We start from the raw sequence: 57,020 nt of genomic DNA, 5'->3' as shown, positions 1-57,020 counted from the left end.
TCGACGCTCTTGCGCAGCAGCCGCCCGTTGTTCTTCGCGGGGACCTCGTACGTCGTCTGCGCGACGTAGCGGCCCAGCACCGCGCGGAACCCGGTCTCCTCGGCGATCTCGCGCACCGCGGTGGCCGCGATCGTCTCGCCGGGGTCGACCTTTCCCTTCGGCAGCGACCAATCGTCATAGCGGGGCCGGTGCACGAGGGCGACCTCGAACCCGTCCCCGGCACGGCGCCAGAGCACCGCGCCGGCGGCCCGGACGTCCACGCTCATCCGACCGCCCCGTGCAGCTTCGCGAGTTCGAGCTGGTGGTCGCGCACCTGAGAACCGGCGGCCGGGAACGGCTGCCATTCGCCCGAGGAACTGAGTACCCAGCAGCGCGTGTGCGGGTCGAGCGCCGAATCGAATACCTCGTCCAGCTGCCGCGTCAGCTTCGGGTCTTTGACCCGCACCAGCGCCTCGATCCGGCGGTCGAGGTTGCGGTGCATCATGTCCGCGCTGCCGATCCAGTGCGTGCCGCCCGCGCGGAAGTGGAACACCCGCGAATGCTCGAGGAACCGGCCGAGGATCGAGCGGACCCGGATGTTCTCGCTCAATCCCTCGACGCCCGGCTTCAGCGAGCAGATCCCGCGCACCACGACGTCGACCGGAACGCCGGCCTGCGAAGCGTGGTACAGCGCGTCGATCACCTGCTCGTCGACGAGCGAGTTGCACTTGATCCTGATGCCCGCTTCGAGCCCGGCGCGCGCGAGCTCGATCTCCTCGCCGATCGCGCGCACGATGCCGCGGCGGATGCCGTGCGGCGACGTGAGGATCGTGCGGTAGGTGTCCTGGCGCGAATAGCCGGTGAGGACGTTGAACAGGTCGGTGATGTCCGCGCCGATGCTCGGGTCCGCGGTCAGCAGGCCGAGGTCTTCGTACAGCCGCGCGGTCTTCGGGTTGTAGTTGCCGGTGCCGATGTGGCAGTAGCGGCGGATGGTCGAACCCTCCTGGCGCACCACCATCGACACCTTGCAGTGCGTTTTGAGGCCCACCAAGCCGTACACGACGTGCACGCCCGCGCGTTCCAGCGTGCGCGCCCAGGTGATGTTGGCCTGCTCGTCGAACCGCGCCTTGATCTCCACCAGCGCCACGACCTGCTTGCCCGCTTCGGCGGCGTCGATCAGCGCGTCCACGATCGGCGAATCGCCGGACGTCCGGTACAGCGTCTGCTTGATCGCCAGCACCTTCGAATCGGCCGCGGCCTGTTCGATGAACCGCTGCACGCTCGTGGAGAACGAGTCGTACGGGTGGTGCACCAGGACATCGCCCTCGCGCAGCGTCGCGAACACGCTCTTGGGCGTCTCGCGTTCGCCGAACGCCGGATGCGTCGCGGGCACGAACGGCCGGTCCTTCAATTCCTTGCGGTCGACGCCGGACAGCTGGAACAGGCAGGTGAGGTCGAGCAGCCCGGGCACCTCGACGACGTCCTCGGGATCGACTTCCAGCTCGCGCAGCAGCAGTTCGAGCATGTGCTCGCTCATGTCCTGGGCGACCTCGAGCCGTACCGGCGGGCCGAACCGGCGCTGCGCCAGCTCGCGTTCCAGTGCCTGCAACAGGTCCTCGTCGCGGTCTTCCTCGACCTCGAAATCGGCGTTGCGGGTGACGCGGAAGACGTGGTGCTCGGTCACCTCCATGCCGGTGAACAGATCGCTCAGGTGCGCGGAGATCAGTTCCTCGAGCGGCAGGAAGGTGGCGGACCGGTTGCCGCGTTCGGTTTCCACGCGCATCAGCCGGGGCACGTTGCTCGGCACCTTCACGCGCGCGAACCGTTCGAGCCCGCCCTGCGGGTCCCGCACCGTCACCGCGAGGTTGAGCGAGAGCCCCGAGATGTACGGGAACGGGTGCGCCGGGTCGACCGCGAGCGGCGTGAGCACCGGGAAGATCTGCTCGGAGAAGTAGCTCGACAGCCGGAGCTGGTCGGCTCCGGACAGATCGGCCCAGCCGACGATCCGGATGTCCTGCTCGGCCAGCTGCGGGCGCAGGTGCTCCTTGAACGCGGCGGTGTGCCGCTCGACCAGGTCCTGGTTGCGCTTGGCGATGTAGTCCAGCTGTTCGCGCGGCGTGAGCCCGTCCGCGCTGCGCACCGACAGGCCGGTGCCGTCGCGCCGTTTCAGCCCGGCGACCCGGACCATGTAGAACTCGTCCAAATTGGACGCGAAAATGGCGAGGAACTTGGCCCGTTCGAGCAGCGGCTGCGATTCGTCCTCGGCCAGCGCGAGCACGCGGGCGTTGAAGTCGAGCCAGGACAGCTCGCGGTTGAAATAACGGTCGTCGGGAAGCGTCTCGACGGCGGTGGGCGCGGAGGTGACGGCGGGCGGGGCCGACGGAACGGAGCGGAATTCCTCGCCGCTCTCGGTCGTGGTCCGGCGCGATCGCGCGGCGGCGGGCGGGGCGGAGGGTTTCTTCGCCGTGGTGCGCAGCGCGCTCGAGGCGGTTTTGCGCTTGGCCGGTTTGGCGGTGTCGTCCGCCGCAACCGCCTTGGATTTCGCCCGACGGGACGCGGCGGTGTCGGCGGTCCCGCGCGAGGTCGCCTTGCCGCCCGCGGTGCGCGGAGCCGGGGACGAGGGGGAAGCGCTGCTGCCGCTCTTGACGCGCCGCCGGGCCGGAGTGCTGCCGTCTTCTGTGCTCACGCTGCCCATTGTTCACTACGAAGCTGTGGTTTGCGCAGGCCGCGATGAAGGTCGAGTGAACACGTCGGCGCGATTTTGCCCGTCAGGCCGGGAGCAATGCGGCGGTTCGCTTCCCCAGACCGAGTTTCGCGGCGTGTCGGAGATCATCTTCGGTGTCGACGTCGCTGCGCAGCGAGGGCAGCGCTTGGGTGAGCGGAATCGCACCGGACGCCCGATGCAGTTCCGCGGATCCGGCGCCGAAGTGCGGGTCGAGCGGTTTTCCCGGCGCGGACAGCAACAGCGTGGTCCCGGTGCCCTGCCGGTCGAACACCACCGCCCGGCGGCCCGCGGCCTCGGTCAGCGCGTGTTCCAGATCCACCGCGCGCAACGCGGGAAGATCCGCTTGGAGCGCGCCGACTACTCCGTCCGGCGCGTCCGCGCGCAGCAGCTCCGCGCCGTGCCGCAGCGCTTCGTTGAGCCCGCCGCCCGCCGGTTCGGCGACCAGTTCGACGCCGAGACCGGCCAATTCGGACAGCGCGGCCGGATCGGAGGTGACGACGAGCACGCGCCGGACCCGGGCGACCGACGTGACCGCGGCCAGCGTGTCGCAGGCCAGCGCCAGCACGAGCTCGGCGTGCCGGTGCGCGGCGACCGCCCCGCGCAGCCGGGACTTGCCCGCGCCCGGCGGTTTCAGCGGCATGACCAGGTCTGCGTCCACCTGTCCATCTTTACCCGAAACCCGTCGCGCGCGTGCGTGAGCGCACCCTCCCTGGACTGCGCGAACCGGCGCGCGGCAGGATCACCCGGAGCAGAGGCGACCCGAGGAGGAGAACTGTGGCACGGCGTGAGAAGGGCGGATTCTGGGTGGGGCTGGCCGCCGCCGCGTTCTATCCGCTGACCGCGATCGGCAAGCGGGTGTACCTCGGCGCGGAGAAAATCCCCCGGCAAGGGCCCGCGGTGCTGGTGATGAACCACATTTCGCACCTGGACCCGGCGGTCGACGCGGTGTTCGTGCACCGGCAGAAGCGGGTGCCGCGGTTCTTCCTCAAGGCGAGCCTGAAGGACGTGCCGATCTTCGGCCGGATCGTGACCGGGTCCGGCCAGATCCCGGTGGCGCGCGGCTCGAGCGCGGCCGGCGACAGCCTCAAGGCCGCGCACCAGGCGCTGCAAGAGGGCAAGGTCATCGTGATCTACCCCGAGGGCACCATCACGAAGGACCCGCTGGGCTGGCCGAAGGAGGCCTACAGCGGTGCGGCGCGGCTGGCGCTGCAGAACGACGTGCCGGTGATCCCGATCGCGCGCTGGGGCACGAACCAGATTTTCAACGGCTACACCAAGAAGTTCACGCCGTTCCCGCGCAAGACGGTGACGCACCTGGTCGGCGATCCGATCGACCTGTCGGCGTACCGGGGCGGGAACCCGCGCAGCGCCTCGACCCTGCGCGAGGTCACCGCGGTGCTGATGGACGAGGTGACCCGTCTGCTGGCGGAGATCCGGCACGAGGAACCGCCCGCGAAGAAGCCGGAAACGGCGGCGGAGACGAAGAAAGCGGACAGCAGCGTGGCGGACGTGGTGAAGGATCCGGCAACGGCCTTGGACGAGGCCGCCGCCGCGGAGAAGCCGGAGGACGGTGCCTGATGGCGGGTTTCGCCGCCGACGTGCAGCGGGTCACCGTGCTCGGCGCGGGTTCGTGGGGCACGGCGTTCGCGAAGGTGCTCGGGGACGCGGGCCGGGACGTGACGATGTGGGCGCGCCGGGAAAGCGTCGCCGAGGAGATCCGGGAGCGGCACACCAACGAGTCGTATCTGCCGGGAACGTCGTTGCCGGAACGGATCACCGCGACGGCTGACGCGGCCGAGGCGCTGGACGGAGCGCAGGCGGTCGTGCTCGGGGTGCCGAGCCAGAGCTTGCGCGCGAACCTCACCGGCTGGCAGCCGCTGCTGCCGCGGGACGCGATCCTGGTCAGCCTGGCCAAGGGCGTGGAACTGGGCACGCTCAAGCGGATGAGCGAGGTGATCGCCGAACTCGCCGAGGTCGATCCGGGCGAGATCGTGGTGGTGTCCGGGCCGAACCTGGCCCGCGAGATCGCCGACGGGCAGCCCGCCGCCGCGGTGCTCGCCTGCGCCGACCACGAGCGGGCGAAAGCGGTCCAGCAGGCGACGTCGAACCAGTATTTCCGGCCCTACACCAACACCGACGTGGTCGGCTGCGAGCTGGGCGGCGCGTGCAAGAACGTGATCGCGCTCAGCTGCGGGATGGCCGCCGGGATGGGCTTGGGCGCGAACACGATGGCGACGCTCATCACGCGCGGTCTCGCCGAAATGGCGCGGCTCGGCGCGAAACTCGGCGCGGACCCGCTGACCTTCGCCGGGCTCGCCGGGCTCGGCGACCTGGTCGCGACGTGCTCGTCGCCGTTGTCGCGCAACCGCACCTTCGGAGAACGGCTCGGCCGCGGCGAAACGCTGGCCGAGGCGCAGGCGGCGACCGGCGGCCAGGTCGCCGAGGGGGTCGCGTCGTGCTCGTCGATCCGCGAGCTGGCGCAGCGGCACGGGGCCGACATGCCGATCACGGACGCGATGTACCGGGTGTGCCACGAGGGCGTCGACCCGCGGCAGGCGGGCGCGGAGCTGCTCGGACGGTCGCGGAAGCCGGAGTGGCGCTGAGCGGTCCCCGGGTGTGAACCTGCCCTCACCGAGGGCGGTCCAGGGGGTGGGACGGGTTGACCGGGCGCTCCGGGGCTGGTTCGCTGTGCGGCATGCTGACGTGCGAGATGACGATGCGGCCGGGGTCTTCCGACCTCCGCCCCGTCATGGGCATGTCGTGTCGCTGTTGTCGGTGAACCTAGCCCCGGCCAGTTCGACACCCATCTTCTTCCCGTAAGGACTTCTTTTCATGTTCGCCGTTCCGGACAACACCCTGCTGCGTCCCGAGAACCCCGCCCTGCGCCACCCGGTCCGCGTCGCCGTCGACGTGGCCGCCGACCGGGAACGCTGGGGCAGCCTGCTGCGCTACCACCCCGACGAGCGGTTCTCCGCCCTCGTCGAACGCACCGAGGACCAGGAGGTCTGGCTGCTCAGCTGGCTTCCCGGCCAGCACACCGACCTGCACGACCACGCGTTCTCGACCGGTGCGTTCACCGTCGTGTCCGGGCGGCTGACCGAAACCGTCGCGCGGCGTGCCCCGGGCGGGCGCGCGGTGACCGAGGTGCACGGCCTGTCCGCGGGGCAGTCGCGGGTGTTCGGCCCGGGCTACGTGCACGAGGTGCGCAACGACGGCCCGGACCCGGCCATCAGCGTGCACGTCTACCGCCAGGGCGGCCGGCAGATGCGGTCGTACCAGGCGAATCCGGTGGACGGGCCGTTCCGCGCGTGATCAGCGGTCGAGGTCGCCGCGCAGCCTGAACTGCCGCTCGATCTCCTCCCGGCCGACCCTCGCCGCCAGCAGAACCTGCAACAGGATCCGCGATTTCCGCGGGCACAGCCATCCGGCCATCGTCGCGCCCATCCGGATCAGGCTCGATTCGGAGCCGTGAAATCCGTAGGTGCTGCGGAAAGTCGGCCCGGCACCGGTCCGGGAAGCGACGACGACCGGTACTTCCGCCGCCGCGAGCACGTCTGCCGTCGCGGCCGACACGTGTCCGACGCCGTTGGCGGCCACCACCACGCCGCGCGCTCCGCCCTGGAGAACCAGCGACAGCAATTCGCCCGAATCTTCGAGCCCCGATTCCAGCAGCGGCACGAAATCGACGGCTTCGGCTCCCGGCAGCACCGGCGGACGCGGCGGTGACGGGTGGAAGTAATGCACCGCTCCCTCGGCGACCATGCCGAGCGGACCCGCCGGCCGCGACGAAAACGTTTCGACGTGGCTGGAATGCGTCTTCCGCACCCACCGCGCCGCGTGCACGTCGTCGTTGAACGCCACCAGCGCGCCCCGGCCGCGGCTGCGCGGATCGGCGGCGACGGTGAGCGCGGCGAGGATGTTCGCCTGCCCGTCCGGGCTGGGCAGGCTCGGGTTCCGCATCGCGCCGGTGATCACCACCGGCGCGTCGGACGGCCACGTGAGGTCGAACAGGTACGCCGTTTCCTCCAGCGTGTCCGTGCCCTGCACCACCACGAGACCGTCCGCGCCCGCCTCGATCTGCTCGATGCCCCACTGCCGGGTCCGCGCGAGCGTCGCGTAGTCCATCGACGAACTCGACAGCCCGGCCAGCGTCGCCGCGGTGACCTCCATCGGCAGCCGGGAACCCAGTTCTCCCAGCAGATCCTCGGCGCTCAGCCGCGGCACGACGCCGTCTTCGCTCGAACGTCCGGGAGCCATCGAGATGGTGCCGCCCAGTGCGGCGACGGCGATGCGTGTCATGTCCCGCACTCTATGCGGGGCGCCGCGCCTGCAGGGTGTAGCTCGCGGCGATCCGGCGCGGGTTGTCGCGCAGCCGCCATTCGCCGCCCCCGGCCTCTTCCATCTCGTGCGGCAAGGCGTTCCACGCCGCGGTGTCGTGCTCGGTCAGCCCGGTCAGGATCAGGCCCTGGTCGAGCAGCGCGGTGACGATCTCGCCGAGCGAATGGTTCCAGCTGTGCGTGATCGTCGTGCGCACCGGCTCGTCCGTGTCGACGTACGTGGTGTCGTCGCTGAACACGAGCGGCTCGTCGTGCTCGAAGTAGTCGTATTTCGGCCACGCGCGTTCGGATTCGTCGTCCAGCGTCCACAGCATCGGATGGCCCTCGCGCATGAACAGCCGTCCGCCCGGCCGCAGCAGCCGCGCGACCACTTCCGCCCACGGCACGATCTTCGGCAGCCAGCAGAGCGCACCGATTCCGGTGTACACCAGGTCGAACGCGTTCTCTCCGAAGACTTCCACCGCGTCGTAGACGTTCGCCTCGTGGTAGTCGATGTCCGCGCCGGTGGCGTCCGCGAGCTTGCGCGCCTCGGCGAGCGACGCCGGGGAGAGGTCCAGACCAGAGATCCGGGCCCCGAGCCGGTGCAGCGACAGCGTGTCCGTGCCGATGTGGCACTGCAGATGCACGGTGCGCAGCCCGGAAACGTCGCCGAGCCGCGGCTGGTCGAACCGCACGATCTGGCTCAGGTGCGCGGGATCGGCCTTGAACTTGTCGAACTCGTAGTACGCCGAGCGCGCGTGGATCGGGGCGCGGTCGTCCCAGTTGGCGCGATTGACCTCGAACGAATCCGTCATGCCTTCTCCGCCGCGCTGCGCAGGACGCAGAATTCGTTGCCTTCCGGGTCCTGGAGGACCGCCCAGCCGCTGCCGTCCTCGCGGCGGTGATCGGAATGCAGGGTCGCGCCCAGCTTGAGCAACCGGTCCACTTCTTCGTCGCGGGGCACGTCCGGCCGCAGGCAGAGGTGCAGCCGGTTTTTGCCCGCCTTGGGTTCCGGGACGGCGATGAACAGCAGCGTGACGCCGGAGTCGAGCGTGATGCCGATTTCCGGGTCGCCCTGGTGGTCGTCCTCGCCGACCGGGCGGCCGGTCACCTCGGTCCAGAACTTGGCCAGTTCCCACGGGTCCGCGCAGTCGACGGTGATGTTGTGCACGACGGAGGTCATGGCCCGGAGTCTGCCCGGAATGCCCGAAGCGCGCGACGGATTTCCGGCTCCGCCGCGGCGGCGAACCTGTCGAGTAGCTGTCAGCTGGGGGTTCGGTTCGCGCGCCCGCGCGAACGTCGCGGAGGATGGCGGGGTGGAGAACCCGAATCCGGTGCGGCTGCTGGTCGTGGACGACGAGCCGCACATCGCCGACCTGGTCGCGACCGTCGCCCGTTACGAGGGCTGGCAGGCCGTGACGGCCGGATGCGGTGCCGACGCTCTCGCGCGCGCCGCGGAGTTCGCTCCCGACATCGTCGTGCTCGACCTCATGCTGCCCGATTTCGACGGTTTCACCGTGCTCGACAAACTGCGCGAGAAACACGACGCGGTCCCGGTGGTTTTCCTGACCGCGAAGGACGCGACCGCCGACCGCATCGCCGGCCTCACCCGCGGGGGTGACGATTACCTCGTCAAGCCGTTCTCCGTCGAGGAGTTGATGGCGCGGCTGCGCGCGGTGCTGCGGAGGACGTCCGAGAAACCGGACACCCGCACGGTGGTGCTGGAGGTCGGCGATCTCACCCTGGACGAGGAGACGCACGAAGTCCGGCGCGGCGGTCAGCTCGCCGAACTGACGCCGACCGAGTACGAGCTGCTGCGTTACCTGATGCGGCGTTCGCCGGCCGTGCTCACCAAGGCACAGATTCTCGACCACGTGTGGGAGTACGACTTCGGCGGACGGTCCAATGTGGTCGAACTCGCGATCTCCCGGTTGCGGCGCAAGCTCGACACCGAGGCCGAACCGCTGATCCACACCGTGCGCGGCGTCGGGTACTCGGTGCGACAGGCGGGCAAGTGAACCGGATCGGGCGCTCGGCCCGCCGGTGGTACCGGGCTTGGCGCGCATCGAGGCTGGGCACGCGGCTGGCGTTCGGGCTGGGCGCGCTGTCGCTGGTGGTGTTCGCGATCGTCGGCGCGCTGACCGTCGAGCTGATGCACGACTACCTCAACCGGCGGCTCGACGAGCAGCTCAAGACCAGCCAGGTCGCGCAGGTGCCGCATCTGCGCGAGTCGAAGGACAATCCGGAAGTCGTCTACTCCTGGTACTCCGCGGTTTTCGACGTGCGGGAGGGGCACGCCGTCCCGCAGCCGGGCAGCACATTGCCGAACGACGTGCGGCCGCTGGCGCAGGTCGCCGAAGAAGCGACGAGCGGCGACCTTTTCCGCACCATCGCCTTGCCGGGTCAGGGTTCTTACCGCGTGCGGGCGTGTCCGGTGGAGACTTCGCAGAACGGGACCGGCACGGTGTTGTTGAGCGCCGCGCCGCAGGCGGATCTCGACAACACGGTGCAGCAGCTGATGTTGATCGAAGTGATCGCGTTCCTGATCGCGTTGGCGATACTCGTGGTCGCTGGCCGAGTGGTGCTGCGGCGCGGGTTGCGGCCGTTGTCGGACATGGCCGGCACCGCGCACGACATCGCTTCGCACGACCTCACCGCCACCGCGGATTTGCCGGTGCGCGCGTCCGGTACTGGTGGCGGCGCGGAGGTTGAGGAACTGCGGACGGCGTTCAACTTGATGTTGAGCCACATCGAGTCTTCGCTGGCCGCGCGCACCGAGGCGAACGATCGGCTGCGCCGGTTCGTCGCTGATGCTTCGCATGAGCTGCGGACGCCGTTGACGTCGATTCGCGGCTATGCCGATCTTTTCCGTTACGCCGCCGCGAACGAGCCGGAGGAACGCGAGGCGCACCTGGAGAAAATCCGGGCCGAGACCGCGCGGATGAGCGTGCTGGTCGACGATTTGCTGCTGCTCGCCCGCCTCGACGCGCGTGACGTCGAACCGCCGGTGCGGCCGCAGAGGATGGACCTCACCGAGATCGCCGCCGCTGCCGCGGACGCCTTTCGGGCCGGTCGTCCGGGACATCCGCTGACGGTGTCGATTCCGGAGGAACCGGTGCTGCTGCATGCGGATCCGGCCCGGCTGCGACAAGTCCTGGACAACCTGCTGGCGAACGCGGCCGTGCACACCGCCGAGGGAACTCCGGTGGAGCTGGCGGTGACGGCGACCGACGGAATGGCCGTCGCCACCGTCACCGATGCCGGGCCGGGAATTTCCGCGGAAGACCAGCAGCGGATTTTCGACCGGTTCTATCGCGTCGACAACTCCCGCACCCGGGCCGCGGGCGGCACCGGGCTGGGGTTGTCGGTGGTGCATTCACTGGTGGTGGAGCACGGCGGGACGGTTTCGCTGGAGAGCCGCCCCGGGCGGACGGTGTTTACCGTGCGGCTGCCGCTGTCCTCGTGACCCGCGCCGCGACGTGCTCGGGCACGGTCCAGCCTGGCGGCAGGTCGGCGGACGGTTCCGGTTCGCCGAATACCGTGCGCACCGGCAGCACTCCGGCCCAGGCGGCGTTCGCGGCGACGTCCTCGGGTTCGTCGTCCGGCCCCTCGGCGCGGAGCTTCACGGACGCCTCGGTCAGATCGAGCGCGATCACCGAAACCGCGGCGAATTCCTTCTTGTTCACCGCACGGGCGTGCTCCCACGAACCAGGGGAGAGGTGGTCGGTGAGCACGTGCAGGCCGTGCATCTTCTCGTCCGGGTCGGTCACCAGCCGGGCCTGGCCGAGGATGACCGCGCTGCGGTAGTTGACCGAGTGGTTGTTCACTGAGCGGCAGTAGACGATCCCGTCGAGCAGCGTGACCGTCACGCAGACGTCGGTTCCCCTGGTGGCGGCTCGCAGACTGGCCGCGCCCGTGGAACCATGCAGGTACAGGATGTCGCCGTCGCGGCCGTATCCGGTGGGCAGCACCAGCGGGACGCCGTCGCGGACCACGCCGAGGTGGCAGATCAGCGCCTCGTCGAGCACGGCGTGCAGCGCCGCGCGCTCGCTGGCGGCGCGGTGGCGTTTGCGGCCGAGCGTGGTGCGTTCGGTGGGCGAAAGGCTGCTCATGCGTTCAGTGTGGGCCGGGCAAGTGGCTACGTTGAATGTCCACTTCTTCTACACTTGAGAAGTCCACTTCGCTGTAACGGAGGTTCGCCGTGTCCTACGCCGACACCGCCCTGCCGGTCAGTCTCGACCGCGACGCGGCCACCCCGCTGGCCGTGCAGCTGGCCGACGCGCTGCGCGAAGCGGCGGCAGGCGGACATCTCCGCGGCGGCGACCGGCTGCCGTCCACGCGCGCGCTGGCTGAACGGCTCGGCGTCTCGCGGACGGTCACTTCCGCTGCGTACGAGCAACTTCACGCGGAGGGCTGGATCGCCGGACGGCACGGTTCCGGCACCTACGTGACGACCCCGCCGACCCGCGCCGCCGCGTCCGTCACGGTGCCCGGTTCGCTGCTCGCCGAAGCGGAACCGGCCCCGTTGCTCGACCTCGCACCGGGTACGCCGTGGGCTGGCGGCCTCGACCGAGCTGCGTGGCGGCGGGCGTGGCGAGCGGCCGCCGATCCCGAACCGCTCACGCGTGCGCACCGCGCCGGGTTGCCGGAATACCGCGCGACGGTCTCGGAACACTTGCTGCGCCACCGTGGTTTAGCCGCGGGCTCGGTGCTCGCGACCGGCGGTACCACCGCGGCTGTCGTGGAACTCGCCGCTGCCGTGCTGCGCCGAGGTGCGGTCGTTGCCTTCGAAGAACCGGGTTATCAGCGTGCGGTGCAAGCGTTCCGGCAGGCCGGGCTCACCGTCGTGGGCGTGCCGGTGGACGAGGAAGGGCTGCGCCCGGACGCGATTCCCGCTGCGGCGCGCGCGGTTTACTGCTCGCCCGCGCACCAGTACCCGATGGGCAGCCGGATGAGCGCGGCCCGGCGAGTGCAGCTCGTGGAACGCGCCCGTGCGGAAGGCATGCTGGTCATCGAAGACGACTACGACGGCGAGCTGCGCTTCGACGTCGCGCCGCTGCCGATGCTGGCCGCGCTCGCCCCGGACGTCGTCGTGCACCTCGGGACCACCAGCAAAATCCTCACCCCGACGCTCGGCGCGGGCTGGCTCGTCGCCCCCGCCTCAGTGGTCGATTCCATTCTGGCGTACCGGGATCTCACCGGGACCCGCCCGTCGCCGGCGGGGCAGCGGGTGCTGGTCGAACTGGCCCGGACCGGCGATCTGGGGCGGCACCTGCGGAAGCTGCGCCGCGAAATGGCCGAACGCCGGACGGTGCTGGTGGCCGCGCTGTCGAACGCCGGAATCCCGTTCGTCGGCGACGACGCCGGCGCGCACCTGGTGGTGCCGACGGAAAGCGCGGAAGCGGAGGCGGAGCTGATCGCCGCGGCGGAACGGCATTCCATCCGCCTCGACGGGCTGGCCCGGCATTTCGCCGGAACGCCGACGACGCACGGCATCGCGCTGGGGTACGCGGGCTGTTCGCGGGAAGCGCTGATGGCCGCGGTGCCGACGCTGGTCGATCTCCTCCGCTGACTGTCCGCGTGTCTTCGGTGCTCTCGGGAATGCGGTTGTGCGGCGGGTTCGCTGCCGCGATGCCTCGCCGGGGACGGGGTGGACCATCGGCTGAGCGGAGGCGGGCTGCCTGGCTGCGGACCTCAGCAGCGCGCATCGGGCCCACCGGCAGCGGCGAGAACTCCCGCACCGCGCGCGTGCCCGGCCGACGCGTGCGGCGCGCATCGGCCGGAAGCCTGGTCACCTGCGAAGACACCCCCGGCGCGCGCTCGGGGCGGTGCTCACCCGGTACGGTGACCGGCTATGAGTGCTGAAAAGATCCGGGTCGCGGTCGTGTTCGGCGGGCGCAGCAGCGAGCACACCATCTCGTGCCTGTCGGCGGGCAGTGTGATCTCGAACCTGGATCCGGATCGCTTCGAGGTGCTCCCGGTCGGCATCACGCCGAGCGGCGGCTGGGTGCTCGGCACCGGCGACCCGAAGCAGCTCAGCATCCAGGGCCGCGAGCTGCCGTCGGTCGAATCCGGCCGCGCGCTCGTGCTCGCCGGCGATCCGACCAGCCGCGAACTGCGCACGGTCGACCCCGGCCAGGCCACCGAGGTGCTCGGCACCGTCGACGTCGTCTTCCCGGTGCTGCACGGTGCCTTCGGCGAGGACGGCACCATCCAGGGCCTGCTCGAACTCGCCGACCTCCCGTACGTCGGCCCCGGCGTGTTCGCCAGCGCGGCGGCGATGGACAAGGAATACGCGAAGAAGCTGCTCGCCGCCGAGGGGCTGCCGGTCGGCACCTACGCCGCGCTGCGCCGGGGACAGTCCACTTTGGCCGAACAGGACCGCGAACGCCTTGGCCTGCCGGTGTTCGTGAAGCCCTCGCGCGCCGGTTCGTCGGTCGGGATCTCCCGGGTCGCCGACTGGGCCGGACTGGACGCGGCGATCGAGCTGGCCCGGCGCACCGACCCGAAGGTGCTCGTCGAGGCCGCGGTGCGCGGGCGCGAGGTCGAATGCGGCGTGCTGGAATTCCCGGACGGCCGCGTCGAGGCGTCGCTCCCGGCGGAGATCCGGGTGCTCGCCGAGGGCGAGGACGCCTGGTACGACTTCGAAACCAAGTATCTCGGCGAGGACGCCGAGCTGGACATCCCGGCCAAACTGGACGACGCGCTCACCGACCGGCTGCGCGCGATGGCCGTCGAGGCGTTCCGCGCGCTCGACTGCCAGGGCCTCGCCCGCGTCGACTTCTTCGTGACCGAGGGCGGCGACCTGGTGATCAACGAGGTCAACACGATGCCCGGGTTCACCACGAAGTCCGCCTACCCGAAGATGTGGGAGGTGACCGGGGTGGACTACCCGACGCTGCTGTCGACCTTGATCGACACCGCGCTCGCCCGGGGCACCGGCCTGCGCTGAGAGCGACCGGAGGGAACACCGCGCGTGCAGATCGCATCCCGTCTCGACCGGCTCCCGGTCACCCGGCGGCACCGGTACTTCGTGGCAGTGGTCGGCATCGCCACGTTCTTCGACCTCTACGACCTGTTCCTCGCCGCGACCATCAGCACCGTCCTCAGCAAGGAGTTCGGCGTCACCCCGACGACGCTGAAGTACGTCCTGGCGTCGGCGTTCGTCGGCGCGTTCGTGGGCGCGGTGTTCCTCGGCAGGCTCGCCGACCGGCTCGGACGGCGGCGCGCTTTCCTGCTCACGCTGGGCTTGTACTCGGTGTTCACGCTGCTCGGCGCGTTCAGCACCGACGTGTGGATGCTGGTGATCTGCCGCTTCATCGCCGGGATCGGCATCGGCGCGGAACTGCCGGTCGCCGACGCCTACCTCGCCGACCTGCTGCCCGCCCGCGCCCGCGGTCGCGCGACAGCCTGGGCTTACACGATCGGCTTCTGCGGTGTCCCCGCCGCCGGCTTCCTCGCCCGCGCGCTCGCCGGGCACGCGCCGCTCGGCGTCGAAGGCTGGCGCTGGCTGTTCGTGATCGGCGCGCTGGGCGCGGCGGTCGTCTGGGCGCTGCGGTTCACCCTGCCGGAATCACCCCGTTGGCTTGCCGCACAAGGACGAATCGGCGAAGCGGACGAGGTCGTGCGCAAGCTCGAAGCGAGCGCGCCGCAGCCGTTGCCCGAACCGGAGCCGGAACCGCCCGCGCCCGAACCGGTGCGCGCGTCGGCATTGCTGCGTCCGCCGTGGTTCCGGCGCACCGCGATGCTGTACGTCTTCCAGCTGCTGCAGTCGTTCGGCTACTACGGCTTCGGCTCGCTGGTGCCGATTGTGCTGGCGGCCAAGGGTTTCGGCCTCGTCACCTCGCTGACGTTCAGCGCGCTCACCTTCCTCGGCTACCCGATCGGTTCGGCGCTGTCCATCCCGATCATCGAACGGCTGGAACGCAAGTGGCTGATCGTCGCGAGCGCGGCGGCGATGGCGGTGTTCGGGCTGGCCTTCGGCTACGCCACGTCCGGCGTGCTGATCGCGGTGTTCGGCTTCTGCTACACCGCTGTCAGCAACGTCTTCTCCAACGCGTTCCACACCTACCAGGGCGAGCTGTTCCCGACGTCGCTGCGCGGCACCGCGGCCGGTTCGGCCTACGCGCTGTCCCGGCTGGCGACGGCCGCGATGCCGTTCGTGCTGCTGCCGGTCCTGCACTCGGCGGGCGCGACGACGATGTTCGCCGTGGTGGCGGGCGCGATGGTGCTGCTGATGATCGACGTGGCCGTGCTCGGTCCGCGCACCACCGGCGAATCGCTGGAGACGATCGCGGCTAAAACTTCAGCGGGGTGACCGGAAGCTTCGCGGAGATGGCGTCCGAAATGGTCTGCAGCGGACCCGTTCCCGCGCTCACCGGGACGGTCAGCGCCACATAGACCGGACGGTCGACGGCGTACCACGTGGCCGAATCGCCCTGCTCGACCTGCAGCCACTGCACCTTGTTGACCATGCGCAGCGGCGAGGTCGGGGTGAGCTCCGGCGGGCGTTCGAGGCCGCAGCGCAGTACGACCGGATCCGGGCCGCCCCACGCGACGGTGGCCTTCGGCGCGGGCTCGGCGAGCGTGCGCGGCGACAGTTCCTTGCCATTCGAGGTGAGCGTGGCCGGGATCCCGGCGAGCAGCTTCGCGCAGTCCGCCGACCCGGCCTGCGGCGCGGGAACGGACACGAGCGCGAGCGGCTGGTTCTGCTCGGACTGTCCGGAGGACCTTTGCGTCAGCGCGACGACCGCGACCGCGACCGCCAGCGCGGCCACGAGCAACGACGCGGTGACGAGGACGACCTTCGGAGGAGCCCCGGTGTCGGTGTCTGCCACCGCCTCAGTGGACCACGGCTCAGAGGTGGACGACCGGGCAGGTCAGCGTGCGCGTGATCCCTTCCACGTTCTGCACGCGGGCGACGACGAGCTGGCCGAGCTGGTCCACCGTGTCCGCGGCGGCGCGCACGATCACGTCGTACGGGCCGGTGACGTCCTCGGAGCTGGTCACGCCCGGGACCCCGGCGATCTCCGCAGCCACCGCGGCCGCCTTGCCGACCTCGGTCTGGATGAGGATGTATGCGTGGACCACGGCGTGCCCTTTCGTCGGTGGCGATCGAGTCGAGGTAGGAACGGTGTAGGCAACGTAGCGCCAGCCCTGGGAAAAACCTAGGGGATCCGATTGTCGGTGGCCGATCCGACACAGGCGAGGGAAACAGGAGGTGACCGGTGTCACCGGACGAGCACTCGGTGGCCGCGACAGGCGAGTTCGGCCTGATCCGGCGGGTCACCGAAGGACGCGGGCAGCCCCCGTCGACACTGCTGGGCCCGGGCGACGACGCGGCGGTCCTCGCCGCGCCGGACGGCCGCGTGGTCGTGACCACCGACGTGCTGGTCCACGGCGTCCACTTCCGGCTCGACTGGTCGAGCCCGGAGCAGGTGGGGCGCAAGGCGGTCGCGGTGAATCTGTCCGACGTCGCGGCGATGGGAGCGAAACCGACGTCGGTGGTCGTCGGGCTCGCGTGCCCGGCGGACACTCCGGCGCAGGTCGTGACGGAGATCATGGACGGCATGTGGGCCGAGGCGGGCGCGGTCGGCATCGGGGTGTCCGGCGGCGATCTCGTGAGCGCGGACCAGCTCGTGATCAGCGTCACCGCATTGGGCGATCTCGAAGACCGCGAACCGGTGACCCGGTCCGGCGCGCGCCCCGGCGACGTGCTCGCGGTGTGCGGACGGCTCGGCTGGGCCGCGGCCGGGCTCGCGGTGCTGCGCCGCGGTTTCCGGTCGCCGGTCGGCGTGGTGAACGCGCAGCGCTGCCCGGAACCGCCGTACCAGGCCGGTCCGCAGGCCGCGCTGGCCGGTGCGACGGCGATGATGGACGTGTCCGACGGCCTGCTCGCCGATCTCGCGCATCTGGCCGCCGCGTCCGAAGTCGGGCTCGACGTGCAGACCGCGTTGCTCGAGGTGTCGACGCGGCTGAAGGAGGTCGGCAGCGCGCTGGGCGCGGACCCACTGCAGTGGGTGCTGACCGGCGGCGAGGACCACGCGCTGGTCGCGACGTTCCCGCCGTTCGACGACCTGCCTGAGGGCTGGCGCAAGATCGGCGTGGTCACCATGCCCGGCTCCGGGGTCACTGTGGACGGACGGGAGTTCGACCAGCAAGGCGGCTGGGAGCACTGGCAGCAATGATCCTTCATTAGGCTGGCGGCGTGGACATCCGTGTCGTCGCCTTCGACCATCCCGACGCCGCCAAGCTGATGGCCGAAGTACAGCTGGAGTACGTGCGCCGCTACGGCTCCGAGGACGAAACCCCGATGGACCCCGCGGAGTTCGCGCCGCCGCGGGGTCTGTTTCTGGTCGGGTACCTCGACAACGTGCCGGTGGCGTCCGGTGCGTGGCGCGCGCACGACGGTCCCGCGCCGACGTTCTGGCCCGGCGACGTCGAGGTGAAACGGATGTACGTGGTCGAATCCGCGCGGGGCCGCGGTTTCGCCCGCGCGATGCTCGCCGAACTGGAACGCACCGCGGTCGCCGCCGGACGGCGCCGGGTCGTGCTGGAGACGGGCACCGAACAGCCGGAGGCGATCGCCCTCTACCGTTCGTCGGGGTACGGCGAGATCCCGGCTTTCGGCTACTACGGCGACCTGCCGGAAAGCCGGTACTACGGCAAGGACCTCGTCCGCGACTGACACCTGACCCGGAGGCGGCATTGGCCATCTACGCGCTCGGCGACCTGGTCCCGACGATCCACCCGGACGCCTACGTCCATCCCGACGCCACCGTGATCGGCGACGTCCGGATCGGAGCGCGCGCCTCGGTCTGGCCGCAGACGGTGCTGCGCGGCGACCACGGGTACATCGAGATCGGCGAACGCTCGAACGTGCAGGACGGTTGCGTCGTCCACTGCACCGCGCGGCATCCGACGATCCTCGGCCCGTCCTCGGCGGTCGGGCACGCGGTGCACATCGAGGGCGCGACGATCGGCACCGGCTGCCTGATCGCGTCGGGTTCGGTGGTGCTGAACGGAAGCGTGATCGAGGACGGCGGCATGGTCGGCGCGGGCGCGGTGCTGTCGTACGACTCGACGGTCGGCACCGGCGAGATCGCACTCGGGGTTCCGGCGAAAACGCGGCCGAACAAGTCGTTTTCGCCCGACCAGATCGCCTCGGTGGTGGATTCCTACGTGCGGCGCGGGGCCCGGTTCCGCGCCGAGTTGCGCAGGCTGGACTAAGTCCGTGAAGGACTCCTTGAGGGAATCTGATTCCCTCAAGGAGTCCTTCACGGACATCTCGCCGGAGCCTGGACCCGCCACGGTGACGCCGGGCACGTGGCGCTAGGCTCGCGGGCCGTGACTGGACGACCGCTGGACGAAATCGTCGAGGCCGGCTGGGCGAAGGCCCTTGAACCAGTGGCCCCGCAGGTAGCCGCGATGGGGGAGTTCCTCCGCGCCGAGATCGCCGCGGGCCGCACCTATCTTCCCGCGGGCGAGCACGTGCTGCGCGCGTTCAAGCAGCCGTTCGACGACGTCCGCGTGCTGATCGTCGGCCAGGACCCGTACCCGACCCCGGGACACGCGGTCGGCCTGAGTTTCTCGGTGGCCCCGGACGTGCGGCCGATCCCGAAGAGCCTGATCAACATCTACCAGGAGTACTGCGACGACCTGGGCCATCCGACGCCGTCCAACGGCGACCTGACCCCGTGGGCGGAGCGGGGCGTGCTGCTGCTGAACCGGTCGCTCACCGTGCAGCCGTACAAGTCCAACTCGCACCAGGGCAAGGGCTGGGAGCAGGTCACCGAGCAGGCGATCAAGGCGCTCGCCGCGCGCGGCGGACCGCTGGTGGCGATCCTGTGGGGCCGCAACGCGCGGAACCTGCGGCCGATGCTGGGCGACGTGCCGTGCATCGAGTCGGCGCACCCGAGCCCGCTGTCGGCGCGCAACGGCTTCTTCGGGTCGCGTCCGTTCAGCCGGGCGAACCAGCTGCTGGTCCAGCAGGGCGCGGAACCGCTCGACTGGAAACTTCCCTGACGCGGCGTGTCCAGTTCCGGCGGCTGGTTCCGACCACGAGGGTAAGCACCGACTGAACTCCTGGAGGAACGCCATGACCGCCACCGTCACGTCCGCCGACGGCACCCCCATCGCCTTCGACACCTACGGCTCGGGTACGCCGGTGCTGCTGGTCGGCGGCGCGGTGAACGACCGGACGACCGTCGCCGGACTCGCCGCGGTGCTGGCCGACGCCGGCTTCGCCGCGATCGCTTACGACCGGCGGGGCCGCGGCGACAGCGGCGACGCGCCGGTCTACGCGGTCGAGCGCGAGATCGACGACCTCGAGGTGCTGATCGAGGCCGTCGGCGGCTCGGCCGCGGTGTTCGGCCACTCGTCCGGCGCGATCCTGTCCCTGGAAGCGGCGGCGCGCGGTCTGCCGATCACGAAGGTGGCCGTGTACGAACCGCCGTACATCGGCGACGACCGCCCGCGTCCGGCCGAAGACCTGGTCGACCGGGTCAGCGCCCGTCTCGCCGACGGCGACCGGGACGGCGCGGTGGAGCTGTTCCTGGTCGAGGGCACCGGGACCCCGGCGGAGATCGTGGAGTCGATGAAGGCCGCGCCGGTGTGGGGCTGGTTCGTCGGACTGGCGCACACGCTGCCGTACGACCTGACCGTCTGCGGCCGCGGCAACCGTCTGCCGGCGGACCGGCTGGCGGCGATCACCGTCCCGGTGCTGTCCCTCTCCGGCGGTGCGGGGGAGGCGTGGATGACGTCCTCCTCGAAGGCAGTCGCCGCCGCCGTCGCACACGGCCGCTACGAAGAGATCCCCGGCCAGGACCACGGAGTGCTGAACGCGCCGGAGTCCCTGCGAGACGTCCTGACCAACTTCCTGAGGTGACGAAAAAGGGGCGAGTGCAACGCACTCGCCCCTTCACCCCTGCCTTAAACCCAAGGTGACCCCACGCGGGGGTCCAGGGGGCTCGCCCCCTGGCGGGGTCTTCCGGGGGTTCGACCCCCGGAAGACACCTGAGCGCAGAAAAATGGCGAGTGCTCTCCACGAGCACTCGCCACCCTCAAATCTGCGCTCAGCCGCGGACGACCTTGCCAGCCTTGATGCACGAGGTGCAGGCGTTCAGGCGCTTGCGCTGGGACACGCCGACCTTCGCGTGCACAACCTGGATGTTCGGGTTCCACCGGCGGTTGGTACGCCGGTGGGAGTGCGAGACCGACTTGCCGAAGCCGGGTCCCTTGCCACAGACGTCGCACACGGCAGCCACGTCGAACTCCTCTGGATATGGGACAAAGAATGCGCGCCCGAACGTGCCGGGCAACTCGACCATAGTAACGAGTGGTTCCGGAGGGCTTGCCTCGGGGTCGTTACCCTCGCGGTGACCGGCTAGGAGGTTACGGGGTGCGGGTGCTGGACGCGGCGGCGGTGTCGGGCTGGGCGGCGGCTTCTGTGCGCAGCTTGGACAGGCTGCGCTCGGCTATCGACGGCATCAACGTCTACCCGGTCGCGGACTCCGACACCGGCTCCAACCTGCTGTACACGATGACCGGCGCGCACGAGGCGCTCGCCGAGGCGGAACCGGCTGACGCGGCCGAGGCGCTCGCGGTCCTGGCGCGCGGGGCGGTGGCGCACGCGCGGGGCAACTCGGGTGTGATCCTTTCCCAGGTCGTGCGGGGGATGGCCGATTGGGCGGCGACCGGCGGAGACCTGGACGGCGCTGGTCTCGCCGCCGCGCTCGGGCACGCCGACCAGGCCGCCACAGGCGCGGTCAGCAGGCCGGTCGCGGGGACGATGCTGACCGTCCTGCACGCCGTGGCCGCTGCCGTGCGCGGGGCGACGCGGACGTTGGCTGAGGTCGCGCGCGAGGTCGTCACCGTGGCCGCGGCGGCTCTGGAGGAGACGCCCAAGCAGCTGCCCGCGCTGGCCAAGGCCGGGGTCGTCGACGCCGGGGGCCGCGGCCTGGTCGCGGTGCTCGACGCGCTCGCCAGCGTGATCACCGGCGAAACCGAAGACCCCGGGCACGACCTGAAGGCGGTCGCTTCGCTGCCGGAGCAGGCGCCGTACGCGTGGGAGGTCATGTACTTGCTGGACGAGGTCGACGAGGCCCGGCTGCCGGCGTTGCGGAAGGAGCTGAGCGGGTTCGGCGACAGCGTGACCGTGGCCGGAGATGGTTCGGGCAGTCACGCGGTCCACGTCCATTGCGCGGACATCGGCGCGGCCATCGAAGCGGGGCTGCAGCTGGGCAGGCCGCGGCGGATCCGGGTCGAACCGCTGATCACGCCGACGCCGATCGAACCGGGCGGCGGGATCGACCGGTCCGTGGTCGCGGTGGTGCGCGGCGGCGGGCTCGCCGAGCTGCTGCGGGCCGAGGGCGTCGCGGTGCTGGCGGTGCCGGACGGCGAGCTTCCCAGCGTCGAGGACATGATCGGCTTGTTCAACGAGGCGGCCGGACAGCACCTGAGCGTGCTGCCGGGCGGCCCGGACCTGACCGCGGCCGCCGACGCCGCCGCCGGGCATCCGATGGCGGGCGACCGCGACGTCGTGGTGATCCCGTGCGCGTCGCCGGTGCAGGTGCTGGCCGCGCTCGCGGTGCACGACGGCGGCCGCCGGGTCAACGACGACGTCGTCGCGATGGCCGAGGCGGCGGCCGCGACCAGGCGTGGCGAGCTGCGGATCGCCCGCGAGGAGTCGCTAACCTGGGTGGGCCGGGCCCAGTCCGGCGACGTGATCGGTCTGGTCGACGACGAAGTGGTGCTGATCGAACCCGCCCCGGCGTCGGCGACGAATCTCGTCGCGGCCGCGGTCAGCGTGCTGAACCGGATGCTGGCGCTCGGCGGCGAGCTGGTCACCGTCCTGAGCGGGGCGGACGCTCCGCCGAGCGTGGCCGCCGAACTCGCCGAACAACTGCGGCTGGAGCACCCCGAGGTGGAGTTGACGAGTTACGCCGGCGGGCAAAGCGACGCTGTGCTGCTGATGGGGGTCGAATAATCATGGCCGGTCTTCGCGACAAGCTCCCGCTGCTGCTGGGCGCGAAAACGGCGAAGGCGCTTTCGACCGCGCTCGACATCGAGACGGTTTCCGATCTGCTGCGCCACTATCCGCGCCGCTACGCCGAACGCGGCGAGCTCACCGACATCGCCGGGCTGGAGCTGGGCGAGCACGCGACTGTGCTGGCGCGGATCGAGAAGATCAGCAAGCGCCGGATGAAATCGCGCAACGGCACCATCCTCGACATGGTGATCACCGACGGCAAGCGACGGCTCGCGTGCGCGTTCTTCAACCAGGCGTGGCGCGAGAAGGAGCTGGTCCCCGGCAAGACCGGGCTGTTCGCGGGCAAGGTCACCGCGTTCCGGGACACGCTGCAGCTGGCCAACCCGGAGTACGAACTGCTCGACGCCGAACGCGAGGCCGAGGCGGTCGACAATTTCCTCGCCGAGATCATCCCGGTTTACCCGGCGGCGCAAGGCATGCCGACCTGGTCGATCGCCAAATGCGTGCGGCAGGTGCTGGACGTGCTGGAGGTCGGCGAGGACCCGATGCCCGAGGAACTGCGCAAGCGGCACGGCCTGCCCGGCCTCGAACGCGCGTTGCGTGGCATCCACCGCCCGGAGGACTGGGCGCATCTGGAGACGTCCCGGCACCGGCTCAAATGGGACGAAGCGATGGCCGTGCAGCTGATTTTCGCGCAGCGACGGCATTCCGCGGTGTCGCGTCCGGCGAAGGCGAGCCCGCACGTCGACGGCGGCCTGCTCGACGCGTTCGACAAGCGGCTGCCGTTCGACCTCACCGCGGGCCAGCGCGCGATCGGCGACGAGATCGCGGCCGACTTGTCGACCGAGCATCCGATGAACCGGCTGCTGCAGGGCGAGGTCGGGTCCGGCAAGACGGTGGTCGCGCTGCGGGCGATGCTGCAGATCGTCGATTCCGGACGGCAGGCGGCGATGCTGGCGCCCACCGAGGTCCTGGCCGCGCAGCACGCGCGCTCGCTGCGCGAAATGCTCGGCGACCTCGGGATGGCGGGCGAGCTGGGCGCGGCCGAGAATTCCACCCGGATCACGCTGCTCACCGGGTCGATGGGCGCGAAGGAACGCAAGAAAGCGTTGCTGGAGACGGCGAGCGGCGAGGCGGGCATCGTCGTCGGCACGCACGCGCTGATCCAGGACACCGTGCAGTTCGCCGATCTCGGGCTCGTGGTGGTGGACGAACAGCACCGGTTCGGCGTGGAGCAACGGGATGCGTTGCGTTCGCGCGGGGCCGATTCGACGAGTCCGCACGTTCTGGTCATGACGGCGACGCCGATCCCGCGCACGGTCGCCATGACGGTCTACGGCGACCTGGAAATCTCGGCGCTGCGCGAAATGCCGGTCGGCCGCTCGCCGATCAAGACGACGGTCGTGCCGGTCGCGGAAAAGCCGGCGTGGTTCGACCGGGTGTGGCAGCGGGTCCGCGAGGAAGTCGGCAAGGGACACCAGGCGTACGTCGTGTGCCCGCGGATCGGCGACGAACCGCCGTCGGACAAGAGCGACAAACGGCCGCCGCTCGCGGTGCTGGACGTCGCGCCGGATCTCGCCAACGGCGCGTTGAAGGGCTTGAAGATCGCCGCGCTGCACGGCCGGATGCCGACCGACGAGAAGGACGCCGTCATGCAGGCGTTCGGCGCGGGGAAGGTCGAGGTGCTGGTCGCGACGACCGTGGTCGAGGTCGGCGTGAACGTCCCCAACGCGACGGCGATGGTCATCCTCGACGCCGACCGCTTCGGCGTGAGCCAGCTCCACCAGCTGCGCGGCCGCGTCGGACGGGGGAGCGTGCCCGGATTGTGCTTGCTGGTCACGGAAACTTTGGACGGCACTTCGACGCGCGAACGGCTCGCCGCGGTCGAGTCCACAACGGACGGTTTCGAGCTGTCCCGGCTGGACCTGGAACTGCGCCGGGAAGGCGACATCCTGGGCGCGGCTCAGTCGGGCAAGCGGTCCGGGCTGAAGCTGCTGTCGCTGCTGCGCGACGAGGACCTGATCACCGAGGCGCGGGCGCAGGCCCAGGAGATCGTGACGGCCGATCCGGACCTCGCCTCGCTGCCGGGCCTGGCGCAGATGGTGGCGGACGTGGTCGACCTGGAGCGGGCGGAGTACCTGGAGAAAAGCTGACGCGCGGTCGCACGGGCATGACGGACTGACCCACCAGTCCGACGAAGCTATCGGCACGCCGGAGGACCAGCCGCCGGGACGAGGCGGTGATGCCTGAACTCCCGGGTGCCCTTGCCCGAACGCACTCTCCGGCCGCTTTCGGTGCCTTTGCCCGGCTCCGTGCCCCTGACTGTCCTTTGTGGTCACTTCGGCTAAACCGCATGCGGGCGCGTGGGCTTCTGTGCTGGACTGCTCACAGCCGATCGTCGCCGAGCCGCCGGAGGAATGGTGCCCGACCTCGTGATCCGCCCCGCGACGCCGGAAGACGCGGCGGGCATCGCAGCCGTCCACGTCGGTTCCTGGCAAGCGGCCTACGCGGGTTTGCTGCCGGACGAGTTCCTGTCCCGGCTGTCGATCGCGACGCGGGAACAGTTCTGGGCCTCGAACCTGGCCGACCCTTCCCGGCCGCACACCGTCCTGGCGGCAAGTGCGGACGGAGGAATCACCGGCTTCGCAGTCTTCGGCCCCAGCCGAGACGACGACGCCACCCCGAGTACGGGCGAACTGTCGTCGATCTACCTCCTGCCCTCGGAGTGGGGCCGGGGGATGGGCCGAGCGCTGCACGAGGAGTGCGTGCGTGGCCTGTCAGCCCAGTACGAAGCGGCGACGCTGTGGGTGCTGTCGACGAACACGAGAGCCCGGAAGTTCTACGAACGGGCCGGGTGGGTCACGGACGGGAAGACCAAGGTAGAGACGATCTCCGACGGAGCGGTGACCTTGGAGGAGGTCCGGTACCGGTTGCCGCTGGAGGGCTAGGCCAGTTCGCCTGTCGCCCTTTAGCGGCGATTGCCAGGTCAGCCCCGCGAATTGGTCCTGGTCGCCGTTGGGCGGCGACTTCTGGGTCTGCCCGTCCCCGCACGCACGACCTCGTCGCCATGTGGCAGCGGTCTGTCGGGAAGGGGTGCTGGACAGCCTGCGCGGCCCGTCGCTCCTGTCGCTGCTGAATGGAGGCTGTCTGTTCAGCCTATTCAGCAAGCGTGCCTCGTGAGTCGCCGTTGCGCGGCGGATGCCAAGCCGCCCGACTTGCCAAACGGCGTCATCTGTCGCCGTCTCGCGGCGAAACCTAGCCGGTCCCTCGGTCTGGCTCGCTTGTCTTTCGCCGTTGCGCGGCGGACGCCGAGCCGCCCGACTTACCGAACGGCGTCTTCCGTCGCCGTCTCGCGGCCAAACCTAGCCGGTTCTCGGTCCGGCCCGTTCGTCTTTTGCAGTTGCACGGCGGATGCCGGGCCATCCGGCTTGCCGAACGGCGTCTTCCGTCGCCGTCTCTCGGCGGAACCTAGCCGGTCCTCGGGCTGGCCCGCTCGTCTTTCGCTGTTGCGCGGCGAATGCCGGGCCGCCCTGCTTGCCAAGCCGTGTCATCTGTCGCCGTCTCGTGGCGGAACCTAGCCACCCTGCTTACCAAGCCGCGTCTTCCGTCGCCGTCTCTCGGCGAAACTTAGCCGGTTCTCTGTCCGGTCCGCTCTTTCGCCGTTTCGCGGCAATCGCCGAGTCGACCCGCCAGCCGTCTCGCCTCCATCCGTCGCCGTTTTCCGGCAACAACCCCTAGCCCGGGGACTCAACTCCCGTCCCCACTCCTTGGCAATCGCCTGCGCAAAACCCCCGCCCGTGCCGCCGCGCCACCAGCCTCCGCCGCGACATCGGCCGTCTCCTCCGACACCGGTTCCCGCGACACGAACAACCGGTAGAACACCGGCCCGCACACCGTCCGCGTCACCTCGTCTGGATCGGTGTCGGCCGGGACTTCTCCGCGCGCGACCGCCCGCTCCACGATCACCGCAGCCCGGGCATGCCGGTCCTGATAGAACTCCCGCAACGCCTCGGCCGCCCGTTCTGAGTGGAATCCCGCCAGCACCGCGGCGGTCGGAAGCTCGCGTTGCCCCGGAGTGGTCAGCGCGTGCACCACCTCCAACGCCATTTGCCGCAAATCGGCGACAAGCGAGCCGGTGTCCGCCGGGCTCCACGGTTCGTCGGTGCCGAACCTCAACGCGGCCGCGATCAGCCCCTCGCGGGATTCCCATCGCCGGTAAACCGTCGTCTTGTGCACGCCCGACCGTTCGGCGACGGCCTCGACCGTCAGGTCGATGAACCCGACCTCCGCCAGCAGGTCGAGCGTCGCCCGCAAAACGGCGACGCGCGTGCGTTCCGTGCGCCCGCCCGGCCGGCTCGTCCCTGGTAACTCAGTTGCCAATCACTACTCCTGTTGCGTTAGTGTCCTCAGTATGGCACCGCTGACCACCCGCTCGCCGCTGGACGGCGACGTCGCTGCGATCGCCAGTCTGATCGGCGACGCACGCATCGTCGCGATCGGCGAGAACAACCATCACGTCCGCGAGTTCGGCGAACTCCGCGCCCGGTTGCTCCGCAGGCTCGTCGAGGACCACGGGTTCACGGTGCTCGGTTTCGAATCGGGCTTCGCCGAGGGCGACCTTGTGCAGCAGTGGCTGAGCGGTGGTCCGGGCACTGTCACCGAGATTGCGCGAGAAGGATTCACCTTTTCCCTTGGTGAGTCAGTCGAGGTGCACGAAATGTTGACGTGGATGCGCAGCCACGGCGGCGTCCGCTTCGCCGGCCTCGACCTGCCCAGCTCGAGCGGTTCGCCACAGCCTGCTTTGCAGGTTGTCCGCAGCTTCATGGAGGAAGTCGATCCGGAAGCGCTTACGCTGGTCGACGCAGCGATCACCGCATCGGAGCCGTATTCGGCGGTCAGCAACGCGGTCGCGCCTGGCCGTTATGCGGCAATGTCCGCCGCGGAACGGGACGCGGCGACTGCTGCGTTGACGACTCTCCTAGCGCACCTTCGTTCGCTGTCGCCAGTTTTTCGGCAACGGACTAATCCGGCTCGGTACGCCGTCGCCGAACACCACGCGGTCGGCGCGCTCCGCGTAGACGCGTACTTGCGAGAACTGACCGCGATGATGTCGGGAACGGCGCCGTCGCTCCAGGGGGCGTCGCGCGACACGTACATGGCCGCAACCGTGAAGCTGCTTCGCCAGCTGTACGGCGAAGGCGAGAAGATCGTGGTGATGGTCCACAACGGACACCTGCAGCGAGTGCCGTTCGCCCCTTTGCCGAACATGACGTTCCCTTCCGCGGGCACGCATCTCGCCGCAGAGTTCGGCGACGACTACTTCGCGCTCGGCCTGACTGCGGGCACCGGCACGACCACCGGCCTCGAACCGGACGAGAGCGAGCGTCTCGGCTTCCGTGTCTTCGAACAGGAGCTGGAGCCTCCCGTCGAAGGCAGTGTCGAGGCAGCTTTGGCCGGTGCTGGTCCGTGCGTAGTCGATTTGCGGCAAGACCGAGCACAGGGTCAAGCCGGACCGTCGAGCATGCGGCACGCGCACATGTTCACCAAGGTCGACGTCGTGCAAGCCTTCGACGCACTGGTCTACTTGCCGACGATGTCGGTGAGCGCGCACGTTCCCGCGGCGAAGTAGCTGTCGGTCGGTCAACAGTTGGTCGCATAACGGCTAAACCTCGAGTGCTGCAGTTCGTCGTCTCGTGCCGGTCGCAGGTAGGTGCGTCCTGCGGCAGTGCGGGTGGACCCGGACCAGCCCATCGTGTGACGTCGAGTTGCCGCGGGATGGCGACCGGGATACCACCGCAGGCATGCGGAACCGAGCGGCGCGTGGCCTTTTTTCGGCAACACTGACATTTCTGCTGGTCGTCGGGGTGCAACCGGCCGCGCTCGCGGCGAGCGGGACTCAGGTCAACCCGCCGAGCTGGGCGCTCGACCGGATCGACCAGCGAACCGGCCTCGATCAGAAGTACCACTACGACTCGGACGGCTCCGGCGTCACCGTCTACGTGATCGACAGCGGCGTCGACGCCAAACACCCGGATCTGCAGGGCCGAGTCCTGCCCGGCAAGGATTTCCTCACCACCGGACCGGACACGTCGGACACCAACGGCCATGGCACCCGGGTCGCGGGAATCGTGGCGGGACACAACTACGGCGTCGCCAAAAACGCGCAGATCTTCCCGGTCCGAGTGCTCGACAAAGCCGGCGGCGGCGCGACCGACACGATCATCGCCGGGCTGAACTGGGTCGCCCAGAACGCAAACCAGCCGGCGGTCGCGGTGCTGGGTATCGGCGGGGTGCCGAACGAGCAGCTCGATAACGCGGTCAAGGGAGTCGCCGCGGTGATGCCGATCGTGGTTCCGGCGGGGGAGGGCAGCACCGACGCCAGCCAAACCTCGCCCGCCCGAGTCCCAGAGGCGCTCACCGTGGGTGCGACTGACGTCCAAGACCAGGTCGCGCCCTTCTCGAACTTCGGCACGTCGCTCGACCTGTACGCACCGGGCGTCGACATCCCCGCGCCGATCGCCGGGACCGCGGACGTCGGGACCTTGTCGGGCACCTCGATGGCCGCCGCGGTGACCGCTGGCGCGGTGACCCTCTACCGGTCCGCCCACCCCGACGCCGCGCCCAATGCGGTCAGCGAAGCAATTGTGCAGGACGCAACGCAGAACGTGGTCAAGAATGCGCCCTCCGGAACCGCGAATAGGCTGCTGTGCACACTGCCTGCGGGAACGCCCTGACGGTTGCGGCACGACGGCTCGGCCCGCATCATGCATGCAGGTCGGCGCGCATGATGTCCATCACTTGGACTACGGCTCCCGCACCGCGGGACGAACCGGGTAACGTGCCTTCGATACCGATCCGAAAAGGGAAGGACCGGGCATGTTCCGCAAAGTGCTGGTGGCCAATCGCGGCGAAATCGCGATCCGGGCGTTCCGCGCAGGCTACGAACTGGGCGCGGGCACAGTCGCCGTGTTTCCGCACGAAGACCGCAACTCGCTGCACCGGCTGAAGGCCGACGAGGCCTACGAGATCGGCGAACCGGGCCATCCGGTCCGCGCCTATCTGTCGGTCGAGGAGATCGTCAAGGCCGCCAAGAAGGCGGGCGCGGACGCGGTCTACCCGGGCTATGGCTTCCTGTCGGAAAACCCCGACCTGGCCATGGCCTGCGAAGAAGCGGGGATCACCTTCGTCGGCCCGAGCGCCGAAATCCTCGAACTGACCGGTAACAAGGCGCGCGCGGTCAAGGCGGCGCGCGAGGCCGGCGTCCCGGTGCTCGGTTCGTCGCAGCCGTCCAGCAACGTCGACGAACTGGTCGCGGCCGCCGACGAGCTCGGCTTCCCGGTGTTCGTCAAGGCGGTCGCTGGCGGTGGAGGCCGAGGCATGCGCCGCGTCGAGGACCCGGCTTTGCTGCGCGAGTCGATCGAGGCCGCCGCGCGCGAGGCCGAGTCCGCGTTCGGCGACCCGACGGTGTTCCTGGAGAAGGCCGTGGTCGAACCGCGGCACATCGAGGTCCAGATCCTCGCCGACGGCGAGGGCAACGTGATCCACCTCTTCGAGCGCGACTGTTCCGTCCAGCGCCGCCACCAAAAGGTCATCGAGCTGGCCCCCGCGCCGAACCTCGACCCGGAACTGCGCGACCGCATCTGCGCCGACGCCGTGAAATTCGCCCGGCAGATCGGCTACCGCAACGCGGGCACCGTCGAATTCCTGCTGGACCGCGAAGGCAAGCACGTGTTCATCGAGATGAACCCGCGCATCCAGGTCGAGCACACGGTCACCGAAGAGGTCACCGACGTCGACCTCGTGCAGTCCCAGCTTCGTATCGCCTCCGGGGAAACCCTCGCCGACCTCGGCCTGTCGCAGGACAAGATCTACCTGCGCGGAGCCGCGCTCCAGTGCCGCATCACGACCGAGGACCCGGCCAACGGATTCCGCCCGGACATCGGCATGATCAGCGCCTACCGCTCGCCGGGCGGTTCGGGCATCCGGCTCGACGGCGGAACCGCGTTTTCCGGCACCGAGATCAGCGCCCACTTCGACTCCCTGCTGGTGAAACTCACCTGCCGCGGCCGCGATTTCCGCACCGCGGTCGGCCGCGCCCGGCGCGCGGTCGCCGAGTTCCGGATCCGCGGCGTGGCGACGAACATCCCGTTCCTCCAGGCGGTGCTGGACGACCCGGACTTCCGCGAGGGCAACGTCACCACGTCGTTCATCGAGGAGCGGCCGCACCTGCTGACCGCGCGGCATTCCGCCGACCGCGGCACGCGCCTGCTCACCTACCTCGCCGACCAGACGGTGAACCGTCCGCACGGCGAGCGTCCGCGCACCCCCGATGCCGTGACGAAGCTGCCGAAGCTGCCCGCGGATCTCACTCCCGCGGACGGCTCGAAGCAGAAGCTGACCGAACTCGGCCCGGAGGGATTCGCGCGCTGGCTGCGGGAAACGCCGCAGCTCGGCGTCACGGACACCACGTTCCGCGACGCGCACCAGTCGCTGCTCGCGACGCGCGTCCGGACGAAGGACCTGCTCGCCGTCGCTCCGGTCGTCGCCGCGACTGTGCCGCAGTTGCTGTCCCTGGAGTGTTGGGGCGGCGCGACCTACGACGTCGCGCTGCGCTTCCTCGCCGAGGACCCGTGGGAACGGCTGGAGCAGCTGCGCAAGGCCGTGCCGAACATCTGCCTGCAGATGCTTCTGCGCGGCCGCAACACCGTCGGCTACACGCCTTACCCGACCGAGGTCACCACGGCCTTCGTCGAGGAGGCCACCGCGACCGGCATCGACATCTTCCGCATCTTCGACGCGCTCAACGACGTCGAGCAGATGCGGCCGGCCATCGAAGCCGTCCGCGCCACCGGCACCGCGGTCGCGGAGGTCGCGCTCTGCTACACCTCCGATCTGTCCGATCCGAACGAAAAGCTCTACACGCTCGACTACTACCTCAAGCTCGCCGAGCAGATCGTCGGAGCCGGGGCGCACGTCCTCGCCATCAAGGACATGGCCGGCCTGCTCCGCGCGCCCGCCGCGGCTCGGCTGGTGACTGCGCTGCGCAAGGAATTCGACCTTCCGGTGCACATCCACACGCACGACACCGCCGGCGGTCAGCTCGCCACCTACCTGGCCGCCATCCAGGCCGGTGCCGACGCGGTGGACGGCGCCGTGTCGTCGATGGCGGGCACCACGTCGCAGCCGTCGCTCGGCTCGATCGTCGCGGCCACTGACCACTCCGACCGCAGCACCGGCCTCGACCTGCACGCGATCGGCGACCTGGAGCCGTACTGGGAGAGCGTCCGCAAGATCTACGCCCCGTTCGAGGCCGGTCTCGCGTCGCCCACCGGCCGCGTCTACGACCACGAGATCCCCGGCGGCCAGCTCTCCAACCTGCGCACGCAGGCGATCGCGCTGGGCCTCGGCGACCGGTTCGAGGACATCGAGGCCATGTACGCCGCGGCGGACAAGATCCTCGGCCACCTCGTGAAGGTCACGCCTTCGTCCAAGGTGGTCGGCGACCTCGCGCTGCACCTCGTCGGCTCCGGCGTTTCCCCGGCGGACTTCGAGGCGGAGCCGAACAAGTTCGACATCCCGGACTCGGTGATCGGCTTCCTCCGCGGCGAACTGGGCGACCCGCCCGGCGGCTGGCCGGAACCGTTCCGCACCAAGGCACTCGAAGGCCGTTCGGCGGCCAAACCCGTCGCCGAACTGTCCGAAGAGGACCACAAGGAACTCACCGACAACCGCCGCGCCGCGTTGAACCGGTTGCTGTTCCCCGGGCCCACCAAGGAATTCCTCGCGCACCGCGAAGCGTACGGCGACACCAGCGTGCTCCCGAGCAAGGACTTCTTCTACGGTCTGCGCCCGGGCGAGGAGTACTCGGTGGACCTCGAGCCCGGCGTCCGGCTGCTCATCGAGCTGGAAGCCATCGGCGAGGCCGACGAACGCGGCATGCGGACCGTCATGTCCACGCTCAACGGCCAGCTGCGGCCGATCCAGATCCGGGACCGGTCGATCGCCTCGGACATCCCGGCCACCGAAAAGGCCGAGAAGGGCAACCCGAAGCAGATCGCCGCGCCGTTCGCCGGCGTGGTGACGCTGCAGGTGGCCGAGGGCGACCAGGTGGCGGCCGGAGCGACCGTGGCGACGATCGAGGCCATGAAGATGGAAGCGTCCATCACCGCTTCGGTGGCGGGCAAAGTCGGCCGGCTGGCAATCACCTCCGTTCAGCAGGTCGAGGGCGGAGACCTTCTCATCGTGCTCGAATAGCCCGCGCTCGCGCCACTTTTTTCGGTACGAGGGGTCCCTTCGCTCCATAACGGAGCGAGGGGACCCCTCGCACCATTTACGGCTCGCTTTTTCCGGGGTGTTCGCGCTAGCGTCGATGCATGCTGATCAACGCGGTGCCGCAATGGCAGGGCGCGATCAGTCCCCGAGCCAAGGGGCTGATCGAGGGCTGTCGCGCACTTTCCGAACTGGCCGGGCACGTGCTCGGCAAGCCGGTGCACCACGTACGTCAGGACGCCGCGACGTCCGACGTCGTCGCCGGGATAGCCAACCGGGCCGTGCTCACGGGCACGAACCGGCAGTGGCAGCTCGCCGCGCTCGAAGCGCCGGAAGGGCCGGTGCTCACGATCGGCGGCGACTGCGGTGTTGACCTGGTCCCGGTCGGCGTCGCGCGTTTCCGTTACGGCGCAACGCTCGGCGTCGCGTGGTTCGACGCGCACGCGGACTTGAACACCGCGGATTCGTCGCCCTCGGGCGCGTACCACGGCATGGTGCTGCGGTCGTTGCTCGGCGAGGGCGACCAGGATTTCGCCGCGAGCCCGGCGATCGAACGGGGACGGGCGGTGCTGTTCGGCACCCGTTCGCTCGATTCCGCGGAAGAGGAAGCCATTGCCGACGGTCTCGCCGTGCGCTCCGACGACCCCGCCGGAGCGCTGAACGCCGCGGGCGCCGACCGCGTTTATCTGCATGTGGATTTGGACATTCTTGATCCCGAAGAGTTCCCCGGAGTGAATTATCCGGAGCCCGGCGGGCTCACGATCGCCGAATTGGCCGAAGCAATCGACGGACTTTCCGGAATGGACGTCGTCGGTGTGGGCATCACGGAATGCGTCAGCGCGGAAGTCGCCGCGCTGGAACCCGTGCTGGCCGCGGTGGGGAGGGTGCTGATGGAGGGCTGAACCTCCGCATCGAGGCAGCGGATCCGCGCCTCGTCCGGTGAGTGGACCACGGGAACGCACGGGCACAAAGGAGGTGAGCCCGAGACCGTGCGGACGACGGTTCACAGAACGGCGAAAACCGCGCCGGCCGGACGATCGCCGAGGATTCACTGCGGCGGTGCGTCCAGGCTCGCCAATGCCACGCGTACGGCGTCGACGGCTTCGTCCGGCGCGACCCCGAGTTCCCGGCTGTGCCGGGCGTAGTCGGCGGCCGCGTTGCGGAGCAGCGTGCCCGGATCCGGTCGTTCGGCCGGGCCGGTCACGACGGTTCCGCGTGCTCGTGCGGTGGTGACCCAGCCGGCGGCCTCGAGTTCGCGATACACGCGGGCGACGGTCCCGGAGGCGAGTCCGAGGTCCCTCGAAAGCTGACGGATCGGCGGAAGACGGGCGTCCCGGGCAAGGGAGCCGGTCGTGATCGCGCGGACTATCTGGTCGTGCACCTGACGCCAGGGCGGAACCCCGCTCTCGGCGTCGACCACTACTCGCAGCGACATCTACCGCGCTGCCGTGGTTGTCGCGCGCTGCTTCGGCGGCGGGCCGACGATCGCGAGGAACGCGGCGACGGTCACTACGAACGCGAGGAACGAGGTGAAGTCGCCGACCGTCCAGCCGAGCGTGGCAGCCGTTCCGGTGCCGAGCCCGAGTGCGACGCGTGCACTGCGAACGCGCAGTGCCATGTCGACCTCCGGGTCGCCGGCGGCCGGACGCCGCACCGCGAGGAGCACGATGATCCACGACACCGCGGCCGCGCCGACGGTCGCCGCGAGCGGGCCCCATTGCCGCAAAACGGCGATATGCACGACGGCGGCGAGGGTGGCCAGTCCGGAGACGACGACCGTCCACAACGGAGCGAAATCGAGCACGCCGCGCGGTGCCAGCACAGCTTCTCTGCGCGGTTCCCGCGAGGGGCGCTGGGCGAGGATTTCGGCGGCGAGCCCGCCGAGCAGCACCACGAACACCAGCGAGTTCGCGTTCCGTTCTCCGACGAGATCCGTCGCGCCCGGGATGAGCGGGAGGCCGAGGAACAGCCACGGATACCAGAATCGCCGACGGCGCAGATAGCGCACGGCCACCGGCACCTGGTCGGCGGTCGGGTTCCGCACGCCCCATTTCGTGAGCAGCCGGGTGCCTTGCTTCTCGCCTGGCCACAACACGACGAGGATGATCAACCCGAACAGGCCGGTGACGCCCGCGAGGGCGAGCGTCGAGTCGAGTTGCATCGTGGACCCCTCCCTCTTGTATCAAGTGCATGCTACAAGAGAGCCGCGGGCTCTGCGGGATGACGCTCTATGGTCGTTTTCGCTGAACTTCGGTCGCCGCTGAAGGGCCAGGCATCTGAGTGCGCCCGTTGGTACGCACGGCGTGGCGCGCCTGGTGGTGTTGTGCCACTCCGACCTCGTGACTTGTCGCGAACGTGACGAGAAGTCTCTTCGGCGGGTGCTGACACGTTTGGTGTTGGCTTTCGATGTGCCGGGTGTCGCCATTAAAGGGCGAGGGGCTCCTGGCGACGTTGTGGCGCGGTCGGGAAACCGGGGCGAAGCGAAGAAGCTGCGATGTCGGTGGAGCGGGGACTCGATCGCGCTGTGCCGTCGGCTGCGTCATCGCCGGATTCCTGTGCGGTGTGACAACCGACGGGGATTCGGTTGTCAGCGTGCGAAAATGAATTCCGGTGTGGCGGGTTCCGGGTGTTTCAGCGCGCGAGCCAGCGATGCAAGGAAGCGGTGAGCGCCTCGGGTGCGTCGAGTTGGATGAGGTGTCCGGCCGAACGGACCAATTCCAGTCCGGCACCCGGGATCATCCCGGCGAGCCGGTGTGCGCGGTCGACCGGAATCCAGGTGTCCTCGGTGCCCCACACGACGAGCGTGGGCACGCTGACGTCTCGGTAGCGCGGCTCGATTTCGTCGGTGTAGCGCTGATCGGCCTGCGCGATTTGCCGATAAAAGGCCGCTTGCCCAGTCTCGCCGAGCCACGGCGCGACGAGCATGTCGTGCGCTTCGGCGGACAACGGACGATGAGCGGCACCGGCGATGTACTCCCGCACCAGCGCTTCGTGCAGATTCGGCGGCAGCTGCGAGAACACGTCCGCGTTTTTCGCCACCAAACGGAAAAACTCCGAGCCCCACGGTGCCAGCGCGACGACGTCGACGAGCGCCAGTGACCGGTAGGCCGCGCCGTGCAACAGAAACGCGCGCAGGCTGACCGCGCCGCCGTAGTCGTGCGCCACCACGTCCGGCTCTTCGAGGCCCCAATAGTCCAGCAGCGCGGCGAACGTCTCGCCCTGCGCGGCCAGCGAAACGTCCTGGCCTTCAGCCATGCTGGAACTGCCGTAGCCCGGCATGTCCCACAGGTACACGGTGAAGTCCGACGCGAACGTCGCGGCGATCGGTTCCCACAGCTTCGACGACCAAGGCGTGCCGTGGCAGAACACCAGCGGCGGCCCCGAACCCTGCCGGGACCACCGCACTCGCTGACCGTGCTTTCCTTGCCAGTCGAAGACGTCCATCAGCGCTTCAGATCAGCCACGATCTCGTACGAGCGCACGCGGTCCTCGTGGCCGTGCACCATCGTGGTGATCATCAGCTCGTTCGCGTCGGTGTCGGCCAGAAGCTGGTCCAGGCCCTTCCGGACGGTCTCCGGTCCGCCGACGATGCTTGACCCGAACCGCTCGGCGAGGAACGCGCGGTCCATTTCGGTGTACGGGTACTCGGCGGCGTCCTCCGGCGTCGGCAGCGCGATCGGGCGGCCGCGGCGCAGGCTGAGGAAGGTCAGCCCGCTCGGCCCGGCCAGATACTCCGCGCGTTCGTCGCTCTCGGCGGCGATTACTTGGACGCCCAGCATCACGTAGGGCTCGGAAAGCACCTCGGACGGACGGAAGTTCTCGCGGTACAGCCGCACCGCCGGCAGCGTGTTCTCGGCCGCGAAGTGGTGCGCGAAAGAGAACGGCAGCCCCAGCCTTCCGGCGAGCTGCGCGCTGAAGCCGGACGAGCCGAGTAGCCACACCGGCGGCTTGTTGCCCTCGGCGGTGACCGCGTTGACGCCGCGCGCCGGGTCCGGCTCGAAGTAGCTGATGAGCTCCATCAGGTGCTCGGGGAAGTTCTCCGCGGACAGCCCGCCCGGCCCCCGCAGCGCGAGCGCGGTGCGCTGGTCCGTGCCCGGCGCGCGGCCGATGCCCAGGTCGATCCGGCCCGGGTGGAAGGCCTCCAGCGTGCCGAACTGCTCGGCCACCACGAGCGGCGCGTGGTTCGGCAGCATGATCCCTCCGGAGCCGACGCGGATGCTCTCGGTGGCGTCCGCGACGTGCCCGATCAGGACCGCCGTTGCCGAGCTGGCGATGCCCGGCATGTTGTGGTGCTCGGCGAGCCAGTACCGGTGGTAGCCCAGCCGCTCGGCGTTGCGGGCGAGATCGAGCGTGTTGCGCAGTGCTTCGCCGACCCCCTTCCCTTCGGAAACGGGAGACAGATCGAGCACGGACAGCGGCACGTCAGGCAGGGAAGTCACGTACAGCAGTAACGCGCGCGGCCGCGATTCCCTTCCCGGCTGACGCGCTTATGCGTGCGGCAGCCAATCCGGGTTCGAGGCGAGCACGATCAGCTGCTGGGTCGCCCGGGTGAGCGCGACGTACAGCACGCGCCGCCCAGTCGAGGACTCGGTGACCAGGTCCATCGGCTCGACCAGCACGACCGCGTCGTACTCGAGGCCCTTCGAATCGAGGCTGCCGACGACCTTCAGCCGCTCGTCCGTCTGCCCGGCGAGCCAGCCCTCGACCTCTTCGACGCGGTCCATGGCAGTGATCACACCGACCGTGCCCTCGACCGCGCCGAGCAGTTCCTTCGCCGCGCTCTGCGTCGCCGTCGCCAAGGCGGCCTGGTCGACCGGCCGGACCTCCGGCTCGATTCCGGTGGTGCGCACGGCCTTGGGCAGTTCGTCGGCCTGCGCGTGCCCGGCCACGACCTTCGCCGCCAGGTCGAAGATCTCCGCCGAGTTCCGGTAGTTCGTGCGCAACGTGAAGCGCCGCCGCGTGGTCTTCACGCCGAACGCCTGGTCGCGTGCCTGCGCCGCCTCGTCTGGATCCGGCCACGAACTCTGCACCGGGTCGCCCACGACGGTCCAGCTCGCGTACTTGCCGCGACGGCCGATCATCCGCCACTGCATCGGCGAAAGGTCCTGCGATTCGTCGACGACCACGTGCGAGTACTCGTCGTAGTGCTCCGGACGGTGCGGCGCGCCTCCGGATCCGCCGCGCTCCGGGGCCGCCTCGACCACGGTCTGGCGACGGCGGCGCTTCGGTTCCGGACCGACCAGCACGCGCAGCTCGTCCAGCAACGCGACGTCGGCGACCGACCAGCCACGCGAACGGTCCGCGAAATCGGCCGACAGCAGGCTGATCTCGTTCCGGTTCAAGATGCCCTTCGACGCCGCGGCCATCCGCTTCTCGTTGCCCAGCCACTTGAGCACCTGCGCCGGGTACAGCACCGGCCACCACACCACGAGGAAGCGGTGGAAGTCGATGCGCTCGCCGAGATCGGTGATCAGCTCCGCGCGGTCGATCTCCTTGCCGTCCGCCTTCGCGTACTCCTCGGCCTTGTCCGCGAGGGCGGCCAGCAGCAGCTCTGCCACGCGTACGCGCGACCGGTTCGGCGGCGCGCCCTGCGTGTGCGCCTTGCGCCGCACCTTCTCCAGCTCGCGCGCGGCGAGCTTCAGGACTTCGCCGCGATAGACGATCTTCAGCTCTGTCGGCGCTTCGGGCGGGGTGTCGCGCAACGCGCGCAGAAGCACCTTTCGCATCCGAAGCGAACCCTTGATCGCGGCGAGCGCGGCGGTGTCCTGTCGCGTCGCTTCGAGACCGTCGAGCACTTCGCCGAGCGCGCGCAGCTCTACGTTCGTTTCGCCCATCGAAGGCAACACGCGCGAGATGTACGTGGTGAAGACGCCCGACGGACCGACCACCAGAACGCCCGCGCCGCCGAGCTGACGGCGGTGCCGGTACAGCAGGTACGCGGCGCGGTGCAGCGCGACAGCCGTCTTTCCGGTGCCCGGGCCGCCGGTGATCTCGGTGACGCCGCGCCACGGCGCGCGAATGACCTCGTCCTGTTCCTTCTGGATCGTGGCCACGATGTCGCGCATCTTCTCGCCGCGCGAGCGGCCCAGCGCGGCCATCAGCGCGCCCTCGCCGACGATCTGCATGTCCTCGGGCACGGCGTCGGCGATCAGCACGTCGTCGTCCACGTCCAGCACCGTCTGCCCGGAGCAGCGGATCACCCGGCGGCGCACGACGTCCATCGGCTCTTCGGCGGTGGCCTGGTAGAACGCGGCGGCCGCCGGGGCGCGCCAGTCGGTGACCAGGTTGTCGAACTCGGTGTCGCGGATGCCGAGGCGGCCCACGTAGATGTGCTCGCGGTCGAGGTGGTCGAGCCTGCCGAAGACCAGGCCCTCGTACTCGGCGTCGAGCGTCTGCAGGGTCTGGTTCGCGTGGTAGACCATCATGTCGCGCTCGAACAGCATCGACGCCTGCTCGAAGATCGCTTCGCGCTGGGCGCCCTGGCCGAGCTCGTAGCCCTTGGTCCGCATCGCCTCGGCCTGGGTCCGCAGCTCGGCGAGCCGCGTGTAGACCCGGTCCACGTGTGCCTGCTCGACGGCGATCTCAGCCCGTCTCACCCGGGGTTCCGACACGCAACGCTCCCTTGAACTCCATCAACGCGCCCCTGGAGGGCGAAGGACGACTCTACGCGCCCGCGCGCGAGGGTTCGGCAAGTCCTGCCCAACGCCACATCGCGACCTTGGGCGAAGATGGCCGGGTGACGAGGATCGTGGCGGGGAAGGCGGGCGGACGGCGGCTGAAGGTGCCGCCCAAGGGCACCCGCCCGACGTCGGAGCGGGTGCGGGAAGCACTGTTCAACGCCCTCGAAGTGGCCGGGGAGCTGGACGGAGCCCGCGTGCTCGACCTCTACGCCGGCTCGGGCGCGCTCGGTCTCGAAGCGCTTTCGCGCGGTGCCGCGGACGCGTGGTTCGTGGAAGCCGACCGTCGGGCGGCAGACGTGCTTCGCGGCAACGTCGCCGATTTGCGGCTAGGCGGCACGGTGCGAGCCGGTCAGGTCGAGACAGTGGTCGCAGCGCCTGCGCCGGTGCAGTTCGACGTTGTGCTCGCAGACCCGCCGTACGCGGTCGACGCTGCTTCGCTGGGCACCGTGCTCGCTTCGCTACACAGCGGCGGTTGGCTCGCTGAAGGCGCGTTGACCGTGATCGAACGGGCTGCGCGCGACGGTGCTCCGGACTGGCCGTCGACGTTCAAGCCGCTTCGCGACAAGCGCTACGGCGACACGGCGCTGTACTGGGCGGAGTACGACGGCTCATCCGAGGTGTGACGCAGTCGGCACGAGAGCGCGCGCGGCGGCGGGGCTTGATAGCGTCCGCGCCATGCGGCGTGCGGTCTGTCCCGGTTCTTACGATCCGGCCACCAACGGACATCTCGACATCATCGAGCGGGCATCGAAGCTCTTCGACGAGGTCGTCGTCGCGGTGGGGGTGAACAAGAGCAAGAAGGGCCTCTTCAGCGTCGAGGAACGCATGGAGATCCTGCGCGAAATCACCGCGAAGCTGCCGAACGTGCGCGTCGATTCGTGGCAGGGCCTGCTCGTGGACTACTGCCGCGACAACGACATCGCCGCGGTCGCGAAGGGCCTGCGCTCGGTCAGCGACTTCGACTACGAACTGCAGATGGCCCAGATGAACCGCGAGCTCACCGGCCTCGAAACGCTGCTGATGGCCAACAACCCGGCGTACGGCTTCGTGTCCAGCTCGCTGGTCAAGGAGATCGCGGCGCTCGGCGGCGACATCGAGAACCTGGTGCCGCCGGTGGTCCACGAACGCCTCCTCGCGGTCTACGCCAAAAAGGACTGAGTACCGCGTCGGGCCCGGACGCCAGTCCGGCGGCGGATTTAGCCTGAACGGATTACTGCCTTCGTCGGGACTTCGGCCGCGGCCCGAAGCTGTTCACCTCGCGTCATTCTGCAGACCACCCCATCGGGTTACCGTCCGAAAATGACCAACAATCGCAGCCGCGTAGTCGGTGTCCTTTTCGCACTGCTGGTCGGTTTCCTGGGGTTCGGCACGGCCGCGGAGGCCGTCCCGCTTTCCCCGGCGGCACCGGCATCCGTGCAGCCGCAGCAGAACTCCTGCGGCGACCTGTCCGGTTTCACCCACGTCAAGCTGTCGGCGCTGCCTCCGGAGGCGACTGACACCTACAAGCTCATCCAGACGAACGGGCCGTTCCCGTACCCGAAGAACGACGGCGTCGTCTTCACCAACCGCGAGGGGATCCTGCCCTCCTGCTCGTCGAGCTACTACCACGAGTACACCGTGCCGACGCCCGGCGCGAGCAACCGCGGCACCCGCCGGATCGTGACCGGCCAGGGCGGCGAGTACTTCTACACCGGCGACCACTACGCGACCTTCCAGGTCATCGACATCGACGGCGGCAGCACCCCGACGAAGTGCGGCGACCTGTCGAAGCTGAGCCCGGTCGGCTACTCGACGCTTTCCGCCGACGCCCAGCAGGTCGTCGACGGCGTACGCAACGGCACCCTCAGCGACGGCACGACCTATCAGAACCGCGAGGGCGTCCTGCCCGCCTGCGACGCCGGCTACTACACGCTCTACGACGTCGGCTCGGAAGACCGCGTGATCTCCGGCAAGGGCGGCGAGCTCGTCTACACGCCGGACCACTACGCCACCTTCCAGAAGATCGATCTCGACAGCTGACCCGGTCCGGAAGGGGCGGTCCCACCAGCGAGTGAGACCGCCCCTTCCCTCCGATGCCAGGACACGCCCGGTCGGGTGCTCGTTCACCGGTTCAGGCTGCGAAGCGGGCAGACTGGAAGCCAGTGATCGGGGAAACTGCTTGAGGGAGTGGCCGTGTACCGGGTTTTCGAGGCACTCGACGAGCTCGTCACGATCGTCGAAGAGGCCCGTGGGGTTCCCATGACGTCCAGCTGCGTGGTGCCCCGCGGCGACGTCCTCGAGCTGCTCGACGACGTCCGCGACGCGCTTCCCGGCGAGGTGGACGACGCGCAGGACGTTCTCGACAAACGCGACGACCTGCTGCTGGCCGCGCGCAAGGAGGCGGGGGAGACCGTCGCCGGCGCGAACGAGGAAGCCGAGCGGACGGTGTCGGACGCGACGTCCGAGGCCGAGCGCATCCTCGCCGACGCGCGCGCCCGCGCGGAGCAGATGCTGAGCGACGCGCACAACGAGGCCGAGCGCATGGTCGCCGGCGGGCAGGCCGAGTACCAGAACCTCACCGAACGGTCCCGCGCCGAATCCGAGCGGATGATCCAGGCCGGCCGCGACGCCTACGACCGCGCGATCGAGGACGCCCGCGCCGAACAGGCCCGGCTCGTCTCGCAGACCGAGGTCGTGCAGGCCGCGCACGCCGAATCCGCGCGCATCGTCGACGAGGCGCACGCCGAGGCCGACCGTCAGCGCGCCGACTGCGACGCGTACGTGGACGGCAAACTGGCCGAGTTCTCCGAACTGCTGGCCACCACGCTGCGCACCGTCGACTCGGGCCGCAACCACCTGCGTTCGCCCGCGACCGGCCACGGCGGGGGCCGCTCGACGCTGTACGACTACCAGGTCTGACCAGCCGCCGCAGCGATGTGCGCGGGGCCTGCGTACGCTGGTAGGCGATGTCCGAAAACCCTGCCCAGAACCCCCGCCCCGCGCAGCTCGACGACCGCAGCCCCTGGGTGGTCGACACCCGTGAGCTCGGCCGCCGCGCGGGACTCAGCCGGGAGCTGCGCCGCAGCGCGCCCGTGCCGACCTCGCTCGGCGTGCCGGGCGTGCTCGAAATCCGCGAAGGCGAGCCCGTCGAGCTCGACCTGATGCTCGAATCCGTCGTCGAGGGCGTCCTCGTCACCGGCACCGCCGCGGCCGTGGCCACCGGCGAGTGCTCGCGCTGCCTCGACCCGGTGACCGAGCACATCGAGGTGGACCTCACCGAGCTGTTCGCCTACCCGGGCTCGGCCACCGAGGAGACTACCGACGAGGACGAGATCCCTCGCCTGGTCGACGACCGGATCGACCTCGAGCCGACCGTCCGCGACGCCGTGGTGCTGGCGCTTCCGCTCGCCCCGCTGTGCCGCGAGGACTGCCCCGGACTGTGCGTCGAATGCGGCGTCAAGTGGGCCGATCTCGAGCCCGGACACGGGCATGAGAAGATAGACCCTCGGTGGGCCGCGCTGGTCGAGCGATTCGACGAGAACGCGGGCGAAAAGCCTGCGCACGGCTCCGGAGAGCAAGCCTGACGAGCGTCCAGCTCGATCCGGGAGAAGTAAGTTCGCTCGCACCCGCGAGCAGACCGTTTGAAGGAGATCTACTCGTGGCCGTCCCGAAGCGGAAGATGTCGCGATCCAACACGCGCTCCCGCCGCAGCCAGTGGAAGGCGGCTCCGGTTCAGCTGGTGCCCTGCTCCAACCGCGCCTGCCGCCAGCCGAAAATCCAGCACGTCGCTTGCCCGGCTTGCGGCCAGCACAACGGCCGCCAGGTCGTCGAGCCCGCCTGAGCGGGCAGCCGACCATGGGGGGTAAGCCCGTCGGAGGACCCGCGGCCGATCCCGCATCGTTGCTCGAGGCGCTCGGGGTCGAACTCGACCCCGAGCTGCTCCGTCTTTCGCTCACCCACCGCTCGTACGCGTACGAGCACGGCGGCCTGCCGCCGAACGAGCGACTGGAGTTCCTCGGAGACGCGGTGCTCGGCCTCGTCGTCACCGACCATCTCTACACCACCCACCCCGACCTGCCCGAGGGCCAGCTCGCGAAGCTGCGCGCCAGCGTCGTCAACATGCACGCGCTGGCCGGCGTCGCGCGCGGGCTCGGCGAGGGCGGGCTTGGGGCGCATCTGCTGCTGGGCAAGGGCGAAGAGCTCACCGGCGGCCGGGACAAGGCGAGCATTCTCGCCGACGGTCTCGAAGCCGTCATCGGCGCCACGTACCTCGCGCACGGCATCGAGGTCGCGCGCAAGCTCGTGCACCACCTCTTCGACGGGTTGCTGGCCGAGGCTCCGCTGCGCGGGGCAGGCCTCGACTGGAAGACCAGCCTGCAGGAGCTGACCGCGTCCGGGGGGCTCGGCGTGCCCGAGTACCGCGTCGAGGACAGCGGTCCGGACCACCGCAAGGAATTCACCGCCACCGTGCTGGTGGCGGGCCGCGCGCTGGGCGAAGGCACCGGCACCACGAAGAAGGAAGCCGAGCAGAAGGCCGCGGAGACCGCCTGGCGGGCCCTGTCGGAGGAACTCGGCACGGGCGACGACGCGAGCTGACGCGTTTCACTCTTTCCGGGGCTGGCCGACTCGATGTCGGCCGGCCCCGTTTTCGTTGCCGGGGCACGGGTCCCCGTTTTTTGTCGGGGGTGCCAGGCAGAATGAGCGCATGCCCGAACTACCCGAGGTCGAGACCGTCCGCGCCGGTCTCGAAGCGCACGTCGCCGGCCGTACCGTCCGGGCCGTCGAGGTGCTGCACGACCGCGCCATCCGGCGGCACGCGCAAGGAGCCGCCGACTTCACCGGACGCCTCGCCGGAGTCACGATCGAGGCGGCCCGGCGGCGCGGCAAATACCTGTGGCTGGAACTGTCCGACGGCGAGGCGGTGCTGGCTCATCTCGGCATGAGCGGCCAGATGCTGGTGCAGGCCGAGGACGCGCCGGACGAGAAACACCTGCGCGTCCGGGTCCGGTTCGCCGACGGGGGACCGGAACTGCGCTTCGTCGACCAGCGCACGTTCGGCGGCCTGGCCCTGGACGAACTGGTCGAGGTCGACGGCGACAGCCTGCCCGGCACCATCGCGCACATCGCCCGTGACCCGATGGACCCGAAGTTCGATCCGGAGGCGGCGGTGCGTGCGCTGCGTTCCCGCCGGACCGAGGTGAAACGCGCGCTGCTCGATCAGACGCTGGTGTCCGGGGTGGGCAACATCTACGCGGACGAAGCGTTGTGGCGCGCCAAGCTGCATTGGTCGCGGCCGACCGAGAAACTCACTGCCGCGCAAGGGCGAACGCTGCTGTCCGCGGCGAGCGACGTGATGGCGGCGGCGTTGCTCGCGGGTGGGACGTCGTTCGACGCGCTTTATGTGAATGTGAACGGGCAATCGGGGTACTTCGAGCGTTCGCTCGACGCGTACGGCCAGGAGGGGATGCCGTGCCGTCGATGCGGGTCGCCGATCCGGAGGGAACCGTTCATGAACCGGTCGTCGTTTTCGTGCCCGAGGTGCCAGCGGCGGGCACGGGCGGCGTAGCTGCTGGTCGGTGCCCACACAGCCGAGTGCGGCCGAGTCTGCCAGCGGGCATTGCGTTCCGCGGCCGTCGAAACGTCTTCGACGCGAACGGCAAATCGCTCGAGAACGTCTACGTATACAACGATCGCGGCCGCCCGCTCACGATCACGCGCTACGGCTGCGACAAGGACACCGGCACGAGCCAGATGATCGGGCAGGACAACCAGTTCCCGCGTCCGAAGGTCGTCGAGGGGGTGCAGGATGATCGGGGGAACGTCAACGGTTATCGCGGCTACTGCCGGGAGGACGCGGGGTGCCGTTCGCGGCGGTGATCCCGAAAGCGTCGGCGATATCCGGGTCCCGGTGCCGCCGACCGGCCCGGTGAAGCCTGCTCCGCCGACAAGGTAGATCGGCTCGGGGCGGGGAGCGGAGGTCGAGACTTGACCGGCACCTCGGCTGCGCCCGAAGCCGCGACGTTCGCCGACCCCGCCGCGACAGCTCCGGAAGCCGCCTCCAGCGCAGACTGCGGGCCTGACGCGGGCGCTCGGCAGGGGCATGGCCGGTTTCGCGAGGCGCGACTGGGCTGCCGGAGCCGGATTTGCTCGGCCGGACGGTCTCTGGCCAGCGCCTCCGTGCATCTCGCGGCCCCTGAGCCGGGTTTGTGTGGCAGGCCGGTTTCGCGCTCAACTCTCGGCGGGTCTCGCGAGGGGAGTGGCGTGCCGGAGTCAGGTTCGGGTGGCTAGGCCAGTCTTGCGGTGAAGCCTGTGTCTCGCGAGGAGCCCCGGAGCGCCGGAGTCGGGCGGGTGGCCAGGCCGGTTTCTCGCCGAACCCTCGGCGCGTCTCGCGAAGCGGCCCGGAGCGCGATACCGCTTCACCTTGCCCGGGACCCAACCGGATCAGTCGCCGACCCTGTGGCGAGGCCCTGGAACGCGAAACCGGGCGCCCCGGCCGCGAACGGCCCGGACGCCCGGGAGGCGAGTATCGAAACTCAGTGGTTGAACGCGGAGCGCGCGGCCAGGTCCGCCAGCAGCTGACGGCCCTTCTCGGCGTTGCGCGGCTGCGACAGCACGTCATAGCGCTGCGCGACCAGCTGGCTCTGCGAGATGAAGCCGCGCTTGTTGCGGTTCGCCGCGTAGCCCAGTGCGCCGAAGGCGACATTGAACACGACACCCGCGGCCAGGCCGAGCACGATGGACAGCAGCCCGGCGGCCGGGTTGAGCATGCTCAGCACGAGGCCCAGGAACAGGCCGAACACCGCGCCGGACATGGCCGCGCTGCTGAGCATCCGGCTCCAGCTCATCCTGCCCGCGATGCGCTCGACGAGCATCGGCTGGACCCCGACGATCGTGACGTCGGTGACCGGGAAATCAGCGTTCGCGAGGTGGTCGACGGCCTGCTGGGCCTGTTCGTAGGACTCGTACGACCCGATCGGCCACCCGGTGGGCAGCGTCGGGAGCTGCGGCCGCGCCTGCTGCTGGCTGAACGTGGTCTGCGTGAATGCTTCAGTCATCCCTCTCACCTCTCTTGCCCGGTCCAACGCACGAGGCGGCGGATTTGGTCCCGGACGCACCGGATTCACAGTATCTTCTCAGCCGGGCAACCCGGACATAGCAGGCGCCGGGCGGGTGAGGCTGGTCAACTGGCCGTTCAAAGGTCTAGGAAAATACCTTTCAGCGGATTGACCCGGCCACGGCGGCCCGGTAGGAAGAAGCCGCAAAGGACCTGATCCGAACCTTTGGGGCGATGCGATGGCGGCCAGGCGAGGAATGCTCACGCTCGAAGCTCTCCGCGAACGGGTGACGGCGGGCACGATCGACACGGTGCTCGTCGCGCTCACCGACATGCAGGGGCGGCTCCAGGGCAAGCGGTGTTCGGCGGAGTACTTCCTCGAGGAGGTGGCCGGCCACGCGACCGAGGCGTGCAACTACCTGCTCGCGGTGGACGTCGACATGAACACCGTCGACGGCTACGACATCTCGTCCTGGCAGAGCGGCTACGGCGACTTCGTGCTCCGGCCGGATTTCGCGACGCTGCGGGAGATTCCGTGGCAGGAGGGCACCGCGCTGGTGCTCGCGGACGTCGAGCGCGTGCAGGGCGGCCCGGTTTCCGTTTCGCCGCGCCAGGTGCTGCGCCGTCAGCTCGACCGGCTCGCCGAGCACGACCTGACGGCGTACGTGGGCACCGAGCTCGAGTTCATCGTGTTCGACGACTCCTACGAGTCCGCGTGGGACAAGCGCTACCAGGGTCTCAAGCCGTCCAATCAGTACAACGTCGACTACTCCATGCTCGGCACCGCGCGCGTCGAGCCGCTCCTGCGCCGGATCCGCAACGGGATGGCGGGCGCGGGTCTGTACCCGGAGTCGGCGAAGGGCGAGTGCAACCCAGGTCAGCACGAGATCGCCTTCCGCTACGCCGACGCGCTCACGACGTGCGACAACCACGGCATCTACAAGAACGGTGCGAAGGAGATCGCCGCGCAGGAGGGCAAGAGCCTCACGTTCATGGCGAAGTACAACGAACGCGAGGGCAACTCCTGCCACATCCACCTGAGCCTTCGCGGCAAGTCCGGCGAAGCGGTGCTTCCCGGCGACGGCGACCACGGTTTCTCGAAGCTGATGCAGCACTTCCTCGCCGGACAGCTCGATGCGTTGCGCGAGCTGACCTATTTCTTCGCCCCGAACATCAACTCGTACAAGCGTTACGTCCCTGGCAGCTTCGCGCCGACAGCGATCGCGTGGGGCACGGACAACCGTACGTGCGCGTTGCGCGTTGTCGGGCACGGTGACGGGTTGCGCGTCGAGAACCGCGTACCCGGCGGAGACGTGAACCCGTACCTCGCAGTCGCCGCGATGATCGCTGCGGGACTGCACGGCATCGAGAACGAACTGCCGTTGGAGCCTGAGTTCGTAGGCAACGCGTACGCGTCCGACAAACCCACTGTGCCCGTTACGCTCGCTGAAGCCGCTCAAGTCCTCGAACGCAGCCGTATCGCGCGAGATGCCTTCGGTGCCGATGTAGTCGACCATTACCTCAACGCCGCGCGGATCGAGCGCGAAGCGTACGAGCGAGCTGTCACCGATTGGGAGCGCATCCGTGGTTTCGAACGACTCTGACCCGCCTGTCATCGGGCTCAGCACCTATTCGGAAGATGCGAAGTTCCTGGCCTGGGACACCGAAGCGACGCTGTTGCACCGGGTGTACGTGGATTGCGTGGTCAAGGCGGGCGGGATTCCGGTGCTGCTGCCGCCAGTAAGCACGAAGTACGACGCGCTCGTGGGACGCATCGACGGTCTGGTGCTCACCGGCGGCGCGGACGTCGAACCCAGTCGTTACAACCAGGAGCCGCACCCCGCGACGTACATCCGCCCGGAGCGCGACGCGTTCGAGTTCGGCTTGTTCGAGGCGGCGCGCGCGGCCGGAAAACCAGTGCTCGGCGTGTGCCGCGGCCTGCAGGTGATCAGCGTCGCGCTCGGCGGCACGCTCTCGCAGCATCTGCCGGAAACCCTGGGCGACACGACGCATCAGCCAGCTCCGGCGACATTCGGCACCAGCACGGTCACCCTGGTCGACGGCACCCGGGCGGCAGCGATTCTGGGCCAGGAAACAAAAGTCCAGTGTTACCACCATCAGGCCATCGACCGGCTCGGCTCCGGGTTGATCGCGTCCGGCCACGCGGCGGACGGGACGATCGAGGCCGCCGAGGTGCCGGGGGAGTTCGTGCTCGGCGTGCAGTGGCATCCGGAACAGGACGGCGACGACGTACGGCTGTTCGCCGCGCTGGTGAACGCCGCGCAGGAGGGGAAATGACGACGTTCGAGGTGCGCAACCCGGCGACCGCGGAAGTGGTGCGCCAGGTCGAGCTGACCAGCGAGGCGGAGACTGACGCCGCGATCGCCCGCGCGCACGCCGCGTTCCCGGCCTGGCGAGCAGTCGCCCCAGGCGATCGGGCAAGGCTGCTGCGCCGGTTCGCGGACGCGGTCGACGCGGACATCGAGTACCTCGCGCGGCTGGAGGTCGAGAACTCCGGGCACACCATCGGCAACGCCCGCTGGGAAGCGGGCAACGTGCGCGACCTGCTCGAATACTCCGCGGGTGCGCCGGAACGGTTGCTGGGCAAGCAGATCCCGGTCGACGGCGGCGTCAACGTGACCTTCCACGAGCCGCTGGGCGTGGTCGGCGTGATCGTGCCGTGGAACTTCCCAATGCCGATCGCGGGCTGGGGCTTCGCGCCGGCGCTCGCGGCGGGCAACACGGTCGTGCTCAAACCGGCCGAGCTGACGCCGCTCACCGCGCTGCGGCTGGCCGAACTCGCTCGCGAGGCGGGCATCCCGGAGGACGTCTTCCAGGTGCTGCCGGGCAAGGGATCCGTTGTCGGGCAACGGTTTGTCACGCATCCGGCGGTGCGCAAGGTCGTGTTCACCGGGTCCACCGAGGTCGGCAAGCAGGTGATGGCGGGCTGCGCGGCGCAGGTGAAGCGGGTGACGCTGGAGCTGGGCGGCAAGAACGCCAACATCGTGTTCGCCGACGCCGACCTGGAAAAGGCCGCGGCGACCGCGCCGTACGGGGTATTCGACAACGCCGGGCAGGACTGCTGCGCGCGGTCGCTGATCCTGGTGCAGGACACCGTCTACGACCGGTTCCTCGAACTGCTGGAACCCGCCGTGCAAGGCGTGGTCGTCGGCGATCCGGGCGACGAGGCGACCGAGATGGGCCCGCTGATTTCCGCGGACCACCACGCCAAAGTCTCCTCCTACGTCACCGGGCAGACGCCGGTCGCCTTCCGCGGCAGCGCACCCTCCGGGCCCGGTTACTGGTTCCCGCCGACCGTCGTGCTCCCGCCGGGACTGGACGATCCGCTGGCCCGCGACGAGATCTTCGGCCCGGTCGTCGCGGTGGTCCGCTTCCGCGACGAAGCCGAGGCACTGCGGATGGCCAACGACACCGAATATGGCCTGTCCGGCTCGATCTGGACCCGCGACGTCGGCCGCGCCTTCCGGGTCGCACGCGGCGTCGAATCCGGGAACCTGTCAGTGAATTCGCACTCCTCGGTCCGCTACTGGACGCCCTTCGGCGGCTTCAAGCAGTCCGGCCTCGGCCGCGAACTGGGCCCGGACGCCGCGGCCGCCTTCACCGAAACCAAGAACGTCTTTCTGAGCACGGAGGAATGACCCACGATGGTGCAGCGTTTTGACGGCCGCGTCGCGGTGATCACCGGCGGCGCGAGCGGCATCGGCCTCGCCACCGCCAAGCGGCTCGCGAGCGAGGGCGCGAAGGTGGTCATCGGCGACGTCACGCCGGAGCAGGGCAAGGCGGCCGCCGACGCGGTGGGCGGGGCCTTCGTCCAGGTGGACGTCACCGACGCGGACCAGGTCGAGGCCCTTTTCCAGACGACGGTCGACGAGTTCGGCGCGGTCGACGTCGCGTTCAACAACGCGGGCATCTCGCCGCCCGAGGACGATTCGATCCTCACGACCGGCATCGAAGCCTGGGAGAAGGTGCAGCGGGTCAACCTGACGTCGGTGTACCTGTGCTGCAAGGCCGTCCTGCCGCACATGCAGCGCCAGGGCCGCGGTTCGATCGTGAACACCGCGTCGTTCGTGGCCGTGATGGGAGCCGCGACGTCGCAGATTTCTTACACCGCTTCGAAAGGCGGTGTGCTCGCCATGACGCGCGAGCTGGGCGTCCAGTTCGCGCGCGAGAACATCCGGGTCAACGCGCTGTGCCCGGGGCCGGTCAACACGCCGCTGCTGAAGGAGCTCTTCGCGAAGGACCCGGAGCGCGCGGCCCGGCGGCTGGTGCACGTCCCGGTCGGCCGGTTCGCCGAGCCGGAGGAGATCGCCGCCGCGGTGGCCTTCCTGGCGAGCGACGACGCCAGCTTCATCACCGCCGCGCAGTTCCTGGTCGACGGCGGCATCTCCGGTGCCTACGTAACGCCGCTGTGACTGTCCGTGAAGGGCTCCTTGCGGGAATCAGATTCCCTCAAGGAGCCCTTCACGGACCTTTGGCAGGGGGTGTGGCGTAGGCCCGGCGCGGTAGACTGGCGCGTGAAGCGGCAGGTAAGGTGGCCGCACCCACAATCGAATACTGGGCCGTTCGAGCCGGAGCGGGAGAGTCCCATGCGATCAGTGGGACACCGAAGGAGCAAACTCCCCGGAATCTCTCAGGTAACCGCTACCGCTTTCGGCGAGGCCACTCTGGAAAGCAGGCGCACCCGCGCCTCACCCAAGGTGAAAGCCGTGCCGAGCGCGCGGTGAAACTCTCAGGTGCCCATGACAGAGGGGGAGTTCCCAGTGCACCGCCGCGCCCGGTGCCCGTCCCGAGGAGCTCCCATCACCTCCACCCCCTTCGACACCCGCCACATCGGTCCCGGCGAGGCCGAGCGGGCGAAGATGCTCGCCGAATGCGGTTACGGAAGCCTGGACGCCCTCGTGGAAGCGGCGGTGCCGTCCGCCATCCGCACGGCCGGTGACCTGGCGCTTCCCGTGCCCGCGTCCGAGGAAGAGGCCACCGCCGAACTGCGCGCGCTCGCCGCGCGCAACCGGCCGATGACGCAGATGATCGGCCTCGGCTACTCCGACACCGTCACGCCGGGTGTCATCCGCCGCAACGTGCTGGAGAACCCGGCCTGGTACACCGCGTACACGCCCTACCAGCCGGAGATCTCGCAGGGACGGCTCGAAGCGCTGCTGAACTTCCAGACCGCGGTGTCCGACCTGACCGGGCTGGCGATCGCCAACGCCTCGATGCTCGACGAATCCACCGCCGTCGCCGAGGCGATGACGCTGATGCGCCGCGCGTCGAAGTCGAAGTCCAATGTGGTCGTTCTCGACTCCGAGGTCCTTCCGCAGACCATCGAGGTCGTGCGGACGCGCGCCGCCGGTCTCGGCATCGACGTGCAGGTGCGCGACCTGCTCACCGGGCTGCCCGAGGAGTTCTTCGGCGTTGTCGTGCAGTACCCCGGCGCGTCCGGTGTGCTGCGCGGACGCGGTTTCTACCACGCGGTTTCCGAAGCGGCGAAGGCCGCGGGCGCGGTGTACGCGGTCGCTGCCGACCTGCTCGCGCTCACCATGATCGCCGCGCCCGGCGAGTTCGGCGCGGACGTCGCTGTCGGCTCTACGCAACGCTTCGGCGTGCCGCTGGGCTACGGCGGCCCGCACGCTGGATACATGGCGGTGCGCGCTGGTCTGGAGCGTTCGCTGCCCGGCCGTCTCGTCGGTGTGTCCGTGGACGCGGACGGCAACACTGCGTACCGCCTCGCGCTGCAGACGCGCGAACAGCACATCCGTCGCGAGAAGGCGACCTCGAACATCTGTACCGCGCAGGTGCTGCCCGCGGTGCTCGCTGCGATGTACGCGGTCTACCACGGTCCCGAGGGGCTGAAGGCGATCGCGACGCGGGTTCACGAACTCGCGGCCGGTCTCGCGAACGCGCTGCGCGCCGGTGGTGTCGAGGTCGTGCACGAGGCCTTCTTTGACACTGTCGTCGCGAAGGTGCCTGGCCGTGCCGCTGAGGTGCACGCGGCTGCGCGCGAAGCGGGGATCAACCTCGGCCACATCGACGCCGACCACGTCCGTATCGCCTGCGACGAGGTCACGCGTCCCGACACGCTCGCGAAGGTGCTTCGCGCCTTCGGCGTCGACAGTGCATGGGAAGCCGCGCAGGCGCTCCCGAACGGCCTCGCGCGCGAGAGCGGCTACCTGACGCACGAGGTGTTCAGCAGCCACCGGTCCGAGACGTCGATGCTGCGTTACCTGCGCCGTCTCGCCGACCAGGACTTCGCGCTCGACCGCGGGATGATCCCGCTCGGTTCCTGCACGATGAAGCTCAACGCCACCACCGAAATGGAGCCGATCAGCTGGCGCGAGTTCGCGGGGATCCACCCGTTCGCACCGGCCGAGGACGCCGAGGGCTACCACGAGCTGGTCCGCCAGTTGTCCGGCTGGCTGGCCGAGGTCACCGGCTACGACCAGGTGTCGCTGCAGCCGAACGCGGGCAGCCAGGGCGAACTCGCCGGGCTGCTGGCCATCCGCGCCTACCACCGGGCGAACGGACAGCCCGAGCGCGACGTCTGCCTGATCCCGTCGTCCGCGCACGGCACCAACGCCGCTTCCGCGGTGCTCGCCGGGATGCGCGTGGTCGTGGTCAAGTGCACCGACGAGGGCAACGTCGACCTGGAAGACCTGCAGTCCAAAGTGGACCAGCACAGCGCCGACCTGGCCGCGATCATGGTCACCTACCCGTCCACGCACGGCGTCTACGAGCACGGCATCGAGCGGCTCGCCAAGATCGTGCACGACGGCGGCGGCCAGGTGTACGTCGACGGCGCGAACCTCAACGCCCTGCTGGGCCTGGCGAAGCCGGGCGAGTTCGGCGGCGACGTCTCGCACCTGAACCTGCACAAGACGTTCTGCATCCCGCACGGCGGCGGCGGTCCGGGCGTCGGCCCGGTCGCGGCGCGCGAGCACCTCGCGCCGTACCTGCCCAACCACCCGCTGCTGGCGCAGGCCGGACCGGACACCGGCGTCGGCCCGATCAGCGGCGCGCCCTACGGTTCGGCGTCGATCCTGCCGATCTCCTGGGCGTACGTGCGGATGATGGGCGCGCCCGGGCTCACCGAGGCCACCAAGGTCGCGGTGCTCGCGGCCAACTACATCGCCGCCCGGCTCGCGCCGCACTACCCGGTGCTCTACACCGGCCAGGACGGCCTGGTCGCGCACGAGTGCATCCTCGACCTGCGCGGCATCACGAAGGAAACCGGCGTGACCGTGGACGACGTCGCGAAGCGGCTCATCGACTACGGCTTCCACGCGCCGACCATGTCGTTCCCGGTCGCGGGCACGCTGATGGTGGAGCCGACCGAGAGCGAGGATCTGGCCGAGATCGACCGGTTCTGCGAGGCGATGATCGCCATCCGGCACGAGATCGACGAGGTCGCCGCCGGTCGCTGGACCGCCGAGACGAGCCCGCTGCGCGGCGCGCCGCACACCGCGTCGTCGGTCGTCGGCGAGTGGACCGCGGACTACGACCGCGAGCTGGCGGTGTACCCGGTCGGTGTGGCGCGCAGGACCAAGTACTGGCCGCCGGTGCGGCGGATCGACGGCGCGCGCGGCGACCGCAACCTCGTCTGCTCCTGCCCGCCCCTCGACGCGTACGACGCGTGAGCGCGCTCTCCGCTCGCGACAACGAAAGGCTTCCCGTGACGGAAACCCCACTGCACCAGGTCCACCAGGATCTCGGCGCGCTGTTCACCGATTTCGCCGGCTGGTCGATGCCGGTGCGCTACGCCAGCGAACTGGCCGAGCACAAGGCCGTGCGCGAGGCGGCTGGGCTGTTCGACTTGTCGCACATGGCCGAGATCCACGTGCGCGGCGCGCAGGCGGCCGACGTGCTCGACTACGCGCTGGTCGGCAATCTGAGCGGCGTGAAGCCGGGCCGCGCCCGCTACACGATGATCTGCGACGCCGACGGCGGCGTGCTGGACGACCTGGTCGTCTACCGGCTCGCCGACGAGGAGTACCTGGTCGTGGCCAATGCGGGCAACGCCACCGTGGTCGCGGACGCGCTGGCCGAGCGCGTCGCCGGATTCGACGCGGTGGTGGAGAACCGGTCCGCGGACACCGCATTGATCGCGGTCCAGGGCCCGAAGGCGGTCGACGTGCTCGCCGCCGTGACCGACGCCGACCTCGGTGCGCTGAAGTACTACGCGAGCGTGCCCGCCGTCGTGAAGGGCCACGAGATCCTGCTGGCCCGCACCGGCTACACCGGCGAGGACGGCTTCGAGCTGTTCGTGCCCGCGGCGGAAGCCCCGGCTCTGTGGCGGCTGCTGACCGAGGCGGGCGAGGAGCACCGTCTGGTCCCGTGTGGCCTCGCCTGCCGCGACACGCTGCGGCTGGAAGCCGGAATGCCGTTGTACGGCAACGAACTCAGCCGCGAGCTGAACCCGTTCGCCGCCGGTCTCGGCCGGGTCGTGAAGTTCGAGAAGCCGGGCGACTTCGTGGGTCGCGCGGCCCTGGAGGAACTGGCGAAGGCCGACGTCCCGCGCGTGCGGGTCGGCCTGCGCGGCACCGGCCGCCGCGCCCCGCGGCACGGGTACGCCGTGCTGTCCGGGGATGCCACTATCGGGGAGATCACCAGCGGCGCGCTGTCGCCGACGCTGGGTTACCCGATCGCCATGGCGTATGTAGACCGGGAGCACGCCGAGCCCGGCACCGCGCTGTCCGTCGACATCCGGGGCCGCGTCGAGCCGGTCGAGGTCGTCGCCCTGCCCTTCTACTCCCGAGCCTGAGAGGCCGCCCAACCATGAGCATCCCCCAGAACCTGTCCTACACGAAGGAACACGAGTGGCTGTCGGTCTCCGACGGCGTCGCGACCGTGGGCATCACCGCGTTCGCGGCCAGCTCGCTCGGCGACATCGTGTTCGTGCAGCTGCCGAGCGTCGGCGACACGGTCACCGCGGGCGAGGTGTTCGGCGAGGTCGAGTCGACGAAATCGGTCAGCGAGCTGTACTCGCCGGTCAGCGGCGAGGTGGTGGCGGTGAACGAGGCCACATCGGACACCCCCGAGGTCATCAACTCCGACCCCTACACCGAAGGATGGCTGCTGCAGGTGCGGCTCTCGGGCGACGTCCCGGAGCTGCTCGACGCGTCCGCGTACGCCGAGCTGACCCAGGAGAACTGATGACCGCCCCGTTCGACGCCCCCCTGTCCGAGGTGGACCCCGAGGTCGCCGCCGCGGTGGCCGCGGAGCTGGATCGCCAGCAGTCGACGCTCGAGATGATCGCCTCGGAGAACTTCGCGCCGGTCGGCGTGCTCGAGGCGCAGGGCTCGGTGCTGACCAACAAGTACGCCGAGGGCTACCCGGGCCGGCGCTACTACGGCGGCTGCGAGCACGTCGACGTCGTCGAGCAGCTCGCGATCGACCGGGCCAAGGCGCTGTTCGGCGCGGAGCACGCGAACGTGCAGCCGCATTCGGGCGCGCAGGCCAACGCGGCGGCGATGTTCGCGGTGCTGAAGCCGGGCGACACCATCCTCGGCCTCGACCTCGCGCACGGCGGGCACCTCACGCACGGGATGAAGATCAACTTCTCCGGCAAGCTGTACAACGTGGTCGCCTACCATGTCGACAAGGAGACCGGGATCGTCGACGTCGCCGAGATCGAGCGGCTGGCGGTCGAGCACAAGCCGAAGCTGATCGTCGCCGGCTGGTCGGCCTACCCGCGCCAGCTCGACTTCGCCGAGTTCCGCCGGATCGCCGACCTGGTCGACGCCAAGCTGATGGTCGACATGGCGCACTTCGCCGGCCTCGTGGCCGCCGGGCTGCACCCGTCGCCGGTGCCGCACGCGGACATCGTCACGACCACCACGCACAAGACCCTCGGCGGCCCGCGCGGCGGCCTGATCCTGTGCCGCCAGGAGCTGGCGAAGAAGATCAACTCGGCGGTGTTCCCCGGTCAGCAGGGCGGGCCGCTGGAGCACGTGATCGCGGCCAAGGCCGTGGCGCTGAAGATCGCCGCGACCGACGGATTCCGCGAGCGCCAGGAGCGCACCCTGGAAGGCGCGAAGATCCTCGCCGACCGGCTGTCGCGGACCGACTGCGCCGAGGCGGGCGTCCGCGTCCTCACCGGCGGCACCGACGTGCACCTGGTGCTGGTCGACCTGGTGAACTCCCAGCTCAACGGCCAGGAGGCGGAGGACCGGCTGCACTCGGTCGGGATCACCGTCAACCGGAACGCGGTGCCGTTCGACCCGCGTCCGCCGATGGTCACCTCGGGCCTGCGGATCGGCACCCCGGCGCTGGCCACCCGCGGTTTCGGCGCGGAGGACTTCACCGAGGTCGCTGACATCATCGCCGAGACGCTGAAACCGGACTTCGACGAGGCCGCGCAGCAAGCGTTGCGCACCCGGGTCGAGTTGCTGGCCAAGAAGCACCCGCTGTACGCGGACCTGAGCCGATGAGCGCGCAGCCCGAGGGGCGGAAGTTGTTGCGGCTTGAGGTGCGCAACAGTGAGACGCCGATTGAGAAGAAGCCGTCGTGGATCAAGACGCGGGTGCGGATGGGTCCGGAGTTCACTGAGCTGAAGGGTTTGGTGAAGCGTGAGGGCTTGCACACCGTGTGCGAGGAGGCGGGGTGTCCCAACATTTACGAGTGTTGGGAGGACCGGGAAGCCACCTTTTTGATTGGCGGGGATCAGTGCACGCGGCGGTGTGATTTCTGTCAGATCGACACGGGCAGGCCTGCTGAGCTGGACCGCACGGAGCCGCGGAAGGTCGCGGAGAGCGTGCAGGCGATGGGGTTGCGGTATTCGACGATCACCGGTGTCGCCCGGGACGATCTGGCTGACGGCGGGGCGTGGTTGTATGCGGAGACGGTGCGGCAGATCCATGCGTTGAATCCGGGCACGGGGGTGGAGTTGCTGATCCCGGATTTCAATGCGGAGCCGGAGCAGTTGGCGGAGGTGTTCGGGTCGCGGCCGGAGGTGCTGGCGCACAATGTGGAGACGGTGCCGCGGATTTTCAAGCGGATCCGTCCCGGGTTCCGG

General features: G+C 69.7%; 55 protein-coding genes and 1 riboswitch (1 of these 56 running past the window's edge). Of the genes, 38 read left to right on the top strand and 17 right to left on the bottom strand.

Features of this window, described 5'->3' with window-relative positions; genetic code table 11:
• The 3 genes from H5411_RS17430 to cofC form a co-directional block, all read right to left on the bottom strand.
• Window positions 1-266 carry the beginning of an NUDIX hydrolase gene (locus H5411_RS17430; RefSeq protein ID WP_183124333.1) on the bottom strand. The gene continues 682 nt to the left of window position 1, outside the view, so only the first 266 of its 948 coding nucleotides appear in the window; its start codon is at window positions 264-266; its stop codon lies off the left edge, out of view.
• A complete protein-coding gene (locus H5411_RS17425; RefSeq protein WP_183124332.1) occupies window positions 263-2,674 on the bottom strand; it encodes an RNA degradosome polyphosphate kinase in 2,412 nt (803 codons plus the stop codon). The genes H5411_RS17430 and H5411_RS17425 overlap by 4 nt, the downstream gene beginning before the upstream one ends.
• A 73-nt stretch (window positions 2,675-2,747) precedes the next feature.
• Complete coding sequence (gene cofC, locus H5411_RS17420; RefSeq protein WP_183124331.1) at window positions 2,748-3,362, bottom strand: 2-phospho-L-lactate guanylyltransferase; 615 nt, start codon at window positions 3,360-3,362, stop codon at window positions 2,748-2,750.
• 116 nt (window positions 3,363-3,478) lie between these two features.
• On the opposite strand from cofC, the gene H5411_RS17415 reads away from it, so the two are divergent.
• From H5411_RS17415 to H5411_RS17405, 3 genes are all read left to right on the top strand, one after another.
• The gene (locus tag H5411_RS17415; protein ID WP_312878378.1) at window positions 3,479-4,282 is read left to right on the top strand and encodes a lysophospholipid acyltransferase family protein; all 804 of its coding nucleotides are present in this window, start codon (window positions 3,479-3,481) and stop codon (window positions 4,280-4,282) included.
• A complete protein-coding gene (locus tag H5411_RS17410; RefSeq protein WP_183124330.1) occupies window positions 4,282-5,307 on the top strand; it encodes an NAD(P)H-dependent glycerol-3-phosphate dehydrogenase in 1,026 nt (341 codons plus the stop codon). Before H5411_RS17415 ends, H5411_RS17410 begins: the two co-directional genes overlap by 1 nt.
• A gap of 229 nt (window positions 5,308-5,536) precedes the next feature.
• Entirely contained in the window at window positions 5,537-6,016 is a 480-nt protein-coding gene (locus tag H5411_RS17405; protein WP_183124329.1) for a cysteine dioxygenase, read from the top strand.
• Here H5411_RS17405 and H5411_RS17400 read toward each other — a convergent pair whose 3' ends face one another.
• The 3 genes from H5411_RS17400 to H5411_RS17390 are packed head-to-tail and all read right to left on the bottom strand — an operon-like array spanning window position 6,017 to window position 8,203.
• A complete protein-coding gene (locus H5411_RS17400; RefSeq protein WP_183124328.1) occupies window positions 6,017-7,003 on the bottom strand; it encodes an asparaginase in 987 nt (328 codons plus the stop codon).
• A 10-nt stretch (window positions 7,004-7,013) separates the two neighbouring features.
• Window positions 7,014-7,835, bottom strand: coding sequence for a class I SAM-dependent methyltransferase (locus H5411_RS17395; protein WP_183124327.1), 822 nt, complete (start codon window positions 7,833-7,835; stop codon window positions 7,014-7,016).
• A complete protein-coding gene (locus tag H5411_RS17390; protein WP_183124326.1) occupies window positions 7,832-8,203 on the bottom strand; it encodes a VOC family protein in 372 nt (123 codons plus the stop codon). The genes H5411_RS17395 and H5411_RS17390 overlap by 4 nt, the downstream gene beginning before the upstream one ends.
• Before the next feature lie 133 nt (window positions 8,204-8,336).
• On the opposite strand from H5411_RS17390, the gene H5411_RS17385 reads away from it, so the two are divergent.
• Both H5411_RS17385 and H5411_RS17380 read left to right on the top strand, forming a co-directional pair.
• The gene (locus H5411_RS17385) at window positions 8,337-9,038 is read left to right on the top strand and encodes a response regulator transcription factor (RefSeq protein WP_183124325.1); all 702 of its coding nucleotides are present in this window, start codon (window positions 8,337-8,339) and stop codon (window positions 9,036-9,038) included.
• The gene (locus H5411_RS17380; RefSeq protein ID WP_183124324.1) at window positions 9,035-10,486 is read left to right on the top strand and encodes a sensor histidine kinase; all 1,452 of its coding nucleotides are present in this window, start codon (window positions 9,035-9,037) and stop codon (window positions 10,484-10,486) included. Before H5411_RS17385 ends, H5411_RS17380 begins: the two co-directional genes overlap by 4 nt.
• On the opposite strand, the gene H5411_RS17375 is transcribed toward H5411_RS17380, so the two are convergent.
• Complete coding sequence (locus H5411_RS17375; RefSeq protein WP_101435271.1) at window positions 10,458-11,132, bottom strand: pyridoxamine 5'-phosphate oxidase family protein; 675 nt, start codon at window positions 11,130-11,132, stop codon at window positions 10,458-10,460. The genes H5411_RS17380 and H5411_RS17375 overlap by 29 nt on opposite strands.
• Before the next feature lie 89 nt (window positions 11,133-11,221).
• Here H5411_RS17375 and pdxR point away from each other — a divergent pair, with 89 nt between their 5' ends.
• From pdxR to H5411_RS17360, 3 genes are all read left to right on the top strand, one after another.
• Window positions 11,222-12,592 (top strand): MocR-like pyridoxine biosynthesis transcription factor PdxR, encoded by a 1,371-nt coding sequence (pdxR, locus tag H5411_RS17370; RefSeq protein WP_101435270.1) that lies wholly within the window; start codon window positions 11,222-11,224, stop codon window positions 12,590-12,592.
• A gap of 282 nt (window positions 12,593-12,874) precedes the next feature.
• Window positions 12,875-13,972, top strand: coding sequence for a D-alanine--D-alanine ligase family protein (locus H5411_RS17365; protein WP_101435269.1), 1,098 nt, complete (start codon window positions 12,875-12,877; stop codon window positions 13,970-13,972).
• 24 nt (window positions 13,973-13,996) lie between these two features.
• Entirely contained in the window at window positions 13,997-15,337 is a 1,341-nt protein-coding gene (locus H5411_RS17360) for an MFS transporter (RefSeq protein ID WP_101435268.1), read from the top strand.
• Here the strand turns inward: H5411_RS17360 and H5411_RS17355 are convergent.
• Window positions 15,318-15,857, bottom strand: a complete 540-nt coding sequence (locus tag H5411_RS17355) for a DUF3515 domain-containing protein (RefSeq protein WP_101435267.1) — start codon at window positions 15,855-15,857, stop codon at window positions 15,318-15,320. The two genes, H5411_RS17360 and H5411_RS17355, sit on opposite strands and share 20 nt — an antisense overlap.
• Before the next feature lie 19 nt (window positions 15,858-15,876).
• Complete coding sequence (locus H5411_RS17350; protein ID WP_009074118.1) at window positions 15,877-16,110, bottom strand: Lrp/AsnC ligand binding domain-containing protein; 234 nt, start codon at window positions 16,108-16,110, stop codon at window positions 15,877-15,879.
• 137 nt (window positions 16,111-16,247) lie between these two features.
• Between H5411_RS17350 and H5411_RS17345 the strand changes: the two genes are divergently transcribed.
• The 5 genes from H5411_RS17345 to H5411_RS17325 all read left to right on the top strand — a co-directional run bounded on the left by H5411_RS17345 (window position 16,248) and on the right by H5411_RS17325 (window position 19,906).
• Window positions 16,248-17,207, top strand: coding sequence for a thiamine-phosphate kinase (locus H5411_RS17345; protein WP_101435266.1), 960 nt, complete (start codon window positions 16,248-16,250; stop codon window positions 17,205-17,207).
• A 20-nt stretch (window positions 17,208-17,227) separates the two neighbouring features.
• Complete coding sequence (locus H5411_RS17340; RefSeq protein WP_101435265.1) at window positions 17,228-17,707, top strand: GNAT family N-acetyltransferase; 480 nt, start codon at window positions 17,228-17,230, stop codon at window positions 17,705-17,707.
• 20 nt (window positions 17,708-17,727) lie between these two features.
• On the top strand, window positions 17,728-18,249 hold the full coding sequence (locus H5411_RS17335) for a gamma carbonic anhydrase family protein (protein WP_101435264.1): 522 nt from the start codon (window positions 17,728-17,730) through the stop codon (window positions 18,247-18,249).
• 117 nt (window positions 18,250-18,366) lie between these two features.
• A complete protein-coding gene (locus H5411_RS17330) occupies window positions 18,367-19,044 on the top strand; it encodes a uracil-DNA glycosylase (RefSeq protein WP_101435263.1) in 678 nt (225 codons plus the stop codon).
• 73 nt (window positions 19,045-19,117) lie between these two features.
• Window positions 19,118-19,906 (top strand): alpha/beta fold hydrolase, encoded by a 789-nt coding sequence (locus H5411_RS17325; protein WP_183124323.1) that lies wholly within the window; start codon window positions 19,118-19,120, stop codon window positions 19,904-19,906.
• Between the two features lie 187 nt (window positions 19,907-20,093).
• On the opposite strand, the gene rpmB is transcribed toward H5411_RS17325, so the two are convergent.
• The gene (gene rpmB / locus H5411_RS17320) at window positions 20,094-20,285 is read right to left on the bottom strand and encodes a 50S ribosomal protein L28 (RefSeq protein WP_009074135.1); all 192 of its coding nucleotides are present in this window, start codon (window positions 20,283-20,285) and stop codon (window positions 20,094-20,096) included.
• A gap of 134 nt (window positions 20,286-20,419) precedes the next feature.
• Here rpmB and H5411_RS17315 point away from each other — a divergent pair, with 134 nt between their 5' ends.
• The 3 genes from H5411_RS17315 to H5411_RS17305 all read left to right on the top strand — a co-directional run bounded on the left by H5411_RS17315 (window position 20,420) and on the right by H5411_RS17305 (window position 24,957).
• Window positions 20,420-22,006, top strand: coding sequence for a DAK2 domain-containing protein (locus H5411_RS17315; RefSeq protein ID WP_183124322.1), 1,587 nt, complete (start codon window positions 20,420-20,422; stop codon window positions 22,004-22,006).
• 2 nt (window positions 22,007-22,008) lie between these two features.
• Window positions 22,009-24,162 (top strand): ATP-dependent DNA helicase RecG, encoded by a 2,154-nt coding sequence (recG, locus tag H5411_RS17310; RefSeq protein ID WP_101435260.1) that lies wholly within the window; start codon window positions 22,009-22,011, stop codon window positions 24,160-24,162.
• Window positions 24,163-24,429: 267 nt separating this feature from the next.
• Window positions 24,430-24,957, top strand: a complete 528-nt coding sequence (locus H5411_RS17305; protein WP_244194569.1) for a GNAT family N-acetyltransferase — start codon at window positions 24,430-24,432, stop codon at window positions 24,955-24,957.
• 799 nt (window positions 24,958-25,756) lie between these two features.
• On the opposite strand, the gene H5411_RS17300 is transcribed toward H5411_RS17305, so the two are convergent.
• A complete protein-coding gene (locus tag H5411_RS17300; protein ID WP_101435258.1) occupies window positions 25,757-26,389 on the bottom strand; it encodes a TetR/AcrR family transcriptional regulator in 633 nt (210 codons plus the stop codon).
• A 31-nt stretch (window positions 26,390-26,420) separates the two neighbouring features.
• Between H5411_RS17300 and H5411_RS17295 the strand changes: the two genes are divergently transcribed.
• The 4 genes from H5411_RS17295 to H5411_RS17280 all read left to right on the top strand — a co-directional run bounded on the left by H5411_RS17295 (window position 26,421) and on the right by H5411_RS17280 (window position 33,180).
• The gene (locus tag H5411_RS17295; protein ID WP_101435257.1) at window positions 26,421-27,638 is read left to right on the top strand and encodes an erythromycin esterase family protein; all 1,218 of its coding nucleotides are present in this window, start codon (window positions 26,421-26,423) and stop codon (window positions 27,636-27,638) included.
• A gap of 172 nt (window positions 27,639-27,810) precedes the next feature.
• Window positions 27,811-28,743, top strand: a complete 933-nt coding sequence (locus H5411_RS17290) for a S8 family peptidase (RefSeq protein ID WP_101435256.1) — start codon at window positions 27,811-27,813, stop codon at window positions 28,741-28,743.
• 142 nt (window positions 28,744-28,885) lie between these two features.
• Window positions 28,886-32,263, top strand: a complete 3,378-nt coding sequence (locus H5411_RS17285) for a pyruvate carboxylase (RefSeq protein ID WP_101435255.1) — start codon at window positions 28,886-28,888, stop codon at window positions 32,261-32,263.
• A 119-nt stretch (window positions 32,264-32,382) separates the two neighbouring features.
• Complete coding sequence (locus H5411_RS17280) at window positions 32,383-33,180, top strand: arginase family protein (protein ID WP_101435254.1); 798 nt, start codon at window positions 32,383-32,385, stop codon at window positions 33,178-33,180.
• Window positions 33,181-33,326: 146 nt separating this feature from the next.
• Here the strand turns inward: H5411_RS17280 and H5411_RS17275 are convergent, their stop codons facing one another.
• The 5 genes from H5411_RS17275 to H5411_RS17255 form a co-directional block, all read right to left on the bottom strand.
• Entirely contained in the window at window positions 33,327-33,713 is a 387-nt protein-coding gene (locus H5411_RS17275; protein ID WP_101435253.1) for a GntR family transcriptional regulator, read from the bottom strand.
• Window positions 33,714-34,439, bottom strand: a complete 726-nt coding sequence (locus tag H5411_RS17270; protein WP_101435252.1) for a hypothetical protein — start codon at window positions 34,437-34,439, stop codon at window positions 33,714-33,716. It lies immediately after the preceding gene.
• Window positions 34,440-34,909: 470 nt separating this feature from the next.
• A complete protein-coding gene (locus H5411_RS17265) occupies window positions 34,910-35,722 on the bottom strand; it encodes an alpha/beta fold hydrolase (protein WP_101435251.1) in 813 nt (270 codons plus the stop codon).
• Complete coding sequence (locus H5411_RS17260; RefSeq protein WP_208637308.1) at window positions 35,722-36,717, bottom strand: LLM class flavin-dependent oxidoreductase; 996 nt, start codon at window positions 36,715-36,717, stop codon at window positions 35,722-35,724. The genes H5411_RS17265 and H5411_RS17260 overlap by 1 nt, the downstream gene beginning before the upstream one ends.
• A gap of 48 nt (window positions 36,718-36,765) precedes the next feature.
• Window positions 36,766-38,889, bottom strand: a complete 2,124-nt coding sequence (locus tag H5411_RS17255) for a HelD family protein (protein ID WP_101435250.1) — start codon at window positions 38,887-38,889, stop codon at window positions 36,766-36,768.
• 125 nt (window positions 38,890-39,014) lie between these two features.
• Between H5411_RS17255 and rsmD the strand changes: the two genes are divergently transcribed.
• From rsmD to H5411_RS17210, 9 genes are all read left to right on the top strand, one after another.
• On the top strand, window positions 39,015-39,581 hold the full coding sequence (rsmD, locus tag H5411_RS17250) for a 16S rRNA (guanine(966)-N(2))-methyltransferase RsmD (protein ID WP_183124321.1): 567 nt from the start codon (window positions 39,015-39,017) through the stop codon (window positions 39,579-39,581).
• Between the two features lie 52 nt (window positions 39,582-39,633).
• A complete protein-coding gene (coaD, locus tag H5411_RS17245; RefSeq protein ID WP_101435248.1) occupies window positions 39,634-40,116 on the top strand; it encodes a pantetheine-phosphate adenylyltransferase in 483 nt (160 codons plus the stop codon).
• A gap of 141 nt (window positions 40,117-40,257) precedes the next feature.
• Complete coding sequence (locus H5411_RS17240) at window positions 40,258-40,977, top strand: ribonuclease domain-containing protein (protein WP_101435247.1); 720 nt, start codon at window positions 40,258-40,260, stop codon at window positions 40,975-40,977.
• A 153-nt stretch (window positions 40,978-41,130) separates the two neighbouring features.
• The gene (locus H5411_RS17235; RefSeq protein WP_101440724.1) at window positions 41,131-41,856 is read left to right on the top strand and encodes a DivIVA domain-containing protein; all 726 of its coding nucleotides are present in this window, start codon (window positions 41,131-41,133) and stop codon (window positions 41,854-41,856) included.
• 47 nt (window positions 41,857-41,903) lie between these two features.
• A complete protein-coding gene (locus H5411_RS17230; RefSeq protein WP_101435246.1) occupies window positions 41,904-42,521 on the top strand; it encodes a YceD family protein in 618 nt (205 codons plus the stop codon).
• Window positions 42,522-42,595: 74 nt separating this feature from the next.
• Window positions 42,596-42,778 carry a 50S ribosomal protein L32 gene (rpmF, locus tag H5411_RS17225; protein WP_009074209.1) on the top strand — a complete coding sequence of 61 codons (183 nt, stop codon included), beginning with the start codon at window positions 42,596-42,598 and terminating at the stop codon, window positions 42,776-42,778.
• A 14-nt stretch (window positions 42,779-42,792) separates the two neighbouring features.
• Window positions 42,793-43,533, top strand: coding sequence for a ribonuclease III (gene rnc / locus H5411_RS17220; RefSeq protein WP_183124320.1), 741 nt, complete (start codon window positions 42,793-42,795; stop codon window positions 43,531-43,533).
• Between the two features lie 109 nt (window positions 43,534-43,642).
• Complete coding sequence (mutM, locus tag H5411_RS17215; protein ID WP_101435244.1) at window positions 43,643-44,503, top strand: bifunctional DNA-formamidopyrimidine glycosylase/DNA-(apurinic or apyrimidinic site) lyase; 861 nt, start codon at window positions 43,643-43,645, stop codon at window positions 44,501-44,503.
• 26 nt (window positions 44,504-44,529) lie between these two features.
• Complete coding sequence (locus H5411_RS17210) at window positions 44,530-44,814, top strand: hypothetical protein (protein WP_244194568.1); 285 nt, start codon at window positions 44,530-44,532, stop codon at window positions 44,812-44,814.
• Window positions 44,815-45,470: 656 nt separating this feature from the next.
• On the opposite strand, the gene H5411_RS17205 is transcribed toward H5411_RS17210, so the two are convergent.
• Window positions 45,471-45,992: a YflT domain-containing protein gene (locus tag H5411_RS17205; RefSeq protein WP_183124319.1), complete on the bottom strand. Its 522-nt coding sequence runs from the start codon at window positions 45,990-45,992 to the stop codon at window positions 45,471-45,473.
• A 238-nt stretch (window positions 45,993-46,230) separates the two neighbouring features.
• Between H5411_RS17205 and H5411_RS17200 the strand changes: the two genes are divergently transcribed.
• The 9 genes from H5411_RS17200 to H5411_RS17160 form a co-directional block, all read left to right on the top strand.
• Window positions 46,231-47,595 carry a glutamine synthetase family protein gene (locus H5411_RS17200; protein ID WP_220817040.1) on the top strand — a complete coding sequence of 455 codons (1,365 nt, stop codon included), beginning with the start codon at window positions 46,231-46,233 and terminating at the stop codon, window positions 47,593-47,595.
• Complete coding sequence (locus tag H5411_RS17195) at window positions 47,576-48,289, top strand: gamma-glutamyl-gamma-aminobutyrate hydrolase family protein (RefSeq protein WP_183124318.1); 714 nt, start codon at window positions 47,576-47,578, stop codon at window positions 48,287-48,289. Before H5411_RS17200 ends, H5411_RS17195 begins: the two co-directional genes overlap by 20 nt.
• Window positions 48,286-49,650 (top strand): aldehyde dehydrogenase family protein, encoded by a 1,365-nt coding sequence (locus tag H5411_RS17190; protein WP_183124317.1) that lies wholly within the window; start codon window positions 48,286-48,288, stop codon window positions 49,648-49,650. The genes H5411_RS17195 and H5411_RS17190 overlap by 4 nt, the downstream gene beginning before the upstream one ends.
• A gap of 6 nt (window positions 49,651-49,656) precedes the next feature.
• Window positions 49,657-50,424, top strand: coding sequence for a 3-oxoacyl-ACP reductase (locus tag H5411_RS17185; protein WP_182892139.1), 768 nt, complete (start codon window positions 49,657-49,659; stop codon window positions 50,422-50,424).
• A 242-nt stretch (window positions 50,425-50,666) separates the two neighbouring features.
• Window positions 50,667-50,768: riboswitch (glycine riboswitch) on the top strand.
• A 43-nt stretch (window positions 50,769-50,811) separates the two neighbouring features.
• Complete coding sequence (gene gcvP, locus H5411_RS17180; protein ID WP_183124355.1) at window positions 50,812-53,643, top strand: aminomethyl-transferring glycine dehydrogenase; 2,832 nt, start codon at window positions 50,812-50,814, stop codon at window positions 53,641-53,643.
• A 35-nt stretch (window positions 53,644-53,678) separates the two neighbouring features.
• Window positions 53,679-54,767 (top strand): glycine cleavage system aminomethyltransferase GcvT, encoded by a 1,089-nt coding sequence (gcvT, locus tag H5411_RS17175; protein ID WP_101435240.1) that lies wholly within the window; start codon window positions 53,679-53,681, stop codon window positions 54,765-54,767.
• A 14-nt stretch (window positions 54,768-54,781) separates the two neighbouring features.
• The gene (gene gcvH / locus H5411_RS17170) at window positions 54,782-55,159 is read left to right on the top strand and encodes a glycine cleavage system protein GcvH (RefSeq protein WP_101435239.1); all 378 of its coding nucleotides are present in this window, start codon (window positions 54,782-54,784) and stop codon (window positions 55,157-55,159) included.
• A complete protein-coding gene (gene glyA, locus H5411_RS17165; RefSeq protein WP_101435238.1) occupies window positions 55,159-56,436 on the top strand; it encodes a serine hydroxymethyltransferase in 1,278 nt (425 codons plus the stop codon). The genes gcvH and glyA overlap by 1 nt, the downstream gene beginning before the upstream one ends.
• Window positions 56,433-57,020, top strand: a 588-nt coding sequence (locus H5411_RS17160; protein ID WP_183124315.1) for a lipoyl synthase, incomplete at its 3' end; no start/stop codon positions are given. The genes glyA and H5411_RS17160, both read left to right, overlap by 4 nt.

This window comes from Amycolatopsis echigonensis (assembly GCF_014174495.1).
Classification (GTDB): domain Bacteria; phylum Actinomycetota; class Actinomycetes; order Mycobacteriales; family Pseudonocardiaceae; genus Amycolatopsis; species Amycolatopsis echigonensis.
This window is presented reverse-complemented; position numbering and strand designations above follow the sequence as displayed.

Excerpts from the sequence above, each read along its gene's own strand:
- H5411_RS17425 (WP_183124332.1), bottom strand. The coding sequence starts at position 2,674 with ATGGGCAGCGTGAGCACAGAAGACGGCAGCACTCCGGCCCGGCGGCGC.
- H5411_RS17410 (WP_183124330.1), top strand. The coding sequence starts at position 4,282 with ATGGCGGGTTTCGCCGCCGACGTGCAGCGGGTCACCGTGCTCGGCGCG.
- H5411_RS17405 (WP_183124329.1), top strand. The coding sequence starts at position 5,537 with ATGTTCGCCGTTCCGGACAACACCCTGCTGCGTCCCGAGAACCCCGCC.
- H5411_RS17400 (WP_183124328.1), bottom strand. The coding sequence starts at position 7,003 with ATGACACGCATCGCCGTCGCCGCACTGGGCGGCACCATCTCGATGGCT.
- H5411_RS17395 (WP_183124327.1), bottom strand. The coding sequence starts at position 7,835 with ATGACGGATTCGTTCGAGGTCAATCGCGCCAACTGGGACGACCGCGCC.
- H5411_RS17390 (WP_183124326.1), bottom strand. The coding sequence starts at position 8,203 with ATGACCTCCGTCGTGCACAACATCACCGTCGACTGCGCGGACCCGTGG.
- H5411_RS17375 (WP_101435271.1), bottom strand. The coding sequence starts at position 11,132 with ATGAGCAGCCTTTCGCCCACCGAACGCACCACGCTCGGCCGCAAACGC.
- H5411_RS17365 (WP_101435269.1), top strand. The coding sequence starts at position 12,875 with ATGAGTGCTGAAAAGATCCGGGTCGCGGTCGTGTTCGGCGGGCGCAGC.
- H5411_RS17325 (WP_183124323.1), top strand. The coding sequence starts at position 19,118 with ATGACCGCCACCGTCACGTCCGCCGACGGCACCCCCATCGCCTTCGAC.
- recG (WP_101435260.1), top strand. The coding sequence starts at position 22,009 with ATGGCCGGTCTTCGCGACAAGCTCCCGCTGCTGCTGGGCGCGAAAACG.
- H5411_RS17295 (WP_101435257.1), top strand. The coding sequence starts at position 26,421 with ATGGCACCGCTGACCACCCGCTCGCCGCTGGACGGCGACGTCGCTGCG.
- H5411_RS17290 (WP_101435256.1), top strand. The coding sequence starts at position 27,811 with ATGCGGAACCGAGCGGCGCGTGGCCTTTTTTCGGCAACACTGACATTT.
- H5411_RS17285 (WP_101435255.1), top strand. The coding sequence starts at position 28,886 with ATGTTCCGCAAAGTGCTGGTGGCCAATCGCGGCGAAATCGCGATCCGG.
- H5411_RS17280 (WP_101435254.1), top strand. The coding sequence starts at position 32,383 with ATGCTGATCAACGCGGTGCCGCAATGGCAGGGCGCGATCAGTCCCCGA.
- H5411_RS17275 (WP_101435253.1), bottom strand. The coding sequence starts at position 33,713 with ATGTCGCTGCGAGTAGTGGTCGACGCCGAGAGCGGGGTTCCGCCCTGG.
- H5411_RS17270 (WP_101435252.1), bottom strand. The coding sequence starts at position 34,439 with ATGCAACTCGACTCGACGCTCGCCCTCGCGGGCGTCACCGGCCTGTTC.
- H5411_RS17265 (WP_101435251.1), bottom strand. The coding sequence starts at position 35,722 with ATGGACGTCTTCGACTGGCAAGGAAAGCACGGTCAGCGAGTGCGGTGG.
- coaD (WP_101435248.1), top strand. The coding sequence starts at position 39,634 with ATGCGGCGTGCGGTCTGTCCCGGTTCTTACGATCCGGCCACCAACGGA.
- H5411_RS17240 (WP_101435247.1), top strand. The coding sequence starts at position 40,258 with ATGACCAACAATCGCAGCCGCGTAGTCGGTGTCCTTTTCGCACTGCTG.
- H5411_RS17230 (WP_101435246.1), top strand. The coding sequence starts at position 41,904 with ATGTCCGAAAACCCTGCCCAGAACCCCCGCCCCGCGCAGCTCGACGAC.
- rnc (WP_183124320.1), top strand. The coding sequence starts at position 42,793 with ATGGGGGGTAAGCCCGTCGGAGGACCCGCGGCCGATCCCGCATCGTTG.
- mutM (WP_101435244.1), top strand. The coding sequence starts at position 43,643 with ATGCCCGAACTACCCGAGGTCGAGACCGTCCGCGCCGGTCTCGAAGCG.
- H5411_RS17205 (WP_183124319.1), bottom strand. The coding sequence starts at position 45,992 with ATGACTGAAGCATTCACGCAGACCACGTTCAGCCAGCAGCAGGCGCGG.
- H5411_RS17200 (WP_220817040.1), top strand. The coding sequence starts at position 46,231 with ATGGCGGCCAGGCGAGGAATGCTCACGCTCGAAGCTCTCCGCGAACGG.
- H5411_RS17190 (WP_183124317.1), top strand. The coding sequence starts at position 48,286 with ATGACGACGTTCGAGGTGCGCAACCCGGCGACCGCGGAAGTGGTGCGC.
- H5411_RS17185 (WP_182892139.1), top strand. The coding sequence starts at position 49,657 with ATGGTGCAGCGTTTTGACGGCCGCGTCGCGGTGATCACCGGCGGCGCG.
- gcvH (WP_101435239.1), top strand. The coding sequence starts at position 54,782 with ATGAGCATCCCCCAGAACCTGTCCTACACGAAGGAACACGAGTGGCTG.
- glyA (WP_101435238.1), top strand. The coding sequence starts at position 55,159 with ATGACCGCCCCGTTCGACGCCCCCCTGTCCGAGGTGGACCCCGAGGTC.